The 57,671-nt window shown below is 64.9% G+C and carries 44 protein-coding genes, 1 tRNA gene and 1 pseudogene (1 of these 46 cut by a window edge); 19 read left to right on the top strand and 27 right to left on the bottom strand.

Going from position 1 to position 57,671, the window contains the following annotated elements; translation table 11 throughout:
- Window positions 1-46: 46 nt before the first annotated feature.
- Window positions 47-247, bottom strand: a complete 201-nt coding sequence (locus tag DEIPE_RS08005) for a hypothetical protein (RefSeq protein WP_015235481.1) — start codon at window positions 245-247, stop codon at window positions 47-49.
- A 1,231-nt stretch (window positions 248-1,478) separates the two neighbouring features.
- Here DEIPE_RS08005 and DEIPE_RS07995 point away from each other — a divergent pair.
- Both DEIPE_RS07995 and DEIPE_RS07990 read left to right on the top strand, forming a co-directional pair.
- On the top strand, window positions 1,479-1,958 hold the full coding sequence (locus tag DEIPE_RS07995) for a hypothetical protein (RefSeq protein ID WP_015235480.1): 480 nt from the start codon (window positions 1,479-1,481) through the stop codon (window positions 1,956-1,958).
- 100 nt (window positions 1,959-2,058) lie between these two features.
- A complete protein-coding gene (locus tag DEIPE_RS07990) occupies window positions 2,059-2,499 on the top strand; it encodes a very short patch repair endonuclease (protein ID WP_245557609.1) in 441 nt (146 codons plus the stop codon).
- On the opposite strand, the gene DEIPE_RS07985 is transcribed toward DEIPE_RS07990, so the two are convergent.
- Genes DEIPE_RS07985 through drmD form a run of 6 tightly spaced genes read right to left on the bottom strand, consistent with a single transcriptional unit; the run spans window position 2,482 to window position 17,469 of the window.
- Window positions 2,482-3,627, bottom strand: a complete 1,146-nt coding sequence (locus DEIPE_RS07985; protein WP_217218466.1) for a DNA cytosine methyltransferase — start codon at window positions 3,625-3,627, stop codon at window positions 2,482-2,484. The two genes, DEIPE_RS07990 and DEIPE_RS07985, sit on opposite strands and share 18 nt — an antisense overlap.
- Window positions 3,624-4,355, bottom strand: a complete 732-nt coding sequence (drmC, locus tag DEIPE_RS07980; RefSeq protein WP_041231301.1) for a DISARM system phospholipase D-like protein DrmC — start codon at window positions 4,353-4,355, stop codon at window positions 3,624-3,626. The genes DEIPE_RS07985 and drmC overlap by 4 nt, the downstream gene beginning before the upstream one ends.
- Window positions 4,356-4,380: 25 nt before the next feature.
- Window positions 4,381-6,228, bottom strand: a complete 1,848-nt coding sequence (drmB, locus tag DEIPE_RS07975; RefSeq protein ID WP_015235476.1) for a DUF1998 domain-containing protein — start codon at window positions 6,226-6,228, stop codon at window positions 4,381-4,383.
- On the bottom strand, window positions 6,225-10,130 hold the full coding sequence (drmA, locus tag DEIPE_RS07970; RefSeq protein WP_015235475.1) for a DISARM system helicase DrmA: 3,906 nt from the start codon (window positions 10,128-10,130) through the stop codon (window positions 6,225-6,227). Before drmA ends, drmB begins: the two co-directional genes overlap by 4 nt.
- Window positions 10,127-14,371, bottom strand: coding sequence for an Eco57I restriction-modification methylase domain-containing protein (locus DEIPE_RS07965; protein WP_015235474.1), 4,245 nt, complete (start codon window positions 14,369-14,371; stop codon window positions 10,127-10,129). The genes drmA and DEIPE_RS07965 overlap by 4 nt, the downstream gene beginning before the upstream one ends.
- A complete protein-coding gene (gene drmD / locus DEIPE_RS07960) occupies window positions 14,371-17,469 on the bottom strand; it encodes a DISARM system SNF2-like helicase DrmD (RefSeq protein ID WP_015235473.1) in 3,099 nt (1,032 codons plus the stop codon). Before drmD ends, DEIPE_RS07965 begins: the two co-directional genes overlap by 1 nt.
- A gap of 527 nt (window positions 17,470-17,996) precedes the next feature.
- Here drmD and DEIPE_RS07955 point away from each other — a divergent pair.
- Window positions 17,997-18,806: a hypothetical protein gene (locus DEIPE_RS07955; RefSeq protein WP_157448802.1), complete on the top strand. Its 810-nt coding sequence runs from the start codon at window positions 17,997-17,999 to the stop codon at window positions 18,804-18,806.
- 227 nt (window positions 18,807-19,033) lie between these two features.
- A complete protein-coding gene (locus tag DEIPE_RS07950; protein WP_015235471.1) occupies window positions 19,034-20,533 on the top strand; it encodes a hypothetical protein in 1,500 nt (499 codons plus the stop codon).
- A gap of 586 nt (window positions 20,534-21,119) precedes the next feature.
- On the opposite strand, the gene DEIPE_RS07945 is transcribed toward DEIPE_RS07950, so the two are convergent.
- The 4 genes from DEIPE_RS07945 to DEIPE_RS24875 form a co-directional block, all read right to left on the bottom strand.
- A tRNA-Arg gene (locus tag DEIPE_RS07945) sits at window positions 21,120-21,196 on the bottom strand.
- A 438-nt stretch (window positions 21,197-21,634) separates the two neighbouring features.
- Complete coding sequence (locus tag DEIPE_RS07940; protein ID WP_015235470.1) at window positions 21,635-22,069, bottom strand: DUF6541 family protein; 435 nt, start codon at window positions 22,067-22,069, stop codon at window positions 21,635-21,637.
- Window positions 22,070-22,155: 86 nt separating this feature from the next.
- Complete coding sequence (locus DEIPE_RS07935) at window positions 22,156-23,010, bottom strand: IS4 family transposase (RefSeq protein WP_245557608.1); 855 nt, start codon at window positions 23,008-23,010, stop codon at window positions 22,156-22,158.
- On the bottom strand, window positions 23,007-23,255 hold the full coding sequence (locus tag DEIPE_RS24875) for a hypothetical protein (RefSeq protein WP_245557607.1): 249 nt from the start codon (window positions 23,253-23,255) through the stop codon (window positions 23,007-23,009). Before DEIPE_RS24875 ends, DEIPE_RS07935 begins: the two co-directional genes overlap by 4 nt.
- A 260-nt stretch (window positions 23,256-23,515) precedes the next feature.
- On the opposite strand from DEIPE_RS24875, the gene DEIPE_RS07930 reads away from it, so the two are divergent.
- The 3 genes from DEIPE_RS07930 (at window position 23,516) to DEIPE_RS07920 (ending at window position 29,039) form a co-directional block, all read left to right on the top strand.
- Complete coding sequence (locus tag DEIPE_RS07930) at window positions 23,516-24,208, top strand: phosphatase PAP2 family protein (RefSeq protein ID WP_041231298.1); 693 nt, start codon at window positions 23,516-23,518, stop codon at window positions 24,206-24,208.
- A 393-nt stretch (window positions 24,209-24,601) separates the two neighbouring features.
- Window positions 24,602-28,624 carry a PAS domain S-box protein gene (locus DEIPE_RS22115; protein ID WP_052326659.1) on the top strand — a complete coding sequence of 1,341 codons (4,023 nt, stop codon included), beginning with the start codon at window positions 24,602-24,604 and terminating at the stop codon, window positions 28,622-28,624.
- Window positions 28,617-29,039 (top strand): response regulator, encoded by a 423-nt coding sequence (locus tag DEIPE_RS07920; RefSeq protein ID WP_015235467.1) that lies wholly within the window; start codon window positions 28,617-28,619, stop codon window positions 29,037-29,039. Before DEIPE_RS22115 ends, DEIPE_RS07920 begins: the two co-directional genes overlap by 8 nt.
- Before the next feature lie 57 nt (window positions 29,040-29,096).
- On the opposite strand, the gene DEIPE_RS07915 is transcribed toward DEIPE_RS07920, so the two are convergent.
- Together DEIPE_RS07915 and DEIPE_RS07910 are read right to left on the bottom strand one after the other, a co-directional pair.
- Window positions 29,097-30,443, bottom strand: a complete 1,347-nt coding sequence (locus DEIPE_RS07915) for a GH1 family beta-glucosidase (RefSeq protein ID WP_015235466.1) — start codon at window positions 30,441-30,443, stop codon at window positions 29,097-29,099.
- Window positions 30,444-30,634: 191 nt separating this feature from the next.
- On the bottom strand, window positions 30,635-30,865 hold the full coding sequence (locus tag DEIPE_RS07910) for a VF530 family protein (protein ID WP_015235465.1): 231 nt from the start codon (window positions 30,863-30,865) through the stop codon (window positions 30,635-30,637).
- 358 nt (window positions 30,866-31,223) lie between these two features.
- Here DEIPE_RS07910 and DEIPE_RS25475 point away from each other — a divergent pair.
- Window positions 31,224-31,927: pseudogene (locus DEIPE_RS25475) on the top strand (N-acetylmannosamine-6-phosphate 2-epimerase).
- A gap of 54 nt (window positions 31,928-31,981) precedes the next feature.
- Here the strand turns inward: DEIPE_RS25475 and DEIPE_RS07900 are convergent.
- Window positions 31,982-33,157, bottom strand: a complete 1,176-nt coding sequence (locus tag DEIPE_RS07900) for a hypothetical protein (RefSeq protein ID WP_015235464.1) — start codon at window positions 33,155-33,157, stop codon at window positions 31,982-31,984.
- Between the two features lie 111 nt (window positions 33,158-33,268).
- Here DEIPE_RS07900 and DEIPE_RS07895 point away from each other — a divergent pair, with 111 nt between their 5' ends.
- From DEIPE_RS07895 to DEIPE_RS07885, 3 genes are all read left to right on the top strand, one after another.
- Window positions 33,269-34,060 (top strand): ion transporter, encoded by a 792-nt coding sequence (locus DEIPE_RS07895; RefSeq protein WP_015235463.1) that lies wholly within the window; start codon window positions 33,269-33,271, stop codon window positions 34,058-34,060.
- Between the two features lie 2 nt (window positions 34,061-34,062).
- A complete protein-coding gene (locus tag DEIPE_RS22110; RefSeq protein ID WP_015235462.1) occupies window positions 34,063-35,040 on the top strand; it encodes a DUF2268 domain-containing putative Zn-dependent protease in 978 nt (325 codons plus the stop codon).
- Between the two features lie 225 nt (window positions 35,041-35,265).
- Entirely contained in the window at window positions 35,266-36,309 is a 1,044-nt protein-coding gene (locus DEIPE_RS07885; RefSeq protein ID WP_015235461.1) for a ferritin-like domain-containing protein, read from the top strand.
- A gap of 146 nt (window positions 36,310-36,455) precedes the next feature.
- On the opposite strand, the gene DEIPE_RS07880 is transcribed toward DEIPE_RS07885, so the two are convergent.
- Entirely contained in the window at window positions 36,456-37,982 is a 1,527-nt protein-coding gene (locus DEIPE_RS07880) for a carboxypeptidase M32 (RefSeq protein ID WP_015235460.1), read from the bottom strand.
- Window positions 37,983-38,076: 94 nt separating this feature from the next.
- Between DEIPE_RS07880 and DEIPE_RS07875 the strand changes: the two genes are divergently transcribed.
- The gene (locus tag DEIPE_RS07875) at window positions 38,077-38,859 is read left to right on the top strand and encodes a class I SAM-dependent DNA methyltransferase (protein ID WP_041231294.1); all 783 of its coding nucleotides are present in this window, start codon (window positions 38,077-38,079) and stop codon (window positions 38,857-38,859) included.
- Window positions 38,860-38,933: 74 nt separating this feature from the next.
- Complete coding sequence (locus DEIPE_RS07870) at window positions 38,934-39,842, top strand: NAD(P)H-dependent glycerol-3-phosphate dehydrogenase (protein WP_245557631.1); 909 nt, start codon at window positions 38,934-38,936, stop codon at window positions 39,840-39,842.
- A gap of 125 nt (window positions 39,843-39,967) precedes the next feature.
- Here DEIPE_RS07870 and DEIPE_RS23000 read toward each other — a convergent pair whose 3' ends face one another.
- The 4 genes from DEIPE_RS23000 to DEIPE_RS07850 form a co-directional block, all read right to left on the bottom strand.
- On the bottom strand, window positions 39,968-40,129 hold the full coding sequence (locus DEIPE_RS23000) for a hypothetical protein (protein ID WP_157448801.1): 162 nt from the start codon (window positions 40,127-40,129) through the stop codon (window positions 39,968-39,970).
- Window positions 40,130-40,422: 293 nt separating this feature from the next.
- Window positions 40,423-42,279: a ribonuclease catalytic domain-containing protein gene (locus DEIPE_RS07860; RefSeq protein WP_015235457.1), complete on the bottom strand. Its 1,857-nt coding sequence runs from the start codon at window positions 42,277-42,279 to the stop codon at window positions 40,423-40,425.
- 175 nt (window positions 42,280-42,454) lie between these two features.
- The gene (crcB, locus tag DEIPE_RS07855) at window positions 42,455-42,820 is read right to left on the bottom strand and encodes a fluoride efflux transporter CrcB (protein ID WP_015235456.1); all 366 of its coding nucleotides are present in this window, start codon (window positions 42,818-42,820) and stop codon (window positions 42,455-42,457) included.
- Entirely contained in the window at window positions 42,817-43,239 is a 423-nt protein-coding gene (locus DEIPE_RS07850) for a fluoride efflux transporter FluC (RefSeq protein ID WP_052326657.1), read from the bottom strand. Before DEIPE_RS07850 ends, crcB begins: the two co-directional genes overlap by 4 nt.
- 239 nt (window positions 43,240-43,478) lie before the next feature.
- Here DEIPE_RS07850 and DEIPE_RS07845 point away from each other — a divergent pair, with 239 nt between their 5' ends.
- The 3 genes from DEIPE_RS07845 to DEIPE_RS07835 all read left to right on the top strand — a co-directional run bounded on the left by DEIPE_RS07845 (window position 43,479) and on the right by DEIPE_RS07835 (window position 45,317).
- On the top strand, window positions 43,479-44,297 hold the full coding sequence (locus DEIPE_RS07845; RefSeq protein ID WP_015235454.1) for a DUF4097 family beta strand repeat-containing protein: 819 nt from the start codon (window positions 43,479-43,481) through the stop codon (window positions 44,295-44,297).
- Window positions 44,294-44,896: a hypothetical protein gene (locus tag DEIPE_RS07840; RefSeq protein ID WP_015235453.1), complete on the top strand. Its 603-nt coding sequence runs from the start codon at window positions 44,294-44,296 to the stop codon at window positions 44,894-44,896. The genes DEIPE_RS07845 and DEIPE_RS07840 overlap by 4 nt, the downstream gene beginning before the upstream one ends.
- Before the next feature lie 64 nt (window positions 44,897-44,960).
- Window positions 44,961-45,317: a DUF2089 domain-containing protein gene (locus DEIPE_RS07835; protein ID WP_041231290.1), complete on the top strand. Its 357-nt coding sequence runs from the start codon at window positions 44,961-44,963 to the stop codon at window positions 45,315-45,317.
- Window positions 45,318-45,347: 30 nt separating this feature from the next.
- Here DEIPE_RS07835 and DEIPE_RS07830 read toward each other — a convergent pair whose 3' ends face one another.
- The 8 genes from DEIPE_RS07830 to thrC form a co-directional block, all read right to left on the bottom strand.
- Window positions 45,348-46,880 (bottom strand): sensor histidine kinase, encoded by a 1,533-nt coding sequence (locus DEIPE_RS07830; RefSeq protein WP_015235451.1) that lies wholly within the window; start codon window positions 46,878-46,880, stop codon window positions 45,348-45,350.
- Between the two features lie 82 nt (window positions 46,881-46,962).
- Entirely contained in the window at window positions 46,963-47,640 is a 678-nt protein-coding gene (locus tag DEIPE_RS07825; protein WP_015235450.1) for a response regulator transcription factor, read from the bottom strand.
- A 46-nt stretch (window positions 47,641-47,686) separates the two neighbouring features.
- Entirely contained in the window at window positions 47,687-48,277 is a 591-nt protein-coding gene (locus tag DEIPE_RS07820; protein WP_015235449.1) for an adenylate/guanylate cyclase domain-containing protein, read from the bottom strand.
- Window positions 48,278-48,470: 193 nt separating this feature from the next.
- Complete coding sequence (locus tag DEIPE_RS07815; protein WP_015235448.1) at window positions 48,471-48,920, bottom strand: hypothetical protein; 450 nt, start codon at window positions 48,918-48,920, stop codon at window positions 48,471-48,473.
- A gap of 61 nt (window positions 48,921-48,981) precedes the next feature.
- On the bottom strand, window positions 48,982-49,269 hold the full coding sequence (locus DEIPE_RS07810) for a hypothetical protein (RefSeq protein ID WP_041231288.1): 288 nt from the start codon (window positions 49,267-49,269) through the stop codon (window positions 48,982-48,984).
- Window positions 49,270-49,305: 36 nt separating this feature from the next.
- On the bottom strand, window positions 49,306-50,193 hold the full coding sequence (mqnP, locus tag DEIPE_RS07805; protein ID WP_015235446.1) for a menaquinone biosynthesis prenyltransferase MqnP: 888 nt from the start codon (window positions 50,191-50,193) through the stop codon (window positions 49,306-49,308).
- A 79-nt stretch (window positions 50,194-50,272) separates the two neighbouring features.
- Complete coding sequence (thrB, locus tag DEIPE_RS07800; RefSeq protein WP_015235445.1) at window positions 50,273-51,205, bottom strand: homoserine kinase; 933 nt, start codon at window positions 51,203-51,205, stop codon at window positions 50,273-50,275.
- A gap of 1 nt (window position 51,206) precedes the next feature.
- Window positions 51,207-52,253: a threonine synthase gene (thrC, locus tag DEIPE_RS07795; protein WP_015235444.1), complete on the bottom strand. Its 1,047-nt coding sequence runs from the start codon at window positions 52,251-52,253 to the stop codon at window positions 51,207-51,209.
- A gap of 380 nt (window positions 52,254-52,633) precedes the next feature.
- Here thrC and DEIPE_RS07785 point away from each other — a divergent pair, with 380 nt between their 5' ends.
- The 3 genes from DEIPE_RS07785 to DEIPE_RS07775 all read left to right on the top strand — a co-directional run.
- Complete coding sequence (locus tag DEIPE_RS07785) at window positions 52,634-56,044, top strand: PxKF domain-containing protein (RefSeq protein ID WP_015235443.1); 3,411 nt, start codon at window positions 52,634-52,636, stop codon at window positions 56,042-56,044.
- A gap of 174 nt (window positions 56,045-56,218) precedes the next feature.
- Window positions 56,219-56,602, top strand: coding sequence for a hypothetical protein (locus DEIPE_RS22105; RefSeq protein ID WP_052326656.1), 384 nt, complete (start codon window positions 56,219-56,221; stop codon window positions 56,600-56,602).
- A gap of 41 nt (window positions 56,603-56,643) precedes the next feature.
- A protein-coding gene (locus DEIPE_RS07775; RefSeq protein ID WP_015235441.1) for a GH39 family glycosyl hydrolase crosses the window boundary here: on the top strand, window positions 56,644-57,671 show its 5' portion. 340 nt of this gene lie beyond the right edge of the window; the window shows 1,028 of its 1,368 coding nt (coding positions 1-1,028); its start codon is at window positions 56,644-56,646; its stop codon lies beyond the right edge, outside the window.

The following is a 57,671-nucleotide window of genomic DNA, read 5'->3' as shown; positions in this document are numbered from 1 at the left end:
CTACGAGACCTTCAAATTGAGACAGTTCCGCCGCAACAGCGCTTTATCAGACGCACTTTAGGTTATTCAGCGCTTCGCTCAGTGCAGGTGCGGTCAGCTCAGCCACCTCGCTCCAGCGGCGCAAGAGCGTCAAGCTGGTCGTGAAGCTCGCACCCTCTTCGGTGGCAAGGAGCTTCAAGGCGGCTCCATCGTCGGTTACTACGCCTACAGGATGGGGCGTCGTGTTGAGAGCTACCGCCATCGTCATCGCTTCTCCGTCATCCAAGCGCGCTCGCGAACGTCCTCGCCACGTCATCCCGGGTGGGCGGCCCCGTCTCGTTGGGCGGCGCGGGCGTCAGCCAGCCCGCCCGCGTCGCCCAACGGGGTGCGTCTCCTCGGTGTGCGTGGCCGTCCTGCCGATCGACTCGCGACTGCTGCCGCCATGGGTGCTCACGCGGGATCATGGTAGCCCTGGACCGCAGACCGGCTCGAAGCCTACGAGCCAGGCCAAGGAAAGGGAGCGTGCCAAGCCGCGCTCGCCAAGGCCACGCGGGACGCCGCTGCGGAACTCCGACGGCACCAGCGCGAAGCAGACGCGGCGCTGAAGCGCAAGGTCACGGGCGTGGTCGCCGCGGCGCAACGCAATCCTGATGCCCAGGCGAGAGCGATCAACTTCGCCGCGGCGTACCTTACCCACCACGCGCCCGAGTTCCTGACGGACGGCTGGAGCATGCGGGTGTTCGTGGGTTCCTGTCCCGCGTGCGACGAGTGGGGTGCCTGGTTCGACTTGAACCTGTTCTTACCCGTCCGCACACCCCTGGTGAAACGAGAGCACCCGAATGCGCCGTGGCGGAACTGCTGTCCGTCGTGCAGCAACGTCTACCCCTGGCCAGATCCCGTAGGTGTCAAAGTAACCGGAAGTCAGGTGCGTCAAAAGACGTCCCAGTGAAGGTTCCTGTGCGGCTACCGGTTACCAACTCCGAGCACGAATACTGGGTCGCGGAGGTGCTCTTCGTCACCGACGGGCCGGACGGCTCGACACACGAGGTCGCCGACGCGGTTGAAGGATGAAGCCCGTTCGTCATTCGAGTCACCGAAGGTAGACGCCACAAGGCGGCGGACAGGTGCGCTCACGGCCCGGCAGTGTCTGCTCTCGTGGAAGTTGATCGTACCGTTCGGGCGGTGCCGACCGTGCGGCAAGTTCTGATTTCGTGATTCTTCGACGGCCGCTCAATGGAAGCGGCAGACCCTCACCCAGTAGCACGAGGGCCTGCTTCACCATTCGCTGAACAACCCTGGAGCGTTCGTCAACACCTTTATCATCACTGGCTTAGTCCGCGTCGCTGGCTTGAGGGCAGGAGTGACGAGGGGCCAGGTATGGACCTGCGAGTCGCGAGCGCACCAACGGACGTGGACGAGCTACGTCAAGGAACCATAATATGCGTCCAGGACGCTGCCCGTTCACATTTATGAGAAAATCAGCTCCGTAATGTTGAGGCATGACGCCTAAAACCCGCATCGCGGCACACCCTCTGCATCGAACCTACGCACCCACTCTGGTCACGGCCGTACGACAGCGGCTGTGGGAACTGGGCATTCCGGCGCACACCGCATCGCAAAGTTTGCTTAGCAACCACGGGAGTTACTTGTCCGTGCTCGCGACCACGGTCGACCGTGGCCGTTCGACGACCGTCGGTACGGCCCTCCGTCTCATGCGCTCGGTGGGACTGATGATCGTTGCCGACGACGGTCACGCGATTCGCACACCGATTGAGTTCTGCGTGCGGCTCAGGGCGCACATGCGTGGGGCTGGACGTACACCTCAAGACCTCGCCAATCGCCTCTGTGCCGACCCTCGTACAATTCGCAAGTTACTGGCGGACCCGACGAACAGCAACCTGGAACGAGCATTGGACGCGATGATCGCGTTGGGCGTGCAGCTTGACATCGTGAAGGACGACGCGTGGCCGGGTCTCTGACGACGCTGTCGTCCTGGGTGACCAGCACGCTGGGCATGTCTTGTGGACTTCCTCAACGAAGGGTCATCACGCTCGAACGTTCGTGCGGCACGATGCGTTCGTGAAGGCGCCGATGTCCCGCGAACAGATTCGCGACCGCATGGCGAACGTTCGCCGCAGCGACACCGACATCGAGCTCGCCTTGCGGTCCGCGCTGCACCGTCGGGGGTTACGCTTTCGCAAGAACGTGAAAGGCTTGCCCGGATCGCCGGACGTCGTGTTTCCCAAGTGCAAGGTGGCGGTGTTCGTCGACGGCGACTTCTGGCACGGCTGGCGCTTCGAGGAACGGGGACACCGACTCAAGCCGTTCTGGCGGGCGAAGGTCGAGCAGAACATGGCGCGCGACCGACGCGACGTCGCCGCGCTGGAGGTGCTCGGCTGGCGCGTGCTGCGCGTCTGGGAGCACGAGATACGCAAAGAGCTGGACGACGTCGTCGAACGCGTCGTCCAGCTCGTCACCCGCCCCGAAAACGGACCTTCCGACTCAACCTGCGACGGGTGACGCCTGGGACGCGAGGTGAACTGCGACCGACTTGGCGACGACGCGCGCCAAGTCCACCGGAACCGCGTTCCCGATGTGGCGCCCCAGGTTCTCGAAGGTCCAGCGGCCGTTCGGAGGAACGAACTGGTAGGTGCGTGGAAACGTCTGCAACAGAGCCCCTTCGCGCAGTGAAATGGCGCGGTCCTGCTCGGGATGCCCGAAGCGGCCGTTGCCGAAACCGTAGAACTGCGTGGTGATTGTCGGCGAGGGACGATCCCACGACATGCGCCCGTACACGCTCGGGAAGGACTTACCCGTGCTTTTGCGGTGACAGTCCGCAACGAGCGTCTCGTCCCAGTCGCGCCACGTGCCGTCGGGCCGAGAAGCGCGGATTCTCTGGAGGTTTCGCTCGGTGAGACCGGCGGCCCAGTGCAGCGGGTCGGCCTCGTGACGCTGACCGGCCTTCAAGGGCGGCAGTTCCGACAGGACCTCGCGGACCGTTCGGTACGTCTCGGGCGTGTGAGTGGGGGGAAGGAATTCGATCGGCCCGAGGCGGGACGCGAGTAGCAACAGCCGCTTGCGGTTCTGGGGGATGCCGTAGTCGGGGCAGTTCACGTCGCGCCACGCGACGTGGTACCCCAACGACTCGAGCCGGTTCAGGAAGCCCTCGAACACCTCGCCGCCGTGGAAGGTGGCAAGACGGGTGACGTTCTCCATCGACACCACGTCGGGCTCCACCCGGGCGACCAGGTCGCAGAACACACTGAGCAGCTTCCAGTCGCCGTTCTGCTTCCCCTTCGTGTTGTTCGAGGAGAATGGCTGGCAAGGCGCGCAGCCCACCAGGACCTTCGTGTGGCCCGCGGGGTAGAACGCCCTCAAGGTGTCGGCCACGTCGAGCTCGTCGACGCTTTTGGCGACGAACACGCTGCCGGGGTTGTTGGTTTCGTAGGCGTACCGACAAGACGTGTCGACGTCGAGACCAGCGGCTACCCTGAAGCCTTCTCGGACGAAGCCGTGAGTGACGCCGCCGACGCCGCAGAAGACGTCGACGACGGTGGTGTTCGCGATTGCGCTGCGATGGCGGGGGGTTCGTCGTGGGGTCGGCACCGTGATCGGCCTCACTCTACCAACCTTCACGCGCGAGGTCACGCCGGGACGAGCACCCTCGTGTCGACCAACGCGCGTAGGTGCCGGTCGAGTTGCTCGGGCACGCGTCCGCCCACGATGGACACGCCGAGTTCCATGTTGCGGTCGAGCGCAGCGTCGGTGATGTTCGCGCTGGTCACCAGACAGGCGTGGCCGTCCACGACGACGCACTTGGCGTGCACCGCCCCGGTCTTGGCGGCGGGATTCCATTCGTACAATGTCGCCAACGGCACGCGCGACCTCAGCAACGCGATCGAGTCGACAGACAGCCGCCCCCCTCGCTCGGCCGACGTCTCGAGCAGAATCGAGACGTTCACCCCTCGCCCGCAAGCTTGGTTCAGGGCCTTGACGACACTGTCGACCACGTACGCCACGTAGCTGACGAGGAAGACACGCTCGTGCGCCCCGTCGATCAGTTCGAGCAGGACGCGTTCGGTGTGGCGCACCGACAGGAATGGGGACGTCGGACCGGTCCAAGCGAGGGCGACCTCCGACGCGCGCCTCAGTTCGCTCGCCGTGGATACCGCACCGCGCAGGGCGCTCGCGAGCTGTGCTCCCGGGACGGGCTCCGCCATCCAGCCGGCGCCGAGCGAGGAGACGACCTCCGACGCGGCGCCAGGCAGCACGTGGTCGAGTTCGCGAGGAAGATCGCTTCCCTCGACGTAGCGCGCGAGCTGCTCGACGCGCTCGGGCGGAAGCGCAGCCGCGAGACGCGCCACAGCCTGCCACAAGCTGCCTGCGGCGGGCGCCGGCACGTCACAGGCTCCCGAAGAAGGCCGCCGTCGAGCATTCGAACGTGGGAACGAGCAGCGCCCGGTCCAGGTAGCGATTGCCTCGCTCGCACGACGTTTCTGCCACGAAGTTGCACGCATGGCAGGCCGCGGCGTGCAACGAACGGTCCTGACCCGGGTCGTGTTCGGAGCACAAAGGATCCGAGGAACAGATCCTCGCTCGTCGAAGCGCCTGGATCATGATCCGGCCGAGGTTCTCCGGTTTGCCGAGCTCCACCAGGCCACCCAGCGTCCCGTCCGAGTCGGGGGCGGCGGTGTAGAGCAAGATGCCCGCCATCGGGTCGCTCGGGTCGTCCTCGGCGTAGATGCGCTCGCGGATACTGGCGGCTCCGTACCCACACTCCAGCGCGAACTCGCGGATCAGCAGGTGCGACAGCGTATGCAGCATCGCGAAGCGGACGCCCGGGTAGTTAGCTTCCGGGGGAAGCTCGCGGCTCGTGCGCCAGCCGCGATGCCCGCGTCGCAAGCGTTCGTCGCGCTCGCCGACGGCGGACCACCCTTCCCAGGCGCGCAACGTGCGCTCGTCGAACCTCAGGAAGACCCCCTCTCCGTGTACCTCGGACGCGGGGACCCAGCGGGGCGGGTCGGCGGTGAGCGAGGCGATCCGTTCGTGCGCGCTGATGTCGCGGATCTCTTCGGGCGAGTCGATGCGCGAGAACCCGAGGAGCGCGTTCACTTCGCGCAGCCGCTTCACCAGCGACACTTCCGACAGGAAAGCCTCGAACCCGGCGGGCACCGCGACCCGCTCGCTGAGAAAGTGGGGCCATGCGGACGACGACGAGGGGCTCGTGAGCACGGTCCACTCGGGCCGCTTCATGTCGCTTTCCGTCACGCCGTCCGGTTCGGCACCGCCGGCGCCCGACCGCTCGCGCTCCATGGCAGACCAGACGTCTTCGGGCGTCACCTCGTCGAGCACCGGGTAGCGTCCTCGCTTGCGCAACGTCTTCAGCACTCCCTTGAGCTCGCCGACGTCGTCCGCTTCCTTGAGGTCTTCCCAGGCGTCCTGCACGAACTGGCCGAGCCTGTCCTCGGCGAGTGGGATGGCGAGGGCCGAGAGCGTCACGGGGAACCAGGCGTTGGTCGCGCCGAGCACCACCGCGCGCGGCCTGGCCTCGCAGTCGCTGTCGTAGCGATCGAGGTGAGGGTGCCGCCCCCGACAGGCGGGAAGCGCGCGGCGGCCTTCTTCGCCGAACGCGTGGGCCAGGGACTTCGCGGATTCGCACTCGTCGCAGCGCACCCACAGGTTCTCGGTCTGCAAGGACGCGCCGCGTTCGAAGAACCTCAGGGTTCCTCGACAGGCCGAGGGCCCGCCGTGGACGAACCAGTGCCAAGGGAAGTCGTCGAGGTGCCCATGACCGCAGGCGAGCAGAAACCGGGCGGGTACCGCGTCGCTCTTCTTGCCCTTGTCGCAGTTCGTGTGGACGAACGAGGTCCGCTCCGGTCGGAACGGGTCCGGGTCGAGGTCGAACAGGCCGGAGTCGTACTCGGCGAGCAGGCCGCAGCGGACGCAGCGCAGCCAACGTGGGAACGGCCGGACGGGCACCCCTTGATGCGCCTCGGCGGAGAAGGGGTCGGCGTCGTCCTCGGCCACGGGAGGTTTGCGCAGCCGCTCCACCTGCGGTCCCAGCGACCGGCGCACCGCGGCGAGCAAACGTGGTTCGTCCAAGACTTCGCACAGGCTCTCCCGCCACAGGTCGAGCCCCATGGTCACGACCGAGAGGTTGGGCAGGTCGACGAGTGCGCCTGGGCCGTACGTCCACAGGAGCTGACTCGGGCGGACGGTCCCGACGGGCGCGGTGGTGGGTTTGCTCATGATTCGACTCCTTCGTGCTCGGCGGGCGCGGCCCGCCAAGCGGGACCGTCGGACATCGCGGACTTGTCCATCACAAGGCGTACTCCCGGCTCGACCTCACGCATCGACATCGGCACCGTGAACTCGGCCCAGGGTGAGGCACCCGGAGCCTGCAACAGCGGGGCGACCGTGCCGCCGCCTTCCTGGTAGCCCAGCACGCGACCGGGACGCGACGCTTCGCGGATCCAGCGGTCGAAGCGCGCGCGGGCCATGTCGCGCGCGTCGTCTCCGGCGGCGCTCCTGCCTGTCACGAGGCCGGCGCGGCGCTCGACGATCGACGTGGCCGCCGCGGGTTCGGGGCTCGGCCCGCCGCCCAGCACCGCCGCGCCTTCGTTGGGATTGAGGCCCGCGTCGTCCAGGCGCACCAAGCTCACGAGCGTGCCGGTGAGGCCGCGGTCGAGCGCGCGCGGAGCGAACGGTGTGACACTCTGCGCTTCCACGTGCTGATAGAACGTCGCGTGGTAGTGCTCGAACGACTCGTAGTGCGAGAGGTCGCGCGGACGCGACCAGGACAGCACGGTGACGACCAGTCCGGGAAACGAGCGGCCGACGCGGCTCGTCGCCTGGATGTACTCGGCGGTCGTCTTCGGTTGCCCGTTGACGGCCATCACCCCGAGGCGGTTCACGTCGACCCCCACCGACAGCATGTTCGTGGCGAGCACGACGTCCACGGCGCGCGCCTCGCCTTTCGACCACGCCCGCTTGTGCTTCGTCTCCAGTCGGTCCAGCGTGAGCGGGATGTCCCGGTTCGACACGCGCGACGTGAGCTCGACGACTTCGCGCACGGAGCGCTGCGCGAGCCCCGGGCGAGCGATCTGGCTCATCTGGACGCGGAACGAACGGGTCTGCACGTCGTCCTCGGAAAGGCGCTTCATGCCGCCCAGCTCGCGCAGCGCGTTGAAGTATCCCACGAGCGTCATGTAGGGATCGGCGGCGTCTCCGAAACGTTCGAAGAGCGCCTGGGCTCCGGTGAGGAGAGCGACGTACACGCGGATGAGCATCGCGGGCTTGGACGAGCCGGGCGCGCATACGCCCAGGTAGAGCCTCCCCGGCTTCTCGTCGGTCGGGGTCTGCTTCGAGAAGAAGTTGTCCCCGACGTCGAGACCGTGTGGGGGAAAGACGGCCACGCACCGTAGGAACACCCCGTTGACCTGCTCGGCCGCCTTGCGCACCGTCGCGGTCGACGCGATGACCTTGGGCCGAACGGTCGTCCCGTCGTCGAGTTTCCACGAGCACAGCGCGTCCACCGCCGTTTCGTACAAGCCGACCATGGTTCCCAACGGTCCCGAGATCAGGTGGAACTCGTCCTGGATGATCAAGTCGGGCGGCCGAATCGCTCGAACGTTCCGGACCGTCGTCTTCGGGAGGCTGCCTTTCGCGGGATGATTGCCGGTGCAGTCCGAGTCGGGCCAGAGCAGGCCGTGCCGAGGGCACTCGCGTTCGACCCGGCCGAACAAGGTCCTCACCTCGCCCTTCCACGCCATCAGCGCGAACTTGTCGACCGTGGCGATCAGCATGGTCGGGGGCCGGTGGTACAGCTCCTCGTCGACCACCACGACCGGGAGCCCGTCCCCACGGGTGTCGGAAAACGGGCAGGCGTCGGCGACGTTGGGGCAGTAAAGGTGCGTGAGGCCCCGCTCGCGGTCCACCACGACGTCGCGCTTCGGCTCGATCGTCGATCCGCACCACGGACAGGTCGTGAGCTGCGCCGGGCTCGCGCTGCGCGGGCGCTTGCCCTCCTTTTCCGCCTTGATTGCCTCGTGCGCTTCCGCGACCGTGTTGGGCGTGCTCTTCTGCCCGACCCACAAGCCGATCCGGAACGGCGACCGCCCCCACACGTCGGGTGCCGCCGTACGCAACTGCTCCATCGCGCACAACAGCGCGCTCGCGCGCTGGAACTGCTGCATCGTCAGCAGGCGCAGCGTGTACCGCATGACCACGGCGAGGCCGCGAGACGCGTCGAGGCCACCGAGGTCGGGGCGGAGACGGCGCATCGCCATCGCGAAGGCCGCCACGCCCAGGTACGCCTCGGTCTTGCCGCCGCCCGTCGGAAACCAGAGCAAGTCCGCCTCGCCCTCCACCGGGTCGGTGCGGTCCTTGTGCGCCGGATCGGCGAGCGAGGGAATGCCGAGCAGCACGAACGCGAGCTGAAAGGCGCGCCACGAGTGGTTGCCCGGGGTGTCGACGTCGCTCGGCGAGAGCGTCTCGCCGCGACGACGCCGAAGCGAGTAGATGGACCGGACTCGCTGGTCGGCCATCGCGAGGTTCGCGAAGCGGAACGCTGCGAGCGCTTCGTCGTCTCCCCGAAGTACGTCCACGCCCACCTGCAAACGGTCGCGCACGTGTTCGCAGCGCTTCAGCGCCTCCTTCGCCGTGTCGTCCCAGCCGTCGACGCCGTGACCCACCTTCGCGCGCTGGGCTTCGATCCAGCTCGAGTACGACGCGACGAAGGCGTCCAGCCCGGAGGTCAGCGCGTTGCGGTCCATCGCCGCGAGGCGCCGCATGTCGAGGAAGTCGCTCGGCAGGTCGTCCTGGGGAGGCGTTTCCGTGATGGGCACTTCGTAGCTGGGCATCACCCCTGTCCGGACTTCCGTGGCTCGCTCAGGATCGCCGGGAGCGACGCGCGCCGCGACGGCGACGCCGTGACCCACCGCGAACTCGACTTGCTCGCGGTACAGCATCGCGAGCGCCTCGCGCTCCGGATCGCTTCCGTCCGGCTCGAGGGGCGGACGGCGCCGGAAGGAGCCGACTCTGCCGAGGTCGCGGACGACCAGTTCGGGCTGAAAGAGCCACGCGGCGTCCACGTTCGCGTCCGGAGTCCGTTGGGTGTTCACCAGGAACAGCGTCACGAGCCGATCCCGGCCGTTCGGATGGAGTCGCACGCGTCCGCGGACGACGACCGACGGGCAGGCGGGGTCGGGCGCGACGGGCTCGACGACGTCTCCGGCGAGGTGCAACGCGAACTTACCGCCCGACGGCCGCCGCTTCCAGGCACGCAACGGCTTTTCGGTCCGCTCGTTCACGTGCCGCTCGCTTTCGCGGCGTTCGTAGCGGCCCCATGTCGCTTCGACTTCGACGTGCGTGGTACCGGCATCCAGACAGAAGGTCATGCCGAACGAAGACGGCACGATCGACGCGTTGCGCGACGCGTCGAGTTCGGCGACGTCGTCCTCGGGACTCGTGCGACCCGACGCTCCCCCCAGCTCCTGACCCGGGTCCGCCGCCACACCTTCGCGCGGGCGTAAATCTTCCGGCTCCTCGTCCTGGTCGTCCTCGTTCGATAGAATCGGGTTCGCCGTCGTGTCCACCGGAGCGAGCTTCCCGACCAGGTAGCGGTCGCGCACGCTCATCTCGACGATTTCCTCGTGCGGTCCGTCCGCGGGCCCGAGCAGGTCGTCGACGACGGCAAGCCTCAGCAGCTCGCGCAGGTACGCTTGGTCGCGACTGGTCGGCAACTCCGCGTAGCCCATCCCGAGGCTTGCCCGGATCGCGGCCTCGAACGCCGTCCAGCCGAGGCGCGAGGCGAGGAGGCGGGGATCGTGACCGCCGAGGCTCAGCGACTCCAGCGAAGGTTCTCCGTCGATCGCGCGAGTCACGTCGAAGTAGTAGGTCGTTTCGGAAGCGGTGGAGCGTACGCGGAAGATGCCCCCCACGTGCACGGCGCGCCACTCTCCACCGTGCTCCTCCGCGACGAGCACCGCGTCGCCCTCCTCCAGGTCGCGCCACCGCTCCTTGTCGCCCGGGAGGACCAGCGTGTGGACATCGAGCCGCGTCCAATCGTTGCGGCCGATCAACCACGCGTTGGGAATTCGCGGCGGTCGCTCTTCGGGAGCGCCTCGCCGGCGCCGTACCTCGTTCGTCATGCGGAATCACTCCTCTTCGTCGGCGCGGAATCCAGGAGGCTCGGTTGTCGGTCGGTCGACGTACCCTTCGAGACTCGCGTCCCCGGCTTGGTGGGCTTCACGGGGATCTCCGCTTCGGCCTGCTCTTCGTCGTAGCGCTCCTGATTGAGGTCCGCGAGGCGACGCAGGACCTCGAGGCGAGCCGCCTCCGAGACAGTGAAGCGCCTCCGGTCTTCGGGGGGCAGGAAGGGAACGTCGTGGAAACCGTGTTCGAGGTCGAAATCGAAGCCGTACAGGGCTGCGAGTCGCTCGTCCACGAGACGGTGGACGCGTCGCAGCTCAAGGATGGCTTCGTCCTCGACTTCGGGATCGTGGAACATGTTGTAGAGGTCCGTCAAGCCGACGTCGAATGAGGCGTGACCTCGCTTCCTAGCTGCCCGCAGAGCCGCACCGAGGGCATGCAACTCGTTGTCCTTAGAGGGAAATGGGAAAGTCTCGAAGCAGTCGGTCGGCGTGTAGCGAAGGTCTCGCTTCATCCGCGAACCGTACTTCCACGCCCAAACCCCGTGGATCGACGAGTTCAGGATCGCGTAGCTGTCGTTGTCGAACAGCGTGATTATTCCTAGTGTGTTAGCAAAGACTTGATAGTTGGAACAGAACTCGAACGACGGATACTTGGTGGCTCCGGTCGCGAAACAAATTACTTCAGCGGGTGCAGGTTTTTGCTGGCTCCAATCACGGGGGTGGCTCCAAAAGTTCGCGCCCCGTCCAATCGAATGGTACAAGCCCGTTGCTTTCTCTGCATGCTGCCACCACCGTAGGGCTCGGGCCTCTCTCTGTAAAAATCTGCCATTCTCATCTTTCCGCTGACGGTCAGGCTTGACGTCCCTTTCTACGATAGTTAGAACGCTGGGATAATCCTCAGCTGCGTGCCCTGGAAAGTCTGACGGCACGGTTCCCACCTTTAACCAGTTTCGCCTTTGGACCTCGTCGGCACTTACCCAAACTCCTTCAGCACCACGTGAAAGGGGCCAATCCCAGAAGTTAATGACCCATCGGGATGCGTGTTGCTGCGGATGAGTTGTAAGATCGTCTCCAATAAGGTACGGGAATAGCACTTCACGATTCTCTGCCGTCTCGAGTAGTCGACTTGCAACGTGTGGCTCAAGGACGAAGCCCTGCCCCAGGGTGATAGAGCCTTGGAACGACTTGCCCTCATTCGATTTCAGGGGCAGTGCCTTTTTGTCGGCTTGGTCGGTCAGGAAAGCTGAAATTAGCTGAACGTCGCGGTCGAGAAGGATCTTCTTGCCTCCCCAGTCACCTTTCGTGATGTGAACTCGGCTAGTCACGACTGCAGCTTTGCCAGGCCAGGACTCGTTCGGATGTGCCTCGAAGATGACTGCTTCCTCTGACGTTAGTCGCGCCAATCCGATTTCTCGTGTAGCGCCTTCGGCAATGGTGTTCACGGCGATCAAGCCCAGGTAGCCCGCTTCGCGGAGAAGGTCATGACACGACAGAAAGAAGTAGGCCACAAGGTCGGCCGACCCCTTGTTGCCGTCGGCATGGAAGCTCACCAGGTAGTCACGGAACGCCGCTCCCATAGCGCTCGTAATCTTTTGTCCACCGAGGAAAGGAGGATTACCGACGAAAGCGTCGAAGCCGGCATTGCCGCGGACGAACACCTCGGGAAACTCGAGCGGCCAGTGGAACGGTCTGTGCCGACGCTTTCGGGTCGGCACATCCGTCGAGAGAGCCGCGCGCGCGCGCGCTGCAACGGCCGCCTCTCCCGCATGGTCACCTTTCAGCATACCTCCGACCTCGTTCGCTAGCACAATCAGGGCGGGTTCCAGGCGTTGAGGAGCGGCCGCGTGGCGCAGCGCCTCACCGATCATGGCGTCGGCGGCTAGGTGTGGACGTTCGAGGACGGAGCGCGCCTCGGCATCGAGTTTCGCCATCTTCTCGACGTCCTGGATGTCGAGGATCGGGGTGTCGCGCAGCCGACTTCGCGCCGAGACGGCTGCCTTCACGGCACGTTCGACGTCCCCTGCGAACAGGAGCTGCTTCCCAGTGGGCGTCATGGCGAGTTCCGTGAGTTGCCTCAATGCGTGCAGGCCGAGCAGGCTGTCTCCGTGGCGAAGGTTGTGGTCGAGGAAGCCGAAGGGCCGGCCTTTCGCGAGCGTCACGAGCCACAACGACAACTTGGCGAGTTCGACGGCGAACGGATTGATGTCCACGCCGTACACGCAGCGCTCGGCGACGAGGCGACGAGCGAGCAGCAGGCGCTCCTCCGCGTCGTTCGAGAGTGGCTCCACGCCCTCGGAGGTCTCTCGGACCTCACCGAAGGCGTCGACCACCTTCCCGCCGGCTTCGGCGTTCGCCCAACTCTCGACCACTCGATCGCCGAGCCAACGACAGACTTGCACCAGGAAAGCGCCCGAGCCCATCGCCGGATCGCACACCTTGAGGTCGAGCAGCTCTCCTGGCGTCTTGAGCCGCCAGTCCTCGCGTGGCAGCCCTTGAGCTGGACCATGGTACGCGAGTGGCGTGAGCGTGGTCGCGACCACTCGTTCGGTCAGCGCCTTCGGCGTGTAGTGCGCGCCGGTCGTGCCCCGTTCGTCTCCCGAGGTCACGGCGAAGGCGCCGGCAGGGTACACGATCGGCTCCCCCCACGCGTCGAGCCGCAGCAGGCGCGCGAAGGGCAGGACGCGTTCCAGCAGGGCGCGGTCTCCTTCGCACGCTTGCAACAGGCGGGCACGGTCGGTGTCCCCGACTTCCTTGGCAAGCGCCTTCGTCAAGCCGGGCTTGGCGCGGCCGGTCTTCTTGACCAGGAAGTCGACGAGCTTGGCCGTTCCGTCGAGCTGGGCGGATTCGAGTTCGGCGAGCTTCACCGAAGGATTGCGGAACTTGGCCGATCCTTCGAGGCCGAGCGTCGGCTCCGGGAGGCGCGTGACCGTGCGTTCCAGCAACCCTTCGTAGACGTGGCCGATCTGTTCCACGTCGAGAGCGCGGTACGAGAGCACTTGCGCCCCGTCGCCGCGCTCGAGTTTCTGCAATGCCGAGAGCAGCAGCAGCACGGTCCTGTTGTCGATCGGGAGAGGCTCGGCGCCCTTGTCGCGCCAGCTCGTGTCCTTGGTGCGGCCTTCGAGGAACGGGAAGCGGTCCGGGTCGAACAGCGAACCGCCGAGCGCCGGGAGACGCAAGGATTCGTGCTCGACGCCGCCGTACACCGCCCGAAAGGTCGCCAGCAGGCGGCTCCAAGCGTCGTGACGCCGCTCCAGGACCGCGGGGCCGTCACGATCGGCGGCCTCGTCGAGTTGGCCGCGCAACGTCGACACGGCGTAGCTTTCGTCCCAGGTGGGATCGCCGAGGAGAAGCAGGCCGCGCTCCTCCGCGCACAGCAGGACGACGAGCCGCATCATCACCGTGAGGCCGGCTTCGTACAGTTCGGTGGGGGAAACGTCGTGCAGCAGCGCGTCCCCCTTGTCGCGGTTCGCGCGGTCGATGGAGTGCACGAGCACTTCGACGGCGCGCTCGACCTGCTGGCCGAGGGTGGACGTGACTTCCTCGCGGTACTCGGCCGAGCGGTCCAGCAAGGCCCACGGAGTGCCCTCGTCTCGGCCGAAGAGGCGACGCGCGTTCAGCAGGGAGTGGAAGGCGCGCAAGGTCACGGCTTCTTGCCACCAGTAACGGGCGTACCACGAGACGTGGCCGGACACCGATCCGAGCGGCGCGTCCACGAAGGCCCAGCGTTCGCCGTTCGTCACGATCGCCGAACGGACCCCCAGGCCGCGGCACAGCGTCACCGTGCGTTCGAGCGGCGAGGAGGTGCCGCGCGCCCGCGCGAGCGGCTTGTCGAGGGGCGTGTTGGGATCGTGGACGACGACCAGCAGCTTCGGCGCGTTGTCGGCACGTCCTACCACGAAGGTCGGACGCAGCGCTTCCCCCGACTCCGGGACGACATGGACGAACGTGTTCCCCTCCGGGTCGACGGGCGTCAGCAGAGGGGGTCCGTACGACAGGACCTCGTCGAGCACGATCTTGACCCACTCCCGATGCAGGCCGGCGAGCAGCGGGTCCTCGTCGACGACGGCCTCCCGCCACTCCCTCCAGGCCTCGTGGACGCGGCGTCGCGTCCCGGGGTCGAGGGTGTCGAGACCTTGCTGGAATTCCGCGCCGAGGACGTCGGGCGCGAACCAGGCGCCGGCGACGTCGACCAGGGAGAGCCAGTCGAGGGTGGAGTCCGTTTCGGAGAAGAGTCTCATCAGGCACGCCCCCGCAGTGTGGAGTCGGGAACCAGAAAGACCACCGCGACCGGGAAGGTGCGGGGGGTGGGATCGGCATGCCGCTGCCGGGTCGCTTCGAGTTCTCGGGCGCGCTCCTCGGGAATCCGCCGCAGGCGTTCGCGCAGCGCGGCACGGTCTCGTTTGAGCTGCTCGGCTTCGGGTGGGGAGAACAGCATGGGTTGAATCGGCTCCTCGTGTTCGATCTCGCGGCGCAGCGCGGCTTCCAGATCGTCGAGCACGCGCTCGACGTCCTCGGCCTCCGCTTTCGCCCGGCGTTCCAGGGTGTTGACGAGCGTCGCCATGCGGTCGCGCGTCCGAGCCTCCACTGCCGCCAGGATCGACGTTTCGTGACGCCCGAAGCGATCGGCCAGCGCGTGGAACAGCCCCTCGTTCACCTTTCCTGGCGAGGACGCCCGCTCAAGTTCGCGCATGCGGAGCACCTGCGGGATGCGTACGAAGCGGTCGTGCCCCAGCTCCCCGCCGGCGAAGGTCAGCTCTTCGTGGAGTCGGCGGTGGTCGCCGCCCGTGACGACCAGCCTGGACCACACGCCGACGACCGGCACGGGGAGCAACTCGTCGGGAACGGAACGGACGGTGACACGGTGCAGCCGCTTGTTTTCCTCGAGAGACCACACTTCCGCGCGCAGCAGGCGGAGCGCGAGTTGCACGAGGTTGTGTTCGAGGTGGGCCAGGACGACGTCATCGCGTCCTTTGGCGACTTGGTAGTCGAACGTGATGGAGCGACGCACGTTGGTGAACGGGTGTTCCAACCCGGCGCTCGCGCGACCCCATGATCCGGTCGCGACGGGGACGTCGAAGACCGTGCCATCCGGTGCACCGGGCAAGGAGACCGGCACGAGCGGCAATTGATGGTCGAGCCGGAGTGCGAGCTTCACGGCACGCGCGACGCGTGCCGGTTCCAAGCCGAATTCCTCGCGCGCTTCCATCAGGCGCGCGTGCAGGTCGGCGACCCGGTCGCGCAGTCGGCGTTCGACCGCGAGCGAACCGCGGGCCACGTCCGCTTTCCGCTCGGCGTCGCTGGTGTCGAGGCTGCGCGCACGACCGAGCATGGCGTCTTCGATCCGACGTGCGAGCACGGGACCGACGCTTCCGAGGTCCTGCCGGATCGCGTCGACCTTTGTGGCAGCTCGCATCAAGAATTCCGAGTCGTCGACCTCGCGGGTGTCGCTCGCACCCGCGGTTCGCTTCCCGACCGGGTGCCAAATCGACACCGTGGGAGACCGCTGACCGTGGCGGTCGACGCGCCCGTTGCGTTGCTCCATGACGTTCGGGTTCCAAGGGATCTCGAGGTGGAGCAGGGTGTCGCAATGGTTCTGCAGGTCGATGCCTTCTGAAGCCGCATCGGTCGCCAGCAATATTCGCACGGGCGACACCGACGGGTCAGCCTGAAAGGATGCCTTGACGACCTCACGCTCGTCGTGCGGCAGACCACCGTGCAACTTCGCGAGCCGTTCGCCCGCGTACCCGTTCGCGGCGAGGATTTCCTCCAGCCAGGTCATGGTGTCGCGGTACTCGGTGAAGATGATCACGCGACGATCGCTCCATTCGCCTTCGGGGCGAACTTCCCGTCGTAGCCAAGCCAGCACGGCGCGGGCTTTGGCGTCGGGCCTGTTCTTGGCACGTTCCGCCCACGAGGTCAAGCGTTGCAGCAACGACTTCTGCTCGGAGGTGAGCAGGGTCGCCACGGCGCTCGCCGCGTGCGTCGCCTCGTCCTGGAGACGCTCGGCTTCGACGTCGTCGGCTTGGTCCTCCTCGGCGAGGAGGAGGGCCCTGCGCAGGACGCGGTCGTCGAGATCGCCGTGTTCGCGGCGCTCCCGTGTTCCTTCCAGGCTGGTGCGGTGTGCGGCAAGGGTCCTGGCGAAGGCGCGCGGCGAGGAGAAGAGGCGTTTTTTGAGCAGCTTGAGCACGAAGCTGGTGGCGTACTCGTGCCGCGTGCCGCTCGAGGTTTCGAGCCGGGACTTCGCGTACTCGGACAGGACACCGTGAACTTCGCGTTCCTCGGCGTCGTATTCGACGTCGAGTGCGCGCAACTCCCGGCGAGGATAGAGCGGTCGTCCTTCCGAGTCCACGAGTTCGCTTTTGAGGCGGCGCACCATCACCTGCTGCAGTTGCTTCGGGTCCGGCTGAACCGAGCGTGAGAAGCGCCGGTCGTCCAGGAGTTCGAGCAAGGACGTGAAGGACTGCTGGTACCCGTTGTGCGGGGTCGCGCTCAAAAAAAGTTTGTGCTCGAAGTGCGGCGCGAGCTTGCGGATCAATCGGGTCCGCTGGCTGTCGACCGCGTAGTTGTCGCTCGCGGCCGGCGCCACGTTGTGGGCTTCGTCGACGATCAGGACGTCGAACCGCCGGGGGTACGTCGTGTGCGGCGGCAACACGTCGTCGATGAGACGCAGTCCTTCGCCGCTCTTCGCCCAGTCCATCGACGTGATCAAGCGCGGGTACGACGTCCAGGGGTTCGCGTGGATGCCGCGGCGCCGGCGGAAGTCGTGCAGGTAGGCGGTGTCGACGATGCGAAACTCCAGGCCGAACTTCTCGCGCATTTCGGTTTGCCACTTCACCTGCAGCGAGGCGGGCACGACGATCAGCACGGTTCGCGCGCGGTGTCTCAGCAGCAGTTCCTGCACTACCAAGCCCGCCTCGATGGTCTTGCCAAGGCCCACGTCGTCGGCGATCAACAAGTTGACGCGGGCCATGTCGACGGCCCGCGCGACGGGGTCGAGTTGGAAGTCTTCGATTGTCGCGCCGCTGCGGAACGGCGCTTGGAGCAACGCGCGGTCGGCATTCGTGGCGGCGCCCCAGCGCACAGCGTCGAGAAAGGCGTCCAAGTCCTCGGCGGCGTCGGCTGCCGCGGGCTTGGGCAGCCCCGCCCGCTCCAGCACCCTCGCGCCGGGCTCCAGGTCCCAAACGACGTCGAGTTCGTCGCGCGGGCCGTCCTCGTCTACCGACGTGACGCGAACGAGATACGAGAGGTTCCCAGTGTCGAGGGAGGCCGCGCGCACGTCCCCGACGATCCAGCGGCGTCGGCGAACCTCTACAAGCTGACCGGGTTCAGGAACCATGCGACGGCCTGCACGGTTCGAAGCGATTCTGTGCGAACATTACTCGCAGACTAGCTCAGCATTTTAACGGAATGGCAAGAACGTGAGCCACTCGTCGTTCTCGACGCCGGATGCTTTCGAAGACGTGCATGGTGTTGTCACGAGTGACGGGGGTGCCATCAAGCGCGTGGAGGCACGACAGCCGCGCCCATTCCCGAAGTCAGGCCGGCCGTGATGGTCCGGCACGACTTCGATAGCTACGCCGGATAGCAGCCTTCCTCCGCCGTGTTGCGAAACATAGCCCATTGAAACGGAAGGACTTTGCGAGAGGAGTAGGCCTTTTCGTCGAGGCGGCCTTGCTGCGTGAGGTGGCCACCCAACTGAATCGAGAGGCGAATTCTCGGATCAGAAGGTTGTCCGGCTTGGAGGGGGCCCCTCGATAACGGCGTCGACGCACGCGGTCGTGCGTATGGGTCCCGAGGCGAGCCTCACCTGGGGCGGCAACTTCAGGTCTCTTCATGGCGGGCGCGGCATACACTGACCCCGACATGAGAGAACGTGACGACCGCATGATTCCCGACCATCCTGTCTACCGGACCTTGCGCGAGTTGGGTTGGGAGCTCGTCCTCGGATTCGCCATTGAGGTGGGCCGGACGACGCTGCGCGCGGACGCCGTGCTGCTCTTCCAAGGTGGGGTGCTCGCCGTGCTCGAAGTACGGACGCGCCGCCAGGGAGACAACGTCGAATCACGACAGCCCGTCCGGCTCGCCGAGGTGCTCGGTGCTCCCCTCGCCCTGCTCGTGCTTGGCGACGTCGTGTACCAGCTCCGCGACGTCCCTGGCGTCGTCCCTGGTCGACTTCACACGCTACCGACGCCCGAGGCCACCCTCGAACTCCTCGGGCCGCTGAAGAGGCTGTTCGTCAGGCCTGTGCCGCCGTGCGTGACCGTGGCAACTGCAGTGGCTAACTGGAAGGCGAACGGTGCCACGCGCACGGGTGTCACGTACCTGCCCGCTGTCGAGTTCTACGCCGACGAGTACGAAATGGTGTGCCCCAGAGTGCCGCTCACACAGTGCACGCTCATCGGTGGCATCTTCGAAGGGATTCTCCGAGAGACGGCGGTAGCCAAGCGCGCGCCCAAGGCACGTAGCCTGAAGCTCCAAGGCCTCATTGACTGGTGCACCGCCAACGGCTTTCTCACGGTCGGTATTGGAGCCTGCACGCCCCATGACATCCGGAAGAGTAGGAACGCTCTCCACCCTAACCTTTTCGTTCGCACGCCCGTTGGTCACGCCGTTGCCACCAACGTGGCGCGCGCCCTCGCCACCGCTGTCGACGACCTAAACGCGACGGTCTGAGCGTCCGCGCTGGGTGCGGAGTTCGTGGCGGGCTTCGTGCTGAGGTGCACCATGGCGCCTTTGCCGCACTGAAGTCAGATGCAGGGTCCATCGCCCGGTAAGGTGGCCGAGTCGGTCAAGGGCGTACGGGTTGCCGCGAAGCATCACAGGCAACGTGCCCACCCTGTCGTCCGCTTCGGCGCGTTTTCGCCCGCGTGCCGCGAACGCATGTGCTCTCATGGGAGGGCATGGGCGTCGACATCTACTTCAGCGACCACTTCAAGGTCGATCCCGACGCGCTGGAGACGTACGGCGCGTTGAACATCTCTCTGATTAACGACCTCCCGATGTTCGTGGACCCCTTCCTGCTGTTCGAGAGCGATCAGCCGGAGCTCAACGACCTGCACTCCGAGGTCATCAAGTACGTGGTGTTCCTCCGCGACCTCGTCAACCGCGTCCAGTCCCTCCCAACGCCAGTCATTGAGCGTCTGTTCTACTTCCCGGAGGTCAAGCAGAACTGGCTGGGGTTCAGCAAGACCGGCAACGGCGGTAGCGGCCTCGGCAAGACCTTCGCGCGCGCCATGATCCACAGCATGCGAGGTCCCCTCAAGAACTTCGGCGAGGAGGGTATTTCCGACTCCCCGCATGTCGAGAAGTTCGCGCTAATCAAGGACGGTGTCGGACGAGACCTGATCAGCGACTTCACCGTCAACCTCGTCAAGAAATACCTGCTGGAGTACACGCAGGCGTTCGCCCTCAAGCACGTCAAGGTCTCGCTGCGCAGGACGTTCACCATCGACAAGGTCGAGTTCGACTACGACCGCCGGGCTTGGAAGCGTGGTCGCTACACACTGCCCGTCTACAAGGGAGACTACGTGCTGCTCACGCCGAAGGCGATCCTGACGCGCGACGACACATGGATCAACCGGACGGACATGATGGACCGCTTCCTCGACATCGCCGTTGCCATCCCCAACTCGCAGCTCCGTCACGCCCTCGGCGAACTGCTGATTGAGGCCCTCAGAGCGAGACGGGCGATCGGTAAGTCCGAGATGAACGACGTCGCCGCCACGCTGCTGGAGAAGTACCCGCAGATCCTCGACGAGTACATCAAGTTCAAGGAACTGGAGGGCGAGGGCGCCGTCGCGCAGAGCGCCGAGCGGGTCCGCGGGGTCGAGGACCAGTTCATCCTCTCGATCCAGGAGATCGTCGCGAAGCTCGTCGAGACGGGCTTCTACGCGATCCCATCGCTGCCGAACAAGATCGGCGCGAACTCGTACGAGGAGGCCATGCAGCGCGTGGCGTACCTGAAGTCCGTGATCGAGGACAAGGACGGGTACCGCATCTTCTTCAAGGACGGGCAGCGCAACGTCAAGGAGGACGACATCCAGGTCATGTTCCGGCTAACGTGGCTGGGCTCGCCGTTCGACGTGAACCGTGAGGTGAATAATGGGCGCGGCCCCGCGGACTTCGTGGTGTCGCGCGGTGCGGCAGACAAGACCATCGTGGAGTTCAAGCTCGGCTCGAGCAGCAGCTTCAAGAAGAACCTCAAGCACCAGACGGACGTGTACGAGAGGGCTGGCGACGCTCAGAAGAGCATCAAGGTGGTGCTGTGCCTCGACGCCTCCGAGATTCGTAAGGTGCAGGAGGTGCTGCGTGACCTGCGCCGTGAGGATGACCCGTCGGTGGTGATCATCGACGCGACGCCCGGCAAACCTTCGGGGTCGAAGGCGGATGGGATCAGCTGATCCTCGAAGCGACGGCTGCTCACCGCGCGGGCCGTCGGTTCTCCACCCGCTCGGCCAGCCCTGCGCTGTGGAGGCTTGCGATGGGACGCGCCATTGGGCATTTCGGGCACGAAGCCTAACGATCAGAGGTGTCGTGCCCCTGCCTCAAGGCGCTTTCGGGGCTGAACCCGGAAGTTATGGTTTCGCGCGCAAGAGGGGGCAGCTTGATGGTGCGTCGCGCTCGGTCCTGTTGTGAGATTGCATGCGAAGCCTGGTGCGCCTGGGCTTTGTCCGATGCCCTTGCACTGACAATTTGACTGACACTTTCGTGCGAGTTACGAATTGTTAAAGATCAAAAAACAAAACCTCGTCTGGGACGAGGTTTCATTGGTGGAGCTGAGGGGATTCGAACCCCTGACCTCCTCATTGCGAACGAGGCGCTCTAACCATATAACAAAGTCGGACCCTTCCTGAAGTTGCAGGCCCCTTGCGGCTTGCAACTTCAGAAGTTGGAGATGACTCAACGCCCGTAAGGCACGAACAAGGCACGCGGGCGAATCGTAGGCCAGATACGAAAGAGAAAACCCCCACTAGGTGGGGATTTTGTTGGTGCACCCGAAGAGATTCGAACTCCTGGCCTTCTGATCCGTAGTCAGACGCTCTATCCAGCTGAGCTACGGGTGCGTGGGTTGTTTCGCTTGGGCATCCGCCTTTGCGCCTATAGAAGGTATCAAGGGTTTTTGGTTGTGTCAAGGGTGGAGGTGAGGGCAGGCTCGACTGCCGGGTCAGGTGCTGAGTGATCCGGTCGTCGCACGCAGCGTCATCTGAGGCCAACATGCCCTCTCCATGCTCGATCTCTGCCCGGCAAGGTGGTTCTCTTCTGGAAACTCTGAAGCGAACACCACCCTGGGGCTCCTGCACGAGTTAGCCCGAGTTGGAACGAGGAACCCGTTGTTCTCGCATACGTGTTTACAACGTGAAGGGCATCCTGCTCGGTGATGTACATCGGAATCCCAGTTGGTACCGGTCGGGCGCCTCTCGGTATCTGCTGCCTCCATTCCGAGCGGACGCTTCACTCTCGATCTTCAATACCAGCAGTTCGCGGAATGGACCCGAAAGTGTTCAGCCGTGCTTGCGCCGTCTCATGGAAAGAAACGTCATTACGAGCGGAGGCGTTACGGCGATCAGTAGGCCAACTGCAATGATGACTGCTCCTGCCTGTCTTGCCTCGCTCGTGCCGCTGTCCGTCGCCAGTGTACCCATCACCAGGGCCAAGAAACCCATCCCGATGAGCCAGGTCACAGCGAAGACCCACAAGATGACCTGCGAGGTGCGTTGCCCACGGTCACTGGGTTGAGCAGGAGATGCTGGTCTTTTCAGGAGTTGCCAGAGCAGAAATGTGAGAATCACCCAGGAAAGCAGGAACGGAACGAAATTCGGGACTTTCAGGCCGATGGCATGGAAGCCGATGCTCAGGACAGTTGCCAGCGCCAAGGAAATGATCGGCGCGAGGAGCAGGCCGGCGGCGACGGAGAGGCCGACACGAAGAGGGCTCATGACACGACGCTACCGCATGGTCCAAGCGTCACGACCCACACTTGCGGCCTGTCGAGAAAGACGCCCTTCTTCAGCCATGTCGGGTCTCAGTACCCCACATCTTGAGCTGAGTGCTGTATTGGAGCGGGAAAAGGTTGCATGACGAGGCTCAGGAGGATGGTTCGATCACTCGTTCCCCAGCGCAAAGCGGCAGCAAGGCGTTCCAAGCCGTACTTGACGAGACTCACCGCCCGGCGTCCGTGCTTTTTGCGCTTGATGGGCCGCTGCTCGTGGCACCATGTACCGATCCGCAAGCACCAAGCCATCGCCAGCGTCACTACGCCGACCAGCCGCTCCAACCGAGCGGGTTTGGTCATCGCACTCGCCTCAAGGTCGAACCCCCTCGATTTCTGCGCGCTGAAGGTGCTTTCTACCGACCACCTCAAGTGGTACACGCCTCTGGTCTCGTCGATTTTCAGGTCGGTGGCCAGGGCGAGCAGTTCACCCTCGGGCGTGCGCGTCACCACCAGTTGCATGACCTGACCGTAGATATTGGCTTTCTCCAGCAGGCCGACCACCTGTCCCGGCTCGACGTACGCCCATCCCTCATCGAGCCGCAAATCATCCACGCGGCTGTCGCCTCGAATGCGCAAACAGCGTTTCACACCCCGACGCCTGAGAAAGGCAAACCACTCCCGCCCCACGAACTCTCGATCAGCGACCAGAACGCGCCATTGCTTCGCAGGCAGCACCTTCAGCAGTCGAGCGACCAGACGCTCGCGTGTCCTGGTGTCGCTGCTGCCCCCATGGGGCAGGGCCGTCCACACCAGCGGTAATGTGAAGCCTTCAAGCACCACGCCGAGCACAAGGACGTTCAAGTCGGCTTCGCCGTACTCCCAGTTCGTACGGTCCATCGTCATGACGAGCTTGTCATCAGGGAGGAGCGGCAAGAGCAGCTTCAAAAAACGTCCTGATCGAGCTGAGGGTCGTGTAGGCAGCGCTCGACGCGGCGCAGCTTGACTGAACTGCTGGCGTGTCCGGGCAGATGAAGTGCGAGCCGAGCGTGCTTGGTCGAACGCGCTTGGATCAGAGCGGTGACGACGTCGGCGAGGCGTTGCAGGGTGTCTCGGCGCAGAAAGGGCAAATGGTGTTTGAACACCTCGCCGAGCTTGGTAGGATCAGTCAGAGCGGCTTCTTGGAGCGACACACTCCCTTGATGCCGCTCTTTTTGCGTTTATGCCGCGATCAAATCGCCCTTCTGGACGTTACCCACTCCGAGTTGTGGGGTACTGAGATGTCGGGTCTGGCAAGCGTCGACTCGGGCAAGCTGATGGCAGGCAGTGCTCAACCTGGTCTCCTTGTTTATGCACCCCCTGGCGTGACCGAGCCCAGCGGTCATCTCGCCCAATTCCGTCCTGTGACCCACTTGAACGACAGCACTCCCGTATGATGAGCACCCCAGGTGACATGACCGACATACGACTTCCAGCGTCACTCCACGCTTTTCTCCGCACGTACGGAAACACGTTGCTGCTTTCTTTCCTCCTCGCGTTCATTCCGCTTGGTGTCCTTGCCTTCGTGGCAGCGCACTTCTCGGGCGCGGACGGCTTTGCTTTCGAGCAGCCTCTTCAGCAGTGGATCCGTTCCCAGCGGACTTCCACACGTGATGTGTTGGCCGTGGCGCTCCACGTGATCGGGGGCGTCTGGGGAATGATGGCACTCGGACTGGTGACGACCATCGCGCTCTACCGCCTGCAGCCCCGATTGGCCTGGTTGCTGCTGAGCAGCATGCTGGGTACAGCCTTGATCGGCGTCACATTGCGATTCGTGTTTGACCGCCCACGCCCGGCAGGCGACTCGCTGGTCAGTGAGCCGGACGGATCGTTCCCCAGCGGGCATGTCATGGTCCTGACCGCGCTGGTTGTCGTGTTGTGCGCCGTGGTGTGGCCCACGAAAGCGCGATCAGTTGCGGTGGCGATTGGGGCCGTGGTGGTGGTGATGATGATGTGGTCGCGCGTGTATGCCGGCGTGCATCACGTAACCGATGTCGTCGCAGGCGCGCTGTTCGCTTTGGTGTGGACAGTGGGACTCACGCGTGCGACCCGCGCACACCAGGTGCTCCGGCAAGGCGCCCCTGGCGTGCCTCGCGCAAGACCTTGACGGGGTACCCGACGGTCTGATCCTGGAAACACGGGAGTGGAGGCCGCCAGATCAAGGTGATCGTTCGGGCCGGTGCTCAACTTGATGGCCGCACCCCGCGAGGAAGCCTTCTTTCAGGCTGCCTGGATCGGGAATGGCGCGTCAGCACCCACAACCCCCGTCCAGCAGGCCTGCCATCAGAACGCCCGGCCACGGCCGCCCGAGGGAGCAGCTGCGCCAATGTGGGCACGCACGTCCTGGTGGCTCGTACGTTCGATCCATCAAACCCTGCGTCCGGACAGGGTGCAAGGTGAACTTGAGGCACTCCAGGTCCTTTGGGAGTGTCAGGTCCTTTGGGAGAAAGTCGCGCTTTGCCACATCCCACCCTGCAGTCGAACACACTACACTCAATGGGTGTCCTCACCGCAATACGCCTCCACGCTCGACGCGCTCATCACGAATGCCGTGCTGATGGAGAACCTGTTCCAGCAAGCCTCCATCGGATTTGCGCTGTACGATCGGGAGCTGCGCTTCGTGCGCCTGAATGAGGCGCTGGCAGAAATGACCGGCCAGCCCATGGCGGACCACCTCGGACGCAAAGTCACCGAGGTGCTTCCGTCGCTGCCCGCATTTGTATCAGAAGCGTACCGGCAGACCCTTCAGGATGGAGTTGCCCGCAACGGGCTGGCCTTCGACCTCGAACTGCCCCACGCACCCGGAGAAGTCTTTCACCGGGTGGTCAGCATTCAGGCGGTACGGGACGCGCAACATGGCATTGTCGGACTGGCCGCCAGCGTGGAAGACCACACCCAGCGCGAGCGCCTGCGGCGAGACTTGCACATGCGGGAAACCCAGGCACGGCAGTTGCAGGACGTCACGACCGCGCTTTCGAAAGCCGTCACGGCGGGTGACGTGAAACGCGTGGTACTGCAGCAGACGGTGCGCGCCACCGGAGCGTACGGAGGCACGCTCATCAAAGTGCTCGACGAGCAGACGCTGTACATGGTCGGCAACGTCGGGTACGACGATACCGTTGAGCTGAAGTGGCAGCGGTTTCCTGCCAACAGCAACTTTCCCGTCGTGCACGCCATCAAAACCAGACGTCCGGTGTTCGCCACCCGAAGTGAAGTCAAGACGCAGTACCCGGACCTCTCACCACTGCTGAAGCCCGAAACCCGGGCAGTCGCGGCACTTCCCCTGCTGTCCGGTGACCAGGTCCTCTCAGGCCTCACGCTTTGCTTTACAGACGAATTGGCCATCGCTCCTCAGCAACAGGCGTTCATGCTGTCGCTGGTCGAGCAGTGTGCGTTCGCGCTGGAGCGTGCCCGGCTGTATGACGCAGAATATCAGGCACGCGAGCGGGCCACCCTGCTTTCCGAAGCGAGCGCGGCGCTGTCAAGCTCTCTCGATGTTCAGGAGACCCTGAGCCGCATTACTTCCCTCGCCCTTCAGCACGGGGCCGACTGGTGCGCGGTGCATCAGGCTGACGGGCGCGGACGCATGCAGCCGGTCGCCGTCGCGCACGAGGATCCTCGAAAAGTCGAGTTGCTCCGGACGTTCCTCAGCCGCTTCCCGTCCGATCCGCAAGTGTACGGCACGGGTGCGTGGGTGATGCGGACAGGGGAGTCCGTGCTGATTCCCGTCGTGCCACCCGCGATGATTGACGCCCTCAGGGACGAAGAGCAGCGAGCTGCGGTGCGGGAGATGGGTTTCCACTCGTTGATCGTGGTGCCCATGACGGCCCAGGGTCAACGGATCGGGGTGCTGATGCTGGCCACCACCCAACCGGAGCGTACCTACGGCCAGGAGGACCTGAAGCTGGCTTCCGAGCTCGCGCAACGCGCTGCGCTGGCGCTCGAGAACGCCCGACTGCACGAGAATCTCCAGCGTAGCGGGGAACGTTACCGCGAGCTGCTCGATCACGTGCCGCAGATCGTCTTTACTGTCAATGCCGAGGGTAAGGTAGAGCAGGTCAATCAGCGCTGGGAAGAATACACCGGAGCGTCTCTTCTCTGCGCCCTGGAGAGATGGATCGACTTCTTTCACCCGAACGACCGGGAAAGAAGCCTTGACGAACGCGCCAGACGCATTCAGAAGAGTGAACCTTACTCGTATGAAGCGCGTTTGCTGGGCGCAGACGGCGAGTACCGCTGGATGCTCATTCAGGCACAACCCGTGCATGACGCCCTGACGGGCGCCTTGCGTGGGTGGGTGGGTGGGATCACTGACATCCACGAACGCAAGCAAGCCGAACAGGCCGTCCATGACAGCCGAGCCCGATTGCGTTTCGCGCTTGACGCCGCCGGGCTGGGTGACTGGGAGCTGGACTTGCGCGACCACTCCTCCTGGCGTTCCCTGAGGCATGACGAAATCTTCGGGTATCCGCAAGGGCATCCGACGTGGACGTACGAGACGTTTCTGGAACATGTGGTTCCACCAGACCGCGCGGAGGTCGACTTGCAGTTCCGCCGGGCGCAGGAACTCGGGGAACCCTGGGAAGTGGAGTGCCGGGTGCGCCGCGCGGACGGGGAGGAGCGCTGGATCTGGACGAGGGCGCGGACGCTCAGCGACCAGGAGGGCCAGCCGCACCATATGCTCGGCATCGTCGGAGACATCACGGACCTCAAACGGGCCGAAGCCGAGGTGCGCGCCCTCAACAGCACCCTCGAAGAACGCGTCGAGCTGCGCACTCAGGCGCTGGAAGCACAGAAGGCCTCGCTGGACGCCTTCGTGTCGTACGCCGAAGCGGTCGGGACGCAAACAGACCCGCTCGCCTTGGCGCGGGAGGCACTGACCGTCCTGCAGGCCCGCTTTGCAGACGCCAGCATTGCCTACTACGAGCCCGAGGGTGAATTGTGGAAAGCGCGCGTCTGGACGCAGGATCTGCGAGAGGACATCGTTGCCCGGATCACCGCGGGTGTGTCCTCGGACTTGCCTCTGTTCGCCCGCACCCTGGGCGCCCGCCAGGAAGTCTTCGTCGATGGCTGGAATCCGCAGCAGCAGGTGGACATCACCGAGCAGTATGACTCGGGGGCCGCGTATCCACTGATCATCAACACTGGCGTCGCCGGTATGCTCCTCATCGGCCTGAGGAACACCCCACAGTGGTCCGAGCGTGACCGGTCGGTCGTGCGGGCCGTGGGGCGCAGCTTGAATCTGGCGCTGGAACGCGCGCATCAGGCCACCCGGCTCGCGCTTCAGAACGCTGAGCTGGAGGCGCGCACCCGGGCCCTGGACGGTTTTGCCAGCCTCACCCGCGACTTTACGTTGCAAAGCGACCCGCTCGCCCTGGTACGCCGCGCGCAGGAAGTCATCATGTCCATGCTGCCCGACGGCCACGCTGCGTACTATGAATTGGAGGGAACAGTCTGGCGCTTGAGAGCGATCGTCGGGGAGTTTGGCAATTCCGCCTTGCAGGCGGCGGTGGAGGCTGGGATTCCTTACGAGACCACGCGAAACTTCATTCCCCCATGGACCACCGGTCAGCCTTATTACCAGGATCACTACGACACCCGCACTGACAACCTGGCTGAGGTGACGCAGCACTTCGCGGCGAGCGCGGTGCTGCCGGTGATGGTCACGGGCAAGCCGGTGGGGGTACTGGCAGTGGCGCTGTTTCACCAGCGCCATTGGACAAGCACTGACAAGGCAGTCCTCGAGGGTGTCGTGAGACACCTCGGGCTGGCCCTGGAAGGAGCGCGCAGTGTCGCGCAGCTCGCGCAGCGTACCCGTGAGCTGGAGCGCTCCAACCGTGATCTGGAGCAGTTCGCGTACGTCGCGTCGCATGATCTGCAAGAGCCGTTGCGCACGATCACCAGTTACACCGAGCTGCTCGCCCGGCGTTACGGCGGGCAGCTTGACCAGAACGCCGAGCAATTCATGCGTTTCACCGTGGACGCCGCGAAACGCATGCGTCAGCTGGTGCAGGATCTGCTGACAGTTTCCCGCCTTCGCGCCGAAGATCAGCAGTTGTCCGAAGTGAATGCCAATGAAGTGATGGAGCTGCTCGTTCAGGACTTACAGGAAGCGATCCGCCAGGGTGGCGCGTGCGTCCGCTGGGACGAGTTGCCTCACGTTCGGGTGGACGCGGTGCAGTTTCGTCAGCTGCTTCAGAACCTCGTTGGGAATGCCATCAAGTTCCGCCATGCCGACGTGCCGCTGATCGTGCATGTCCGTGCGGCGCGGCAGGGTGGCTTTCAGCATTTTGAGGTGTGCGATAACGGCATTGGAATCGAGGAGCGTTACTTCAAGCGCATCTTCACGGTCTTTCAGCGCCTGCATGGCCGCGAGCAGTACGACGGCACCGGGGTGGGCCTGGCCATCTGCAAGCAGATCGTGGAGCGCCACGGCGGTCAATTATGGGTGGAGTCACGCCTGGGGGCGGGCAGCACCTTTCACTTCACCCTGCCGATCTCCCATGGTGAAGCGGATGTTTGACGTGCTGCTGGTCGAGGACAATCAAGCGGACGTGCTGCTGGTGCACGAAGCGTTGACGGACTTCGCTCCTGCAGTGTGTCTGCACGTGGTGGACGACGGCGAGCAGGCACTGGCATTTCTGCGTCGCGCAGGATCGTTCGCGGGGGCGCCGCGTCCACACCTGATGCTGCTGGACGGCAACACGCCTCGGAGAAATGCCGTCGAGGTGCTGAGAGAACTGCGGGGAGATCCCGAGTTGGTGGGGTTACCGGTCGTGGTGTTCAGCACCTCTGCCGCTGCAACGGATATTGAGCGGAGTCTCTCAGCAGGAGCGGACGGTTACGTCGAGAAACCGTTGGGCCTGGGTGAGTTCCTGACTGCGGTGCAAGACACGCTGCGGAGCTGGCTTTCGGCGCAGGAACGGCCCTGTTCCTGAATTGAGGCTTCCCTGCTGAGCGGTCCGGCACGGGGGTGTCATGGGAACATCTGCCGGTCATGTCCGGGCACGCTGGGTGCCCACAAAGTCCCGGTACCACTTGGCGCTGTCTTTCAGGGTTCGTCGTTGGGTGTGGTAATCCACGTGGACAATGCCGAAGCGTTTGCTGTACCCGAAGGCCCATTCGTAATTGTCCATCAGGCTCCACGCGAAATAGCCGGCGACGGGTACACCTGCCTGCATGGCGCGGTGAACTTCACGCAGGTGCGAGTCCAGGAAGCGCACGCGCGCTTCGTCGTGCACCTCACCGTTTTCCAGTTGATCGTCGAACGCCGCGCCGTTTTCGGTGATGTAGTACTTCTGCACGGCGTACGTCCGGTGCAGATCCGTGAGCAGCCGGTACAGTCCCTCCGGGTATACTTCCCAGCCCATGGCCGTGCGTTCGATGTCCGCGTGGGGCGGCCCGGCCCGGCTCGCGCCGTCCTGGCTGACCCACTGCCGGAAGTAATAGTTCACTCCCAGGAAATCCAGGGGTTGCCGCGCGGACGCCAGCGCTGCCGGATCGATGTCCGGAAGGTACGCGGCATAATCTGCCAGGGCGCGCTTCGGGAATGTTCCGCGCAGTATGGGGTCGAGGTACCAGCCGTTGATTTTCTCGTCTACCAGCAGCGCCGCTTCGGTATCCTCTGCGCTGCTGGTGGCGGCGTCCACCGGATACAGATTCAGCACCGTTCCCAACTCCGCGCGGGAATTCTGCGCCCGCAGGGCCTGGACCGCGCGGCCATGCGCCAATTGAATGTGGTACGACGCCAGCAGTGAAGTGCGCAGGTCCCGTATGCCCGGCGCGTGCCGACCGATGTGGTACCCGAGTTCAGCCGTGCACCACGGCTCGTTGAAGGTGGCGTAGCTGGACACACGGTCGCCGAGACGGGCGTGCACTGCGAGTGCGTACTGCGCGAACCAGTCGGAAATATCCGGGTTGGCCCAGCCCCCGCGGTCCTGCAGGGCCTGCGGCAGGTCCCAGTGATACAGCGTGACATGTGGCTGCAGGCCGCGCGCGAGGGCGCCGTCGACCAGACGGTCATAGAAGTCGAGTCCGCGGGTGTTGACTGTGCCGGTGCCCTGCGGAAACACGCGCGGCCAGGCGACGCTGAAGCGGTAGGCGTTGAGATTGAGTCCGGCGATCAGCTCCAGGTCCTGTTCCCAGCGGTGATAGTGGTCGCAGGCCACCTCACCGGACTCGCCGCCAAGAACGTTGCCGGGAACGCGCGCGAAGGTGTCCCAGATGCTGGGTCCTCGTCCATCCTCACGGGTGGCGCCTTCGATCTGGTAGGCGCTGGTGGCCACGCCCCAGGTGAAATGCGCGGGGAACGACAGGGCGTGACTGTCAGGCGGGGTGGACATGGGACCTCCTTGATGCAAACAAAGGGCGAACAACTGGACGCAACGACGCCCACGTTACCCTGTCGCTCAGGTGACTGCCGCTTCAGCGTTCAGACAGGTTGTGTTCCGGGGGCAGATGCGTCCTGATGGAGAGCGGCTTTCCCGCGGCCCGCTCCGTGGCCCGCTGCCTTTGGCTTACCCGTTGCCTGCAGTCACCGCGGGTGTTCGCGCAGCATATGCCGGTAGAGCTGCTCGACTTTTTCCCGTGCCCAGGGAGTCTTGCGAAGGAACTTCAGGCCGGAAGGCACCGTCGGGTCGTGCTGAAAGACCCGGACGTTCACGCGTCGGGCGAGTTCTTCCCAGCCGTAAAACTCAACCAGTTCCACTAGGATCCGCTCGAGGGTGACGCCGTGCAAAGGATCCTTGGATCTGAATTCAGGCATTTGCTCGATTATGAATCACCGATCGACCAGCATGTCGGTCCCGACCGGGCTTCCGGGCTGGGTGTCGAAACTCGTGCCCTGTCGGGTCCGGCTGCTCCGGCACTGGGTTTACTTGCTCCCCGCGCTGAGAGCGTGCCCAAGTGCAGGCCAGGCCCCAGTGGGCGTATCCCCCTTTGAACGTCTCACAGGTTGGCCTCTCCAGAGGCCTGCTTTCCAGGGGCTTGGCCTGCACGCGCTTTTGGGCACTGCCGCGCTCCGCTCGGTCAGGGTCATCGATCAGTGCCCCGGGCCACCGCTTTAAAATCGTTCAGCAGGACGCGCGGACGAAGCAGACGGGCCTTAAACGCGGAATCGCTCGATGTCCGCGCCAGGGGCCTCGAGCGGTTACTTTCGAAGGAGGCAGATGACGATCGACGCACTGGAGGGGTCCCTGATCGTTTCGTGTCAGGCTGAGGCGGACAGCCCGTTTCGCTCGACGGAGTTCATCTGCGCGTTTGCCCGCGCGGCCGTAGCTCAGGGTGCGCGGGCCTTGCGCCTGGAAGGGCTGGCAGACGTTCGCGCGGTGCGCGCGCGGGAGCAGGTACCGATCATCGGCATCGTCAAGCGTCGCGTGCGTGAGGTGTTCATCACCCCGACCGTGCAGGATGCCCACGATTTGTGCGATGCGGGCGCGGACATCGTGGCTTTCGATGCCACCCACCGCGCGCGTGCAGTGTCGCCGAACTGGTGCAGGCCGTGCAGGCCCGCGGGAAAATCGCCATGGCCGACGTTTCCACCCTGGCCGAAGGGCTCGCGGCGTCTCATGCGGGTGCCGACCTGATTGCCACCACCCTAAGCGGGTACACGCCTGATTCGCCGAAACTCGCCGGGCCGGACTTCGAACTGATTCACACGCTCGTCTCGCAGGGCGTACGCCCGGTGGCCGAGGGCCGCATCCGTACCCCAAACGAAGCGCGCCGGGCCCTGGAACTGGGTGCTCGGGCAGTGGTCGTCGGCAGCGCCATCACCCGACCGGACGTGGTGACACGCTGGTTCGTGCAGGCGCTGCCCGAGCAGCGGTGATGGGCGCGCTCAGGATTGCCCTGGCCCGACAGCTGCACCCGACGCTTGCGGAGATCACCAGGTCAGGCGTGAGAACTGGACCCGCCCGCCGTTCAGGCGCACGACCCCGTCTTTCCGGGTGGTGGCGAGCAGCAGCCCGTCGGGCAGGTCCGCGAACACGTACGTGCGGGCGAAAGGCAGGGCCAGCGAGAGGCGCAGGGTGTAGGCCGGTTTGGCGTAGATGTTCAGCCGGTCGCCGGTCGCTTCGAGCAGGTGTGTGCCCGTGTGCGTGTAGCGCGCCTCCTGGCTCACGGAAGGTCCGGCGCGCAGAATGCGGGCGAGGACGGCGGGGTCCTGCACAGCCCGAAACAGCCGGACCGGGCTGATGAGCGACTGCCACTGCCGTGCCTTGACGTTGTACACCGGTTCGGACGCGCGACCGGAGAAGAGATAGGACTTGGTGACATCGTCCCACAGCACGTCCTCCAGGACGAGGTTGGCGCCGGGTGGGTGCGCCGCACGAAAGGCGGGCGGCACGCCCCAGGTTCGGCGTGCCCGGCTCGTGAGGGCCGGGTAACGGGAAAGGTCCTCGGCCCGCACGAGCGTGACCGCACCCTCCTGCGCGGGGCCAGCCTGAAACAACAGGTTATCCACGATGCGCACGGCAGCCAGGGACAGGCGGGCCCGGGCACCCGACACCGGATTGACAAGCCAGTGCTGACCCTGAGGTGCCCGGTCATCCAGCGCGATCAGCACGCTGCCGCGTCCGTCCGGTACGAGGCGCGCCTGACACGCCGGGCAGTCGGGAAGGCGCACCCTGAGGCGCCGCTGGGTGCGCTGCTGTACCAGGTGGGTGTCCTGGCTGCCTCGCACAAGCCACCATTGCCCGTCGCCGCTCACGGACAGCGGCCCAGCGGGCGCCGGCCACGCCGCGAGTTCGCGGCCCGTGACGGCCCCGACCACCCGCAGCGTCGTGGATTGCTGGACCAGCAGGCGGCGCTCGGAAATCGCCAGAATGCGGCCCTGAACTTCCAGGGAATCGAGGATTCTTTCCGCGACCCCGTCGAACGACGTGACGAGTACATGGTTTCCACGCCGCTCCACCACGGCAATCGCGCCGTCACGAGGAATCAGCAGGGCCTGCGAGTCGCTCAGGCGCAACTCGCCGACACTGCGAATCCGGGCGGTCTGTGCCGTCGACCCGACAACGCAAAGGAACAGCAGCAGGACCGACAGCGCACGGCGCAACATGGTTCATTATGTGCTGACGTCGACCGCCTGACCCCACGCGAATGGCGTTGGTGAACGTGCGTTGGGGTGCTTCTGATCGGGCGTTGACGCCGCAGGCGGTACGGTGCCCGTATGCCTGCAGGACCTGACCAAGGAGAGCACCTGACCCGGGAACGGTGGGAGCTGCTGGAGCACCTCGACCGTCTGACCGACAAGCCGATGATCGCCCTGGCCTTCGTGTGGCTGGCGCTGCTGATCCTAGATTTCACGCAAGGACTGAGCGCGCTGTGGCAGAGGGTGGTCAGCGTCATCTGGGTGTTCTTCGTCCTGGATTTCCTGCTGTCATTCTCGGTGGCCCCCGACAAGCGCGCGTACCTGCAGCGCAACTGGCTGACGGCCCTGTCACTGATGCTGCCGGCCCTCCGGGTGCTGCGGGTGTTGCGCGCTTTCCGGGCTTTGAGGTTGCTGCGCGCGGTACGGTCAATCAACCTGCTGCGCCTCGTGACGACCGTCAACCGCAGCTTCCGGGCTCTGGGAAGTGCCGTGCAGCGGCGTGGCCTGCCTTTCGTGGTGGCGCTGACCCTGATGCTCACGGTGGTGGGCGCCGCCGGAATGCTGACCTTCGAAGAAACGCTGTTCCGCAGTTACTGGGACGCCCTGTGGTGGACCGCGATGATCATGACGACCATGGGATCGGAGACCTGGCCGCAATCCTCTGAAGGCCGTTTTCTGGCGTGGCTGCTCGCGATGTACGCGTTTGCGGTGTTCGGCTATATCACGGCGGCCATCGCCAGTTATTTCGTGGGCCGCGATCAGGACGACCGGAACGAGGCGAACGTCGCACAGACGCTGCGCGACGAGCTGGCCCTGCTGCGACGTGAAATCGAGGGACTGCGTCAGGACCGCTTTCAAGGACCGTCCTGAACGTGCCGCCTCGGTGGGGTCTGCCGGACTTTCCCCTGGTCGGGCGGGATCTTGTGGCCGTGGCCCACTGGGGAGCGGGACGACGGCCGCTTGTGGAATTGCCCTCTGCTTTTTCGCACCCCACCCCGGACCGGGTGCGTTTCGTGACCGACGATATTCCCTCTTTCTGGATGGCGCGCAGCGGTGGTCCAGGCTGGGCAGAGCACTATTTCAGGCAAGGCACGCCCGGTCTGCGCGAGTTCCGCCACCGTCGGCCGCAATTTGCCGCGCTGGAGCGCCAGGTGCGCTGCCGCCGCCGCTTCTATGACAGCGTCCGTGAAGCCTCGCTGGCACTGCACGCCGATCAGGCATGGCGAGCGCAGACCCGTCAGCATTGGCGCCTGCTGCAAAGCTGGCTGCCCGAAGCGCGTTTTCCGGAAGTGTACGTGGTGATGGGCGGACTGTTCACGGCCGGAACGGCCGGTCTGGACGGTTTGCTGCTCTCGGCCGAGTTCTTTACGCGTGGTGCGGGCGCCGACACGCCTGAACTCGGGTCGTGGGAGCGGGCGGCGCTCCGGACCGTAGAGGAGTTGCCCTTTGTCATCACGCACGAACTGGTGCACGCCCTGCAACGGCGCGCCAACCCCAATTTGGGTCGGCTTTCGCTGCTGGGCCGCGCGCTGGAGGAAGGCGTGGCGGATTTCGTGGCTGCCCTCGTAACAGGGACGCCCCCTCGCACCGATTACTTCGAGTATGGCCTTCAGCACGAGGCGCAGCTGTGGCGGGAATTCCGCGCAGTCATGCGGCGCCCGGACACCCGGGCCTGGCTTTATCAGGGACCTCGGGCGGTAAAACGTCCGGCCGATCTGGGGTACTTCGTGGGATTCCGTATCGCGCAGGCGTACTTTGCGCGTTCGGGGGAAAAATCAGCCGCCCTGCGCGAACTGCTCGATGTGCCTGATCCGTTCACGGTGCTGCGGATAAGTGGCTACGGTGCCTGACGGCCCACAACGTTGAGGAACGAGCGCCCTGCAGACCTCGCGGACCCTCGGGGCCCTTGGTGACGGGTCATCTTTGTAGCCCGGCACTACATCGTACGCAAGTTCCTTCAGACAGGCTTCATAGATGCACGAAGTATCTACGGCGTAAATCCAAAAGTACCTCGCTCGGATAGGACACTATGGAAGGCCAAGACAACCAAGCCATTCATTCTCTGGAGGAACGTCATGAGCGAGAAGAAGTTGGATACCGTTATCACTGCAGCCACCGAAACCCCCAACAGCCGCCGCAAATTCCTGGGCAGCATGGGCCTGATGGGCGCGGGTGCCGTTTTGGCTTCTTGCGGCCCTGCCCTAGCGCAGCCGCCCGCCTCCACCAAGCGGGACGTCGACGCGGCCATTCTGAACTTCGCCCTGAACCTTGAATACCTGGAAGCGGCTTTCTATGCGGCGGCCGTGGGGCGCATCGGTGAAGTGAGGGAAATGGGTGGCGGCATGGAAATCATGCTGCCAGCAGACTTGCCGGCGGGTGGCATGAACTTCGGGCCGATCGTTTCGTCTGCAGGAACGACGCTCGTGAGTGCCGAAGCCGTTCGGGAGTATGCACGTGAAATCGCCGACGATGAAATCAGGCACGTCAGGTTCCTCCGGAAGGCCCTGGGAGCCAATGCGGTGGAGCGGCCCCGTTTGAACCTGACCACCTCCTTTTCGACGGCAGGCAGCGTGGCCAGCAACCAAGCGATTACCGGCTTCAATCCCTACGCGAGCTCGCTGGCCTTCCTGCTGGGCGCGTTTATCTTCGAGGATGTCGGCGTGACCGCCTACAAGGGGGCGGCACCACTCATGACGAACGCCGATTTCCTCTCGGCTGCCGCCGGTATCTTGGCAGTCGAGGCCTACCACGCCGCCGAGATTCGCACGGTGCTGTACAACGTTCGCGACGTCACAGTCGGCGCGGGACTCAACACCGGGCAGGTCGTGCAGGCCATCTCCAACACGCGTGATGCTCTTGACAATCGTCCCAACAACGCCGCTGACACGGACCAGGGAATCGTCAGCGCCTTGGAAGGTAACCCAGAGTACGTCAGGGTTGCGCAGTCGAACATTGTGCTGGCTGACGAGAATGCCATCGCCTTCAGCCGCACCCCGCGCCAAGTTGCGAACATTGTGCAGCTCAACGCTGACGCCAAGAACTTGGATGCCAGCTTCTTCCCAGCCGGCCTCAGCGTCGGCAAGTTTGGTGCCGACTTCACTTTCCTGCTTTCGCTGTAAACCAACCTCACTCGGGGCATTAGTAACTTCCTGAAATTGCTCTAGCCCCACGACTTGTGTTCTGAACCGCTGAAACTTGGCCTTCTGGCGGCTTGACAGAACAAAAATCCCGGTGGAATTCCACCGGGATTTTCTTGTGGTCAGGCTCAGGCAGTCTCAGCGTGTACGCCGTATAACTCGCCGTACTTGCCGCGCAGGTAATTCAGGTACGGCTCGACCGTGAGCGCCGAGCCCGTGGTGGCCAGCGCGATCTCGTTCGCCGAGCGGCTGCGGCCAAAGCGGTAGATGTGCTCGGTCAGCCAGCCGCGCAGGGGTGCGAATTCCCCGCGTGCGATCTGGTCGCTTACGTCCGGCACGGCCCGGCGGGCCGCGTCCCAGAACTGCAGGCTCAGCACGTTGCCCAGGGTGTAGCCGTGAAAGACGCCCCCGATCATGCCGAAGTACCAATGCACGTCCTGCAGCACACCGTCGCGGTCGTCAGGGGCGCGCACGCCGAGGTCACTCTCGTAGCGCGCATGCCAGGCGTCGGCGAGGTCACGCACCTCCAGCCGGCCCTCGTGCATGGCCAGTTCCAGCTCGAAGCGCAGGATGACGTGCAGGTTGTAGGTCAGCTCGTCGGCGTCGGTGCGGATCAGGCTGCGGCGCACGACGTTCACCGCGCGGTACATCTCGTCGGCACTCACGTCGTGAAGCTGCTCGGGAAAGGCGGCCTGCAACCTGGGAAAGTAATGCTGCCAGAAGTGCCGTCCGCGGCCCACCACGTTTTCCCACAGGCGCGACTGGCTTTCATGCACCGCCGATGAGGTTCCGCGTGCCAGCGGCGTGCCCTCGAAAGCCGAATCCACGCCCTGCTCGTACATGGCGTGTCCGGATTCGTGCAGGGTGGAGAACAGGCACTCGGTCAGGTCGTTTTCCTTGACGCGGGTGGTGATGCGCACGTCGTCAATCGAGAAGCGCGTGCAGAACGGGTGATGCGTGAGGTCCTGGCGCCCGCGTGAAAAATCGTAGCCGTAGTCGCGGATGACGCTTTCCCCGAAGGCGAGCTGCTCCCCGGCCGGATAGAAGCGGTGCAGAAAGTCGGTGCGGGGTTCGGGCCGCTCGGACACTGCCTGCACCAGTGGAACGAGGCCGGCACGCAGTCGTGAGAACACGTCCTTCACCTGCGCGACGGTCACGCCTTCGGTGGCGTTGTCCACGAAAATATCCATCGGGTGGTCGAATTCGGGAAAGAACGTGGCGTACTGCCGGCTGAGCTCCAACGTCCGCTCCAGCCGGGGCACCAGGCCCGCGAAGTCGTTCTCGGGTCTCGCGCGCGTCCAGGCGCCGTAGGTTTCGTTGGCATGCTGTGAAAGCTGCACCACGAACGCGTCCGGTACGCGGGTGGCCCGGTCGAAGTCGTGCCGGGCCACTTCGATCAGCCGCGCCTCCAGACCGTCCGGGTCGAGGTGGGTTCGTTCACGCTCCAGCCGCGACAGCAGGGTGCCCAGGGCGGGATCGGTGGCTTTCTGGTGACGCAGGCGCGCGAGCAGCGCACTCTGCCGGGCGCGCGCGGGTGCGCCGCCTGCCGGCAGGTATGTCGAGCGGTCCCAGCCCAGCACCGCCCCGACCGAGGTCAGGTCGGTGATTTCCTGTACCCGCTCCCGGAGCTCCTGAAAATCTGCTTCGAAGGTCATGCCGCACTGTAAACCAGTCGGGGTCCGGGAAACAGACCCGGGGAGCACGCGTGTGCCCGCTGCGATTCTCAGCTGCGCGCGCTACAGTGGCGCCGTGCAACGTCCTCCCTTCACGGCCCTGGCCAGCGTGTACGACGCCATCATGGCCGACATCGAATACGACGCCTGGGCGGATTTCGTGCTGGATTACCTGCGCGCCGAGGGCGAGGTGCCCCGGAGCATGCTGGACCTTGCCTGCGGAACGGGCGCGTCGAGTGGTCCCTTCGTGACGCGTGGTCTGGAAGTCACCGGGCTCGACGCGTCGGGTAACATGCTGAAAGTCGCCGCCGAGAAGCTGCCCGGTGTGCGTTTCGTGCAGGGCGACCTGCGCCACTTCGAGCTGGGCGAGCAGTTCGATCTGATCACCTGCCTGTTCGATTCGCTCAACAACCTTACCGAAGCGCACGAACTGGGCCAGGCGCTGTCGCGGGCCCGCGCGCACCTCAAGCCGGGCGGCGTTCTGGTGTTCGACGTGAACAGCCGCCTGGGCGTGCGTGAACTGTGGGAGGACGACGCCATCGAGGGTCTGGCTACCATGCCCGACGGCCGCGAGGTGCACTATCACTGGTCGCATCACTACGATCCGGGGCGTGACCTGGGCATCGTGCAGGCCTTCTGCCGTCTGGAAGGCGAGGAGTTCGTCGAGGTGCACGAGGAGCGCGGGTATGATCCTGCCGACCTGGAGCCCCTTTTGCGCGCGGCGGGTTTTGGCCGTTGGCAATTTGGTGAGTTCCCGGATTACGCCGCGCCGGAAGCCGACACGGCGCGCTTCTGGACCTTTGCCCACAATGCCTGGCCGGGAGAAGGCCTGCCGGCCGCCGGACCGGAGGCGGCGTGAGCGCCACAGGCGTGAGCGCCACACCACCCGTGCTGGTCCTGGGTGCGGGCGGCTGGGGCAGCGCGCTCGCGGTGATGCTGACACGTCACGGACGCCCGGTGACGCTCTGGGCGCGCCGGGCTGATTTCGCAGAGCAGTTGCGGTGCACGCGGGAAAACACGACCTACCTGCCGGGTGTAGCGCTGCCGGACGGCGTGCAGGTCACTGCCGACCTGGGTGTGGTCGGGGCCTTTGGATGGGCACTGGTGGTGGTTCCCAGTGCCGGGGTCGAGGAGCTGCTTTCCGTGTTGCCACGGAGCCTGGGCGTGGTGCTGTGCGCCAAGGGCCTGTCGTCCGACGGGCGGCGCCTCAGCGAACTGGCCGCCGATCTGGGATTTGCACGCCGGGCGGTGCTGTCGGGCCCCAACCATGCCGAGGAGGTCGGGCGCCTGCTTCCGGCGGCCAGCGTCGTCGCGAGTCCTGACCAGGAGTTCGCATTGCAGGTTCAGCAGGCCACCCTGACGCCCACGTTCCGGGTGTACACTTCGCCGGACCTGCCCGGCGTGGAGTTGGGCGGGGTGCTGAAAAACGTGATGGCCCTGGCGGCAGGCATGGTCGACGGACTGGAGTTGGGTGACAACGCCAAGGCGTCCCTCATGACGCGCGGGCTGCGTGAGATGGGACGTTACCTGGCTTCGCAGGGAGCTCAGGAAGACACGGTGTATGGACTCTCCGGGCTGGGCGACCTGATGGCCACGGCCAACAGCCGTCATTCACGCAACCGCGCGGCGGGTGAGCGTCTGGCGCGCGGCCTCGATCCGGCGCAAGGAGGGAAGGTGGTAGAGGGTCTGCGCAGCGCACAGCTGCTGAGTGATTGGGCGCAGGCCCACGGCCACGATTTGCCCATCGTGAAAGCCGTGCGTCAGGTGGTCACGGGCGCGTGGACGCTCGAAGAAGGCGTCGCGGCCCTGATGGGCCGCGACGCCAAGCCCGAGCGGAACTGACGGCGTCTCGGGCGTGGTTTCAGGCGCAATCGGTTGCCCCGAGTTCGTGAAGGTGCCGCTCGGGCTTGTGGCTTGAAGACCGGTCATTCCCGGCCGACCGGCAACGGGGAATACACGGCAGGCGGCTACCCGATGATGATGGATTTGTCTTCCGGGTAACGCACCCGCGGACCATGCTGCCGCCGCGCAAGGGCGATGGCGAACGTCAGCGGGCCGATTCGCCCCAGGAACATCAGCACGATCAGCATCACCTGACCGATCGGCGATACCAGCGGCGTGGTGTTCATCGACAACCCCACCGTTGCGAACGCCGAAAATGCCTCGATTCCACCAGCCCACTGAAACCGAGCGGTGGGCCAGCTTTCCGCCTGCCTGAAAGGAAGGGAAGTTCAAACATCGGGGACGGGCGGTGGCGCCGTCCGGCAGCGTTCATGGTCCAGAGCAGCTGCGGCAGGAGATCCCACAAGGTTTGTGGAGGGGCCTCGCGCAGTGAACCAGGGCTTTCGGACCCACCCATTCCCTTCGGCATAGGCAGCCGTCAGGCACACAAACTTAACAGTTTATTAACAAGGGCCGTGGGTCAGGAATCGGTGACCACGCGCCAGCGGCTGGTGAGGCTGGGCAGATCGATTTCACCGAGTTCCAGGCGCAGCTCCTCGCCCAATGCCGTGGAAGTCGTCAGTGGGACATCCAGCGCCAGATCACCCAGCAACACGGTGGTGACCGCTCCCCGGCGCTCCACGACCACGCCCTCACCTGACCAGCCTGGCCGGCGGCTCAGGTACACCAGCGTCCAGTGGCGATTGGCCGCGCGCTCCGCCGCGCGCACCGCTCCGGCTGCGAGGTCGGCTTCGGCGATGCGGGCGGCAATCTCGGCACCCGTCAGGGGCCGTTCACCCCGCAATGCGGCACGCAGCTGCTGGTGCACCACCAGATCCAGGTATCGCCTCAGGGGGCTGGTTGCCTGCGCGTAGGCCTGCAGCCCGAGGCCGGCGTGCCGTCCCGCTCTGGGCGAAAATCGGGTGCGGCTGAGCGACTTGCGCCGTGCCCATTGCTGTGCGAGCTGTTCGCCTTCGACGCGCGCGAGCGGCGGGTCCTGCGCGGCAAACGGCAGCGGCAGATCGCGTTGCTGTGCCCAGGTTGCCACCGACTCGCCGGCCAGCATCATGGCTTCCTGCACCACCGCCCGGCTCTGCAGGGGAGGCAGCGGGGTGATAATCACTTCACCGTCGCGCACACGCACGCGCACTTCGGGCAGCTCCAGCATGACCGCTCCGGCGGCTTCACGGCGAGTGCGGGCCGTGACGGCCAGCGCTGCCAGCTCCTGCAGGGGGCCCGGCTGCCCGGCGTCCAGTGCCCGCTGAGCTTCGGCGTAGGTCAGGCGCGTCACCCGGATACGCGTCAGGTGTACCTCGGCGCCCTGCGGCTCGAAGGCGGCGCTGAGCTGTACGGCGATGCTCAGCGCCGGCGACGTATCGGCGAGCCCCAGTCCCAGCTGCCCGGTGATGGGTTCGGGCAGCATCGGCACGGTGGTCTCGGGCAGGTAGAGGGTGGCGCCCCGTTTGCGGGCCTCACGGTCGATCTCGCCATCCGGCGCCACCAGGGCCGCCGCGTCGGCCACGTGAACCCACAGGCGCCAGCCTGCTTCGCCGTTTTCAAGGACCAGGCGCTCCAGGCTGAGGGCGTCGTCAGGATCGCTGCTGCCCTCATCGTCGATGGCCAGTGCGCTCAGGTGCGACAGGTCCAGCCGCTCCTCGCCGGGCAGCGAAGGGACGGGCAAGTGGGGTGCCGAGAGTGCCGCGCCGAAGCGTGCCGGGTAAGGATGGCGCGTCTCGTCCCAGACTTTCAGGGAAAGCAGCAGCGCGTGCGCGTTTTCCGGCGTTTCCGGGCGCCCCAGTGCATTCAGGGTGCGTGATTTCTGTGCCCGTCCCAGCGCGAGCGCCTCGACGTCGGCGAGTCTGCGCGGGTCGCTGACCTCGCCTCGCCGCAGACCGTCCAGAAAGACTTCCCAGGCGCGTGACTCGTCTGCCCTGGCCTCTTTCTGGGTCAGGGTGGCCTGCACCTGCGCGGCGCTTCGTGGAACGATGTTCGACGGTGTACCGCCGAAATACGTACCCTCCTGCACCCAGCCCCACACTGCCAGCGCGCTGTCCGGGGTGAAGTCGCCAAAGGCCAGCTCGGCCACGTCGGAGAGCGGCAGCGCGGCGCCCTCCATCAGTTCCCAGACTTCGGCCGGTTCGCCCACGAGCGTGCGCAGGGCGCTCAGGCTGGTCAGCGGACCGGGATGCAGGACCAGCACGTCTTTGGGGCGCACGCGCACGGTCCCGCCGGACGTTTCGATGTCCAGCTTGTCTCCGGTTGTGCTGCTCACGCGGGCCGGCTTTTGTTTGTAGAGCACCAGGCTGGCGTTGTGTGCCACGGTTGTGAGTTCGGTCATGTGGGTCCTTTTGACGTTGTGGCGCACGGCGAAGCGCTCTGCCGGGCTGCTCTGCCTCTGCGAGGGCGCATTCTTCGCCCTCGCAGTCCAGGTGCTTTGGGCATTGTCGCGCAGACGGCTGCCGGTCTCAAGGGCGCTGCCTGAGGACTTTTTGCCCCGCGGCAGCGAGCCGGTCTTACCACTGCCCCGCCGTCCACAGCCCGAGTGCGGCGGCCAGCACGCCCAGCATCAGGCTGCCCAGCGCGTTGAACCACGCCCGCCCCCACGCACCCTGCTCGGTCAGCCGGACGCAGTCGTACATCCAGGTCGAAAAGGTCGTGTAGGCGCCCAGAAAGCCGGTGCCCACCACCAGGCGGTCGGTGGGGGAGACGACACCCTCGAGCGTCAGCCCGACCAGCAGGCCCAGTGCCAGCGAACCACTCAGATTGACGCACAGGGTGCCCCACGGCCAGCGCCCCAGCCGCCCGGAAACCAGGGAGTCGACCAGAAAGCGTGCCGCAGCCCCGCCCGCCGCGGCCAGCGCGATCAGCAGCGCCGTCACCGCAGACCTCCGGAAGGTGCAGACGAGGACACGTCGCTGCCGGTCCCCAGGCGGCGCCCGATGGTCACGCCAAGCAGCGTCGCCGTGAGTCCGAGCAGAACACTCCCCAGCGCGTACGCCAGGGCCAAAGCGAATTGACCGGCGCTCGCCAGCTGTACCACATCGAGGGTCAGGTTCGAGAAAGTCGTGAATGAACCCAGCACGCCCGTACACACGAACAGCCGCACGCCCTGGGGGATGCGGGGGCGGCGCAACAGCAGTGTCAGCACCAGACCGAGCAGAAAGGCTCCCGTCACGTTTTCAGCCAGAATCACCAGGGGCAGGGTGCCGGGCCACCCCGGAAAGGCCTGAATCAGCGAGGCGCGCAGCAGGCCCCCGACCGCCCCGCCCAATGCCACGGCAGCCAGCTGCCACAGCAAGGCGTGCGGCCCGCGCGACCATGCGGTCGGGGAAGGAGGGCCGGCAGGGCGGTGTTCCTCGGGGACGTCGACAGAAACCCGGTCGCTGGATGAAGAGTCATGGGGCTGCAGGATTTGTACGCCTCGTTTCTGGCCCAAGTGTACGCCGTGCCGCTCAACCGCCATCCTCGATGGAAGAATGTAAAACTCGACTTGACAGAATGTGATATACAGGTTTACAAATAAGACAGGAGGTGGTCATGAATTCACAGGATGACTTTCGGGCACGTGTACAGGCCCTGGTGGCCGAGGGCAAACTCACCGCCGCAGAAGCCGAGACGCTGCTTGCCGCCCCGTCTGCTGGCGTGCAGCGCACTGCCGAAGTGCCCGAACAGCAAGCGCCACGCCGTCTGCGCATCGCGATGCAGGGTGCCAGCGTGCAGGTTTACGCCGATTCCGGCCTCACCACGCCGCAGGTCACAGCCGAAGGCGAGGGCCGTATCGAACTCCTGGCCGGTCCGGACGGCTGGACGCTGCGGCGCGAACGCGAAAGCGAGGGCTGGTTGAATCGTCTGACGCAAGGTCTTTTTCGGGAAAGTCTCAAAATCGAGCTGCGTATTCCCGAGGACTTTCGTGACGTGAGCATCGATCTGGCCGGCGGCAACGTCCGTCTGCACGACCTGAATGCTCGGGTGCAGGGCAAGGTGTCCGGAGGAAACCTGCACCTGGGGCAGGTCAGCGCCCTCAACGTCAACGTCACGGGCGGCAACCTGCAGGCCACGGCCACCCTGGAGGAAGGCGAGCACAGCGTGAAGCTGACAGGCGGCAACGCCACCCTCAGCGTGCCCAACGCCGCCTCCGTCCGCCTGAACGCGCAGGTGGTGGGTGGCAGCCTGCGCACTCACGGCTTCGCCGTGAAACGGCGGGACACCAGCCCCGCCACGGCGACCTATGAAGGGTATACCCAGGGCAATATCCGTCTGAACGTATCGATCACCGGTGGCAACGCCACCCTGACAGGTGCGGGTGTCAGCGCGTCTTCCGAAGAGCATGACGGCAAAGGAGAGGTGAGCGCATGAAAGAGCAGCTTCGCCGGGTGCTGGAGATGGTGGCGCGTGAGCGCCTGAGCGCCGAGGACGCAGGCGCGCTGCTGGCAGCCCTCTCACCCAGACTGGATCTGGGTCCACGCTGGGCGCACCTTTTCGCCTTGCTGGGCGAAGACGGTTTCAGTCCCGAGGAACTGGCAGTGCTGCTGGAAATCAAAGCAGGATTGCGGCGCCCGGTGCCCGTGGGTGATTTCGAGTCGGTGATGGAAGACGTGCCCCGTCTCGTGCGCGACGCCATGCAGGGCGCCTTTGGCCGTCCACGCGGTCCCGGCGGTCCAGGGCGGCCCGGAGGACCCTTCCGGGAACACGGCGAGCGCCGGTCCGGGCGACCGGGCAGCATCCTGCGCGTGAACGTCGAGGATGTCGACGGCAGCGAATTGCGCGCCAATCTGCCGCTGTCGCTGGGTGAACACGCCGCCAAGCTGCTGCCGCCGCGGGTGTTGGCCGCGCTCGAGCGCAGCGGCATCAGCAGCGAGGCCCTCAGCCTGATGCTCAGCGCCAACCCCCCGGTGGGCGAGCTCCTCTCGGTCGAGGCCGCCGACGGTTCGGAAATCAGCCTGCACGTGGAGTGACCTGGAGTGATCCTTCGACCTGCGGCCAAGGGCGGGCAGCATGACCAGACGCTACGATGAACTCATGCCCAAGCCCTTGCCGCTGCCGTTTCCCGGGGTCAGCGAAATGCCCCTGGTGACCGAACTGCGCTTTCCCGAATCAGGCGTGACCGTGCAAGGCGAGTTCGAACTCAACGAGTTTGCAGTTCTGAGCCCCGAGAACCTGGAGTTTCTGCGCCTCTATATCAAGGTGCGCGGCAACCTCAAGGAAGTCGAGCGCATCCTGGGCGTCTCCTATCCCACGGTCCGCTCGCGTTTCGACGCTCTGCTGCGCGCCATCGGCTACGAACCCGAGGAGCGTGATCCGCGCGACGAAACGCTGGCGCTGCTGGAACGCGGTCAGATCAGCCCGGAAGAAGCCCTCAAGCGCCTGCGCAAGTAGCTGGCCTGACCGGGCGCGCCCGGTCACCGGTCAGGCCACTTCGGGGTCGGCCTCGCGCTCCTCGATCCTGCCGACGGGCAGTTCCACGTACACGCTGGTGCCCACGCCCACGGTACTTTCGACCCAGATGCGGCCACCGTGCGCGTCCACGATCGCCTTGACGATGGCCAGGCCCAGCCCGCTGCCGCCCTGATCGCGCGAGCGGGATTCCTCGACGCGGTAAAAGCGGTCAAAGAGCCGCCCCAGGTGCTCTTCGGGAATGCCCGGTCCGTCGTCCTGCACCTGCAGCCGCAGATGGCTTCCCGTCTGCTCGCTGCGCAGCGTCACGCAGTTCGCTCCGGCCTTGAGGGCGTTCGAGACCAGGTTGAGTACCACCTGACGCAGCCGGTCGGGGTCGGCCAGAAACTCGACTTCCTCGCCTTCGGCGATCACCTCTGCCCCCTGCGCGCTCGCCAGGGGGCGCACTTCACGGGCGATGTCCTCCAGAAAGAACCTGGCCAGCATGCGCTGATGCCGCAGCTGCATCACGCCGCTGTCCGACCGGGCCAGTTCCAGCAGGCTGGCGATCAGGCCACTGAGACGATCGGCCTCGTTCTTGATGATGGTGATGCTCTCGGCCTGCTGCACCGTGGGCTGGGTGCGCCGCAGCAGGTAACCGGCGTGCCCGCCGATGGCCGTCACGGGGGTGCGCAGTTCGTGGCTGGCGTCCGAAGTGAAGCGGCGCTGCACTTCAAATGAGCGCTCGATGCGGTCGAGCATGCTGTTGAGGGCGTGCGCCAGCGCCTCGACCTCGTCGCCGGTGTTCGGCGCCGGAACACGCTGGCGCAGGGTTTTCTCGCTGATCGACTCGGCCGCCTTGCGCACCAGCCGCAGTGGGCGCAGCGCGCGGCCCGAAAGTGCGTAGGCACCGACTCCGGCCAGCAGGATGCCTGCGAGCGAGACCAGCAGCATGATGAACTGCAACTGCCGCACCGTGCGGTAGACCGGAGTCAGGTCGCGGGCGAGGTGCAGTATGCCGCTTGATGGTTCGGCGGTGTTGTTCAGCCGGTCGATTTTGGTAAACGGGACCACGCTGGACAGCACCAGCACCGGAATGCCCTGCGCGTCCCGTGGACGCCTCAGGGTCTTGATGGCCATGATCTGCAGATCCTTGCTGCGTTGCAGGCTCGCCAGTTCGGCGCGGCTGAGCTGCAGCACCGGCGGATCGCCCCCGCTTTGCCCGCTTTGCAGGTTGTACGTTCGCTCTTCGCTGGGAAGAATCGAAATTTCCAGCTGCTCGGTGCTGATCTCACGCACCTGATCAGGGGTCACGCCCACCATCTGATCGAAGCTGCCATACAGCGAGATGTCGGCAAACACCGCGTTGGAGTTGAAGTTGAGCGGTCCGTCGAGCCCGAAGCGGTTGCTGCGCAAACTGATCTGGCGGTAGTCCGAGCGCAGCTGGTCGCCGATGTTGCGCACCAGGTTGCTTTCCAGCACCCACACCACCGATACCGCGATGATCAGGAGCAACATCGCCAGCAGCGAAGTGTAAAACAGCGTCAGGCGCCAGCGCAGGGTCATGCGTTCAGGTTAGCGAGTCTAAGGATTAGCAGAGAAAGAGCACAAGTTTGTCTGAAGGCGGTCAGGCGTCTGGGTGTGGGATTTACTCTTCGCGCAGGACGTAGCCCACGCCGCGTACGGTGTGAATCAAGCGGCGTTCGCCGCCTTCCTCAAGCTTGCGGCGCAGGTACCCGATGTACACGTCCACGACGTTGCTGCCGCCGGTGTACTCGGGCCAGACTTTCTCTTCGATTTCAAAGCGTGAAAAAACCTTGCCGGGATTGCGCGCCAGCAGTTCGAGCAGTTCGAATTCCTTGGCGGAGAGTTCCACCCGGCGTCCACCACGAAAGATCTCACGTCCATCGAGGTTCATGACGAGGTCGGCCACGCGCACTTCACCGGTGACAGCCGGGTTGACGCGCCGAAGGTGCGCGCGTACACGGGCGAGCAGCTCTTCGATCGAGAACGGCTTGACGAGGTAGTCGTCAGCGCCCGAGTCCAGGCCTTCGACTTTGTCCTGAATGTTGTCTTTGGCGGTCAGAATGATGATGGGCGTGTTGCTGGTCTTGCGGATACGGCGCGCGACCTCCAGGCCGTCGAGCACCGGCAGCATCAAATCGAGGATGACCAGGTCAGGCGAGACTTCACGGAATTTGGAGAGGCCGGTGACCCCGTCGAACGCGACTTCTGTGGCGTACCCTTCGGCCGCCAGTTCGAGTTCAATAAAGCGCGCGATGTCTTTTTCGTCTTCGATGACCAGTACAAGCGGCTTGCGTTCCATAGCGCCAGTCTAGGAAGCGTTCTCATGAGAATTCTCACCTTTATACTCAACTGATTTTCATGGTGACATTGCTAGGCGGCAGCAGTACCTGCGCCGGAAGCTCCGAGAACGGAAAATCAGGAATCGTGAGCGCCATCGCGGACAGGTAGGTCGCGCGTGGGGTGAGGCGCTGGGTTTGCGCGCAGGTCAGCGTCGCGCCGGCATCAGCAGCGTCGCACAACCGACGGGCGAAGTTCATGGGCAGGCCGTAAGCGGTGACGCTGCTGCCCACCGTGCCGATGATGACCTCCCCGCTTGCCACGCCAACGCGCAACTGCAGCTTAAGACCGTGCCGGGTCGCCGCAGCAAGGCTTGCCACCCGTCCGTGAGACTCGAAAGCCGCTTCCAGCGCGAAAGCGGCCTGCCAGGCCGGCCATACGGCGACCACCGCGTCTCCCTGATGTTGCAGTACTTCTCCGCCACGCGCAGCGCAACCGAGAATCAGCACCTGCAGCAGTTCGGTCATCAGCGCGCTGTACGCCTCAAGCGGCAGTGCATGGGCCAGGGCAGTGCTGCCCACCACGTCAGCGAACAGGACACTGACCTCCTGCCGAGCGGCAGAGGTGGCTTGGAAGTTCAGGGGCAGTGGTTTGGGCATCAATAGGACCTGGGACAAAAAGAACGCCAGCGTCAGCGGGCGTTTCAGACTTCCTTCATCATGCCTCAGACCGGGCGGCTTTGTCTACCGGCAAGAAATACGTGTCAGACGGCTTTAAATGCCGAAGCGCTATAATGATTTCGAAGCGCTCCCCATCCGGTTCGGAGGACGACCAGGCCCGCTCATGCCCAGCTCATACCACAAAGCCGTGCAGTGGTGGCGTGGTCCGAAAGGACACCCAGTCTCCCGCGCGCAGCGTCGGCAGACCCGACAGGCTGCCCAGCACCAGCGGCAGGCGGGCGCGGACCACGGTCAGGCCCCGAAAGACTTCCTCCACCATGCCCACGCCCTCCACCGCCGACACGCCCAGCAGGTTCAGCTGCTGGGTTGGAACGCCCGCTGCCTCGCTCCCCAGATTCAGGGTGTGCATGGCCTCGGTCACCCCATGCACGATCACGCGACCGTTCCCCGGTTTCACGGCGTACGGCCCCGTCCGGTCGAACAGGTACAGCACCCGTCCGGCAGCGGCGAATTCCAGCAGCGGGCTTCCTTCATGCTGCGGGTAGAGCGTGCCCTCGGCCGCGTACGGAGCGAAGCGTGCGACGAATTCCTCAACCGAGCTTTCGAGCACCATAGCCGACATTGTAGAGGGGCCTCGCTGCTGCGCACCCGCGACCGTGCGGCGAGGTCTGGTCGGCCTTCGCTCAGCTGTCCGTGTCCTGCAACAGGTCCAGGTCCGGGAGGGGCCAGCCGCGTTCTTCCAGCAGCTCGTCAGCGCGCTCCAGTGCGAAGGTGCCCTCGACCTCGCGCAGGGTATGAATCAGCACCAGTCCCACCAGCCGCTCCAGAAAGGCCCACTGCGCCGATGAAGGCGGCCAGGTGTCACGGGCGCGGCGCAGCACCGACAGAGCCTCACGGTCGTCGCCACGCGCGAAGGCCCGGCAGGCAGCGTCGGGAACCAGCCTGAGCCCCCGTTCAGATCCTTCGGGCAAGCCGACCGGTCCTTGCGCGGCGTCCACCGGGCGCGCTCACGCCACGGTCCGCCAGACGACATCAGCGATCACGGCCAGCAGCATCGCCAGGGCCAGCCACATGTTGGCATCGAAAAAGGCCACGTTGACCCGTTGCAGGTCGTTCGGATTGACCAGCCGGTGTTCGTAGAGCAGGATGGCACCCATCACCAGCGCACCCAGGTAGTAAGGCCAGCTCGCGCCCACCGCCAGGCCCGTTGCGATCAGCAGGCCGAAGGTCAGCGCGTGCGAGGCGGCCGCCAGACGCAGCGCCCGTGCAACGCCGAAACGCGCCGGAATGCTCTGCACCCGAAAGCGCCGGTCGAAGTCGTAATCCTGCGTGGCGTAGATCACGTCGAGACCCACCATCCAGAAGATCACCACCAGCCACAGCAGCAACGCGCCCCAGTCGAAGCGACCGGTCACCGCGATCCAGCCTCCAGCCGCCGCCGCGCCGTCGGTGACGCCCAGCCACAGGTGGCACAACCAGGTGAAGCGCTTGGTGTACGGATACAGGATCAGAAAGAAGACGGCCAGCGGCATCAGCGCCAGACACAGCGGATTGAGCTGCCAGGCCGCAAAGCCCAGCACCAGCAGGCTGACCACCGTGAGCCACACTGCCTGCACGGGCGTGACCTTGCCACGCGGAATCTCCCGGCCCGCCGTGCGCGGATTAAGCGCGTCGATGCGGGCGTCGATCAGGCGGTTGGCGGCCATGGCAGCGGTGCGTGCTCCGGCCATGGCGAGGGTGACCCAGAGCAGCGTCCAGGCGCCGGGCCAGTACGAGCCGCTCGTCTGCTGCGCCGCCAGCAGCATGCCGGCATACGCGAAAGGCAGCGCGAACACGGTGTGCTCGAACTTCACGAAGCTGAGCAGCGTTTTCAGGGGCAAGGCAGGAAAAGCCACAACGCCCCAGCATAGCGCCCGCCGTGACCTGTGCCCGCGGCAAACGTCACGAAGCGCCACAACTTCCCGACAGCTGCACTCAGAATGCCTGGGGCGAACTCGTGCGTACCTGCACGCCATCCACGTCCACGCTGAGGGGCAGCACTTTACCGGTCAGTTCGTGCTGGCGCATCACACGCGCCAGAAACGCCGTCAGGCGGGCCTGCACGCGCGCTTCACGGCGGTCGTACAGGCACAGCACGCTGGGCCCCGCTCCGGACAGGGCCGCGCCCACCGCCCCGTGATCGCGCGCGCCTTCCAGAATGTCGAGCAGGCCCGGCACCAGCGGTGCCCGGAAGGGTTCGTGCAGGCGGTCACGCATGGCCGCCCCGATCACCCCGAGATCTCCCGAGACAAAGCCTGCCGCGAGCAGTGCCGCGTGCGACAGTGCGTGCACCGCGTCCGCCCGTGAGTAGTTCACCGGCAGCACCCGCCGCGCCTCGGACGTGCGCAGTTCGAACTCCGGGACCAGCAGCAGCACCCCGAAGTGCGCCGGAACCCCGGTGCGCACGAAGCGCACGCCCTCGCGGTTCATGGTGGCGATCACCGCGCCGCCCAGCAGGCAGGCGCCCACGTTGTCCGGGTGCCCTTCCTCACCGGACGCGAGGTCGAGCAGTTCCTGCATCCCCAGCGGCTCTCCCAGTACGGTGTTTCCCGCCTGAAGTCCGGCCACCAGGGCCGCCGCGCTCGATCCCAACCCGCGTGCGAGGGGCACCTGACTGCGGACCGTGAGGCGCAGCGGCGGCAGGGGGCGCCCGACGGCCCTGGCGGCCAGCAACGCCCCCGCGTACACCGCGTTGCTCTCGTCGAGCGGCACACCCGGCAGATCGGTGACCACCTCGGGGCGCGCCGCGCGCTCGACCTGTACGGTCGTGTACAGGTCGAGCGCGAGACCCACGCAGTCGAAGCCCGGCCCCAGGTTGGCGCTCGACGCGGGCGCCCGCACGCTGAAAGGCGCGAAGTCACTGATCAAGTCAACCCCACAGCACGCGTTTGACGGCGTCGAGCGTGGCGTCCACCGCCTGAGGCTCGATGCCCACGGCCTTGAGTGCCGTGCCGGGGTCCTTGAGGCCGTTTCCCGTCACGACCGCCACCACCCGTTGCCCGCGCTCCAGACGTCCCTGCGCGTGCAGCTTGATCAGCCCGGCCACGCCTGCCGCCGACGCCGGTTCGCAGAAGACTCCTTCGCGCGCCAGGCGCAGGTAGGCACTGAGCAGCTCGTCATCGCTCACCATGTCAAAGAGGCCACTCGTGTCGGCCACCGCCGCGCGGGCGAGGTGCGCGCTCGCGGGGGCGCCGATGCGGATGGCCGTGGCGACCGTCTCCGGGTTCTCCACCCGGTCGAGACCGCGCGCGAGCGGAGCCGCGCCCTCGGCCTGAATGCCCCACAGGCGCGGCAGAGCAGGGATTTTGCCCAGCTGACAGTACTCGCGAAAGCCTTTGTGGTACGCGCTGATGTTCCCGGCGTTCCCGACGGGCAGTGCCAGGATGTCGGGAGCCTCGCCCAGAACGTCGCAGATTTCAAACGCGGCGGTCTTCTGGCCTTCCAGCCGGTAGGGGTTTACCGAGTTGACCAGCACGATCGGTTCGTGGTCGGCGATGTCACGCACGAGGTTGAGGGCCTCATCGAAGTTGCCGCGCACCGCGACGAGCTCGGCACCGTACATCAGGGCCTGAGCCAGCTTGCCCATGGCGATGTTGCCGTCCGGGACCAGCACTACGCAGCGCAGCCCCGCCCGCGAGGCGTAGGCCGCCGCCGCCGCCGAGGTGTTGCCGGTGCTGGCGCAGATGACGCTCTGCGCGCCGTCCTCGATGGCCTTGGCGACGGCCATGACCATGCCGCGGTCCTTGAACGACCCCGTGGGGTTGAGGCCCTCGAACTTCAGGTGCAGCTCGATCCCCAGTTCCTCGGACAGGCGGGGCGCGTGAATCAGAGGCGTGCTCCCCTCGTGCAGGGACAGCAGCGGGGTGTTCTCGGTGACGGGAAGCAGATCGCGGTAGACCTCTAGGATGCCGGGCATGAAACCTCCAACTACTGGGCATGCTACGGCAGGCGAGGATGAGGGAGAGTGTCGTGGGCAAGACAAGGGTTAGGAGGCATCCGAAGGCGTGGGAGCAATAGGCACTGGCGTACCTTTCAGCCCGACTGTTTGACACGATCATGAGATGAGTCACATGAGTAGCTATTTAATATTTATCTCACTGTCAAATGCTTTTCAAGATATTTGCGTGTAGAACGAATTTTTTCCGATTCTTCACACTCGTTGTTCTCATTTGCCCTCACAAATTAAAAATCTTACAATATTCTTACAATTGAAATCGGGGGCTGGGAAGCCTGCTCTGTAGACGGTCACCTTGAGCAGGGGGAGCAAATGGTGAGACCGACCCGGCGGAGGAAGCTATGAAAAGATTCCCGGTCGGCGCGTTAGTTCTCACCACACTGATGGCTTGTGGGCAGATGCCTGATCAAGCACCAACAGTCAAAGCACCTCAACAGGGCGCAACAGTCAAACCGCTTGACACCGTCAATCTGGGCGATGTCAAAAATGGAACTGTTGCGTCAGGTGACGTCACCAAAACAAAGAACGAGACTGGAAAGGTGCGACTGTATATTGTCGCCGATGATAATGGCAAGGACAAAATACCGGGCTGTAATGCTGATGCCAGCAATCCGGTCACTATCACGCTCTCTTCCTCTAGCAGTGTTGTCGTCGTCGGTTCCCCGGCGAGTGTAGACGTATACGGCTGTGGTGATACGAACTATGGTGAAGTTTCGTATAAAGTGGTCTCCAACGCAAAAGCTGGAGAATCTTCGATACTGACAGCCAATGCGTCAGGAGGAATAAAAAAGAAAGATGCTATAGGCACTTTTACCGCAGGAAGCTTCAAAGTTACGGTTACCGAGCCTAAAACAGATACCACGCCGCCGATCATCACACCAACGGTAAGCGGAACGCAAGGAGACAATAGTTGGTACACGTCCGACGCTACGCTCACCTGGAGCGTCGTTGATAATGAGAGTCAATATACCAGTACTGGCTGCGACAGCCGTACGGTTTCCAGTGATACGTCCGGAGTTACGTTCACTTGCACGGCTACGAGTGCTGGCGGAACCACTGAAAAATCGGTCACCATCAAGCGTGACGCCACCGCTCCAGTGATCAGTGGTGAAAACATCGTCAATACCACTTGGCGGAATACCTCGCTGTCCTCACCCGAATTCAGCGCGTCCGACAGCGGATCGGGCCTGACAGTCAGCAGCCCTGCAAAGTTCACGCTCACAGCAAGCAGTGAATCCGCGAGCGCGACGGAACCGACGCTAGTGTCGCAGACGATCAAGGACAATGCGGGGAACACGGCCACCCGTACCCTTTCGGCCCTGATCGACAAGACTGCGCCCACTGTCAGCGCGAACGTGGCCGACACTGCCTGGCGCAACGAAGATTTCAATGCCGACTTCACTGCCTCCGACAGCCTTTCGGGTCTGGCAAAGGCGAGTGACGCCAGCTTTACGATTACCGTCAGCGCCCAGTCCCCCTCCGCGACCACGCCGTCGGTCGTGACGTATACCGTCACGGACAAGGCTGGCAACAGCACGATCCGTCAGGCGTCGGCCATGATTGACAAGACCGCGCCGACCATCAGCGACGCCGACGTTGTTGAAACGGCCTGGCGGAATACGGACCTGAGCCGAAGCTTTACCGCAAGTGACGCCCTGTCCGGCCTGAACACCGAGAGCCGGTCTTCGTTCACGCTGACTGCCTCGGCCGAGTCTGCCAACGCGTCGAGTCCCACGATCATCACCGAGACCGTCACTGACCGCGCCGGAAACTCTGCAACGCGCATAATTTCGACTTTGATCGACAAGACAGCACCCACGCTGAGCGCCAAACGCAGCGCGAAGCCGAATGGCGATGGCTGGAACAATACCGATGTCACGGTTTCCTTTGAGTGCAGCGACGCCCTGTCAGGCGTGGATGGGAAATGCCCTTCTGAGCAGACATTCGGCGAGGGTGCAAACCAGAGCGCGACGGCGAGCGTCTCCGACCATGCAGGGAACATCGCCCGCGTCACCGAAAGCAACATTAACATCGACAAAACTCCGCCCACGATCTCGGCGTCCGCTAACCGCAACCCTAATGGTGCGGGCTGGTACAACGCCGACGTCACCGTCTCCTTTACGTGCAATGATTCGCTCTCCGGTCTGAGCGGCAGCTGCCCAGTCAGCAAAGTGCTCGGCGAAGGCGCGAACCAGAGTGTGACCGCAAGCGTCACCGACAAGGCCGGCAACACGGCCAGCGCTTCGCGGGGCGGCATCAACGTCGACAAGACCGCCCCGGTTGCGCTCCTGACGGCGAGCGGCACCAAAGGCAACGGCGACTGGTACGTCGGAGACGTGAGCTTCAGCACTGCCGGCTCCAACGACGCACTCAGCGGGCTCAGGGACTGCACGGCCATTGCACCCCTGACCACGGATACCAAAGGGACCGAGGTCGGCACCACCTGTACCGATGTAGCGGGCAATACGGCACAGGCCAAGCTCACCGTCAAGCGTGACACCGTTGCACCCATCATCAGCGGTGCGGACATCACCGAAGCTGCCTGGCGCAACACCGACCTTTCTGCAGCCTTCACGGCCAGCGACGAGACGTCGGGTCTGGCCAATCCTGGTGACGCCAGTTTCACGCTCACCGCGTCGGACGAGTCCACCCTGAGCGCTCTCACCACCGTGCGCAAAACTGTGACTGACGCCGCCGGCAACCAGGCCGTGCGCGTGCTCTCTGCCAAGATCGATAAGACTGCCCCTGAAGTCACCGGCGCGCCCGCAGCGCAACCCGACGGCACCAACGGTTGGTACAAGACCGATATCCTGGTGAACTTCACCTGCACTGACGCCCTCTCCGGCTGCACGAGTGCGGGTGGGACCGACACCGTCACCACCGAAGGCAGCAACCAAAGCACCAGCTGGACCGTGACGGACCAGGCGGGTAACAGCCGTACCGGTAGTGTCACCGGATTGAAGCTCGACAAAACCAAGCCTGTCGCTACGCTGACCCGCGTCACCCTGCCCAATGCGCAAGGCTGGAACAACGACGACGTGAGCCTGAAGCTCGGCTGCACCGACAACGGATCGGGCTGCGTGAGCGCCGAAAGACTCCTGACCGTGACAGGTGAAGGCGATAACCTCAGCCTCAGCAGCACGGTGGTGGACCTCGCCGGGCACGTTTCAGAGACCGTAATGGTGAGCGGGATCAAAATCGACCGGACCAAGCCAACGTTCGATCCTACCTTCCCAAGCCAGATTCTGCTGGGCGTTTCCACCAGCGTGGACCCCCGTGCAGGCGATACACTGTCGGGCATCCTCAGCGCCTCCTGCGGTGCACTTGATACCAGCAGCGTCGGCACGAAGTCGGTGACCTGCACGGCCACTGATAACGCTGGGAATTCGGAGACCAAGTCATTTTCCTATAACGTCATCTATGACTTCAAAGGTTTCTTCCAGCCGATCAGCATGGGCGCACTCAACGTGGTCAAAGCGGGAAGTGCCGTTCCGGTGAAGTTCAGCCTCGGTGGCAACCAGGGCCTGGACATCATGAGCGCGGCTTCTTCAGCGGTGACCTGCAACAGTGCCGTACCACTTGATTCCGACACCCCGACCGTGGCAGCCGGAAACAGCAGCCTGAGCTATGACGCTGCCTCTGGCCAGTACGTCTACGTCTGGAAAACCGACAAGACTTGGAGCGGCTGCCGGCGTCTGACCTTGACTTTCAAGGACAACACCAAGCAATTCGTCGATTTCAAATTCAACTAAGAAATCTTGCAGGCGGGGTCGGGCTGTGAAGCCCGACCCCGCTCTTCTGCCGTTGGCCGTGTCGTGGCCAACAGCATAGGTATTAAGGAAAGACACTTTGCGCCTGGGTTACACTGGGCGGCACCTATGGAAGCAAGGAAGACCGCCACACAGTTTCGCGGCCTTCTTCAGCGCATGTTGCAACTGCAGACCGAAAATTCTGACGGCAACAATTCGCAGCGCTCTCTTCTGCGCGCTCAGGCCGTGGTCGCCTTCGTGCACCACGAGCCCGAACTCACGCTGGTGCTCAGCGGACGGGGCTCCAGCGTCGAGGTGAACTGGGAGCTGCCCCCCACCCCTCCCGACCTGATCTTCGAACTGCCCACCGCCGAGATTGCACACCGCTTCTGGCTGGGCGAGCTCAACGTGATGGCCGCTATCACCTCCGGGCAGATCCGTATGCGTGGCAACCTGCTCAAGGCCATCGCCCTGTTGCCCTCGGCGGCGGGCAGTCAGGCCGCGTACCGTCAGGCGGTCCTGGAGGAGTCAGAGCCGGGTGAAGGCGCTCCGCTCGTTTGACTCACGGGGCGTCAGCGAGCGCCTCTTATAGTTCGGTCTATATGCCGGAAATCTTACAGCGGCTCGCGCGCACTGCGGGCCTCATGACCAAACTCAGTCTGTCGGTGCTGGCGGTGACGACGTTGTCCGTCACGGCGTGCGCGCAGAGCACGGTGCGCGTCACCGTGACGCCGGGCGTGCGCGAAGGGGAGAGCAGCCTCACCCTGGGCGTCACGCACACCCAGTACACCGTGCAGGACGGTCACGGTAACGCCGAAGCGCTCGCCAGTGCCCGCGCCCTGCTGCCCAAGATGGGCCCCTTTCAGAATCAGCACATCATGGGTTGGGGCGCCCTCAATCCCATGCCTGCCCCCGGTCAGTACGACTGGAGCAGCCTTGACGCCCGCATCGAGCTGATTCGCAAAAGCGGCGGCACCCCGGTTATCACCCTGTGCTGCGCGCCCGACTGGATGAAGGGTGGGCAGGCCGGACAGACGAACTGGTCGAATCTGGAAGTCGCTCCCCTGGCCTCCCATTTCGACGACTTCGCGCAGCTCTCGGCCCAGGTGGCACGCCGCTACCCGGACGTGCTGCACTATCAGGTCTGGAACGAGCTGAAGGGCTTTTGGAACCGCACCGAGAACCGCTGGGATTACGAGGGGTACACCGCGCTGTACAACGCGACTTACAAGGCCCTCAAGGCCGTCAATCCCAAGATTCAGGTGGGTGGCCCTTACATTCCCTTCCGGCCGGACGCCGACGAGGCCGGGCGGGTCCCGGCGCGCGACGCCTCGTTGCGGGGCCAGCCGTACGGCAGCGTGGACCAGCGGACCCTGGACGCCTTCGAGTATTGGAACAAGAACAAGGTCGGCGCGGATTTCGTTACGAACGACCTGGGATCGTACAACAAGAACCGCCCGCCAAGTGATCCCTTCGCTGCCACGCAGCTCTACACCGACATAATGGCGTGGTTGCGGGCGCGCACCAAGCTGCCGATCTGGTGGGCCGAATGGTACGCCACCTCACACAGTGCGCCGAGCTTTTCTCCTGAGCAGCAGAACGCCCTGATGGCGGCGACGCTCGTGCGGCT

Source organism: Deinococcus peraridilitoris DSM 19664 (assembly GCF_000317835.1).
Classification (GTDB): domain Bacteria; phylum Deinococcota; class Deinococci; order Deinococcales; family Deinococcaceae; genus Deinococcus_A; species Deinococcus_A peraridilitoris.
Note: the sequence above shows the minus strand (reverse complement) of the source record. Positions and strands in the feature narration are given on the sequence as shown.

Coding starts and splice junctions, on each gene's coding strand:
- DEIPE_RS08005 (WP_015235481.1), bottom strand. CDS start 247: ATGACGATGGCGGTAGCTCTCAACACGACGCCCCATCCTGTAGGCGTA.
- DEIPE_RS07995 (WP_015235480.1), top strand. CDS start 1,479: ATGACGCCTAAAACCCGCATCGCGGCACACCCTCTGCATCGAACCTAC.
- drmB (WP_015235476.1), bottom strand. CDS start 6,228: ATGAGCAAACCCACCACCGCGCCCGTCGGGACCGTCCGCCCGAGTCAG.
- drmA (WP_015235475.1), bottom strand. CDS start 10,130: ATGACGAACGAGGTACGGCGCCGGCGAGGCGCTCCCGAAGAGCGACCG.
- DEIPE_RS07965 (WP_015235474.1), bottom strand. CDS start 14,371: ATGAGACTCTTCTCCGAAACGGACTCCACCCTCGACTGGCTCTCCCTG.
- drmD (WP_015235473.1), bottom strand. CDS start 17,469: ATGGTTCCTGAACCCGGTCAGCTTGTAGAGGTTCGCCGACGCCGCTGG.
- DEIPE_RS07955 (WP_157448802.1), top strand. CDS start 17,997: ATGAGAGAACGTGACGACCGCATGATTCCCGACCATCCTGTCTACCGG.
- DEIPE_RS07950 (WP_015235471.1), top strand. CDS start 19,034: ATGGGCGTCGACATCTACTTCAGCGACCACTTCAAGGTCGATCCCGAC.
- DEIPE_RS07940 (WP_015235470.1), bottom strand. CDS start 22,069: ATGAGCCCTCTTCGTGTCGGCCTCTCCGTCGCCGCCGGCCTGCTCCTC.
- DEIPE_RS07930 (WP_041231298.1), top strand. CDS start 23,516: ATGACCGACATACGACTTCCAGCGTCACTCCACGCTTTTCTCCGCACG.
- DEIPE_RS07920 (WP_015235467.1), top strand. CDS start 28,617: ATGTTTGACGTGCTGCTGGTCGAGGACAATCAAGCGGACGTGCTGCTG.
- DEIPE_RS07915 (WP_015235466.1), bottom strand. CDS start 30,443: ATGTCCACCCCGCCTGACAGTCACGCCCTGTCGTTCCCCGCGCATTTC.
- DEIPE_RS07910 (WP_015235465.1), bottom strand. CDS start 30,865: ATGCCTGAATTCAGATCCAAGGATCCTTTGCACGGCGTCACCCTCGAG.
- DEIPE_RS07900 (WP_015235464.1), bottom strand. CDS start 33,157: ATGTTGCGCCGTGCGCTGTCGGTCCTGCTGCTGTTCCTTTGCGTTGTC.
- DEIPE_RS07895 (WP_015235463.1), top strand. CDS start 33,269: ATGCCTGCAGGACCTGACCAAGGAGAGCACCTGACCCGGGAACGGTGG.
- DEIPE_RS07885 (WP_015235461.1), top strand. CDS start 35,266: ATGAGCGAGAAGAAGTTGGATACCGTTATCACTGCAGCCACCGAAACC.
- DEIPE_RS07880 (WP_015235460.1), bottom strand. CDS start 37,982: ATGACCTTCGAAGCAGATTTTCAGGAGCTCCGGGAGCGGGTACAGGAA.
- DEIPE_RS07870 (WP_245557631.1), top strand. CDS start 38,934: ATGCTGACACGTCACGGACGCCCGGTGACGCTCTGGGCGCGCCGGGCT.
- DEIPE_RS23000 (WP_157448801.1), bottom strand. CDS start 40,129: ATGAACACCACGCCGCTGGTATCGCCGATCGGTCAGGTGATGCTGATC.
- DEIPE_RS07860 (WP_015235457.1), bottom strand. CDS start 42,279: ATGACCGAACTCACAACCGTGGCACACAACGCCAGCCTGGTGCTCTAC.
- DEIPE_RS07845 (WP_015235454.1), top strand. CDS start 43,479: ATGAATTCACAGGATGACTTTCGGGCACGTGTACAGGCCCTGGTGGCC.
- DEIPE_RS07840 (WP_015235453.1), top strand. CDS start 44,294: ATGAAAGAGCAGCTTCGCCGGGTGCTGGAGATGGTGGCGCGTGAGCGC.
- DEIPE_RS07835 (WP_041231290.1), top strand. CDS start 44,961: ATGCCCAAGCCCTTGCCGCTGCCGTTTCCCGGGGTCAGCGAAATGCCC.
- DEIPE_RS07830 (WP_015235451.1), bottom strand. CDS start 46,880: ATGACCCTGCGCTGGCGCCTGACGCTGTTTTACACTTCGCTGCTGGCG.
- DEIPE_RS07825 (WP_015235450.1), bottom strand. CDS start 47,640: ATGGAACGCAAGCCGCTTGTACTGGTCATCGAAGACGAAAAAGACATC.
- DEIPE_RS07820 (WP_015235449.1), bottom strand. CDS start 48,277: ATGCCCAAACCACTGCCCCTGAACTTCCAAGCCACCTCTGCCGCTCGG.
- DEIPE_RS07815 (WP_015235448.1), bottom strand. CDS start 48,920: ATGTCGGCTATGGTGCTCGAAAGCTCGGTTGAGGAATTCGTCGCACGC.
- thrC (WP_015235444.1), bottom strand. CDS start 52,253: ATGCCCGGCATCCTAGAGGTCTACCGCGATCTGCTTCCCGTCACCGAG.
- DEIPE_RS07785 (WP_015235443.1), top strand. CDS start 52,634: ATGAAAAGATTCCCGGTCGGCGCGTTAGTTCTCACCACACTGATGGCT.
- DEIPE_RS22105 (WP_052326656.1), top strand. CDS start 56,219: ATGTTGCAACTGCAGACCGAAAATTCTGACGGCAACAATTCGCAGCGC.